We start from the raw sequence: 57,671 nt of genomic DNA on the forward strand, positions 1-57,671 counted from the left end.
ACCCGCCCGAGCGCCTTGGCCAGCAGTCCGCCGACCGTCTCCACGTCCTCGTCGTCGTACTCGCCGAGGTCGAACAGCTCCCCCAGGTCGCCGATGTCGAGGCGGGCGGTCACCCGGTAGCAGCCGTTCTCCAGCTCCTGGACGGGCGGGAGTTCCCGGTCGTACTCGTCGGTGATCTCGCCGACGATCTCCTCCAGGATGTCCTCGATGGTGACGATGCCCGCCGTGCCGCCGTACTCGTCGATCACGACGGCGACGTGGCTGCGCTCCTGCTGCATCTCGCGCAGCAGGTCACCGGCGTTCTTCGTGTCGGGCACGAACGCCGCCGGGCGCATCGCCGTGGAGACGAGGTCGGCCTCCGACTCGCGGTTGATGTGGGTCTTGCGGACCAGGTCCTTGAGGTAGACGATGCCGACGATGTCGTCCTCGTTCTCCCCGGTGACGGGGATGCGGGAGAAGCCGGAGCGCAGGGCCAGGGTCAGCGCCTGCCGGATCGTCTTGTAGCGCTCGATGCAGACCAGGTCGGTGCGCGGCACCATGACCTCGCGCACGAGCGTGTCGCCGAGTTCGAAGACGGAGTGCACCATGCGGCGCTCCTCGTCCTCGATCAGCGACTCCGCCTCGGCGAGGTCGACCATCGCCCGCAGTTCGGCCTCGCTGGCGAACGGTCCCTTGCGGAACCCCTTGCCCGGGGTCAGGGCGTTCCCGATGAGGATCAGCAGCTGCGGGATCGGGCCCATCACCCTGGCCAGCGGCAGCAGCACGTACGCGGCGGCCGTGGCGGTGTTCAGCGGGTGCTGGCGGCCGATGGTGCGCGGCGAGACGCCGATGGCGACGTAGGAGACGAGGACCATCACGGCCATGGCGACGGCCAGCGCCTCCCACGTCCTCGGGAACTCCTGGAGACAGGCGTACGTGACGAGGACGGCGGCCGACATCTCGCAGGCGACCCGCACCAGCAGGGCGACGTTGAGGTAGCGGGTCGGATCCGCCGCGACCTGCTCCAGCTTCTGGCCGCCGCGCCGCCCGGAGCGGACCGCCTCGGCGGCCCGGAAGCTCGACACGCGGGCGATGCCCGCCTCCGCGCAGGCCGCCAGCCAGCCGACGACGACCAGCAGGACGGCGCCCAGGACGAGGGGAACGCTCACGAGATCGTGGGGGCGGGCGAGGGACCGGTGAGACCCCGCTCGGCGCGCCAGCCGTCGACGATCGCGGCCTGCAGGCCGAACATCTCGGCCTTCTCGTCCGGCTCCTCGTGGTCGTACCCGAGGAGGTGCAGCACTCCGTGGACGGTGAGCAACTGGAGCTCCTCGTCCATGGAGTGCCGGGTCTCCGCCTCCTCGCCCTGCTTCTTCGCGACCTCGGGGCAGAGCACGATGTCACCGAGGAGCCCCTGCGGTGGCTCCTCGGTGTCCTTGGACGGCGGGCGCAGTTCGTCCATCGGGAAGGACATGACGTCCGTCGGGCCCGGCAGGTCCATCCACTGGATGTGGAGCTGCTCCATGGCGTCGGAGTCCACCACGATCACCGAGAGTTCGGAGAGGGGGTGGATCCGCATCCGCGCGAGCGCGTAGCGGGCGATGTCGAGGATCGCCCGCTCGTCGACCTCGGTTCCGGACTCGTTGTTGACGTCGATCGACATGGCGTGCTGCGACTACTTCCCGTGGTGGCTGTTTCGGCTGTCGTACTTCTCGTACGCGTCGACGATACGGCCGACGAGCCTGTGCCGGACCACGTCGTGGGAGGTGAGCCAGGAGAAATGCACGTCCTCGACGCCTTCCAGGATGTCCTGGACCTGGCGCAGACCGCTCTTGGTCCCGTTCGGCAGGTCGACCTGGGTGACGTCACCGGTGATGACGATCTTCGAGTCGAAGCCGAGGCGGGTGAGGAACATCTTCATCTGCTCGGGATTGGTGTTCTGGGCCTCGTCGAGAATGATGAAGGCGTCGTTGAGCGTCCGGCCGCGCATATAGGCCAGCGGCGCGACCTCGATCGTGCCCGCAGCCATGAGCCGGGGGATCGAGTCGGGGTCGAGCATGTCGTGCAGCGCGTCGTACAGCGGGCGCAGGTAGGGGTCGATCTTCTCGTAGAGGGTGCCCGGCAGGAAGCCGAGGCGTTCGCCCGCCTCGACCGCGGGCCGGGTCAGGATGATCCGGTTGACCTGCTTGGACTGGAGTGCCTGGACCGCCTTCGCCATGGCGAGGTAGGTCTTTCCGGTGCCCGCCGGGCCGATGCCGAAGACGACCGTGTGCTTGTCGATGGCGTCGACGTACCGCTTCTGGTTGAGCGTCTTGGGGCGGATCGTGCGACCGCGGCTGGAGAGGATGTTCTGGGTGAGCACCTCCGCCGGCGTCTCCTCCCCCTCGCCGCTCTCGCTCGCCCTGAGCATGGCGATCGAACGTTCCACTGCGTCCTCCGTCATCGGCTGACCGGTGCGGAGCACCAGCATCATTTCGTTGAACAGGCGCTGGATGAGGGCGACTTCCGTCGCGTCTCCGGCGGCGCTGACCTCATTGCCCCGGACGTGGATGTCGGCCGCGGGGAAGGCTTTCTCGATCACGCGCAACAGGGAGTCGCCGGAGCCCAGTACGGTCACCATCGGGTGCTTGGCCGGGACGGTGAACTGGGCTCGCGCCTGCCCGGGCGCGGGGGTCTGGGCTATGGGTGTCTGCGTCATGGGCCGGCCCTGTGGCCTGCACATACCTCCCGCTGCAGGGTTCTCGCCGATCGACAACCTCTCGATTACCAAGCCTACGACTCGGCACGGACAACACCGAGAGCTTTTTCGTACCCGCCACGAACACGCGTGCCGCCGGTCACGCCGGGTGGCGGAAGCCGATCGTCGGCACGGCCCGGCGCAGCGGCCACGGCCGGGCGGTGGCGGGCAGCAGGTCCTCCAGGAACGCGTACCGCCGCAGCGCCGCCGGGTCCTGGTCGGGGAAGGTGCGCACCCGCTGCCACCAGGCGGCGATCTCGTCCCAGTCCGGGGCCGACAGCGACCCGCCGAACTCCTGCACCGAGAGCGCGGCGGTCAGGCCGGCGAAGGCCAGCCGGTCGGCCAGCGGCCAGTCCGCCAGGGTGCCGGTGACGAATCCGGCGACGAAGACGTCACCGGCGCCTGTCGGGTCCAGGGCCTCGACCTCGATGGCGGGCACCTCGGCGCTCGCCCCGGTCGCCGCGTCCACCGCGTACGCGCCCTCCGCGCCGAGGGTGACCACGGCGAGCGGCACCCGCTCGGCCAGGGCGTGGGCGGCGGCGCGGGGGCAGTCGGTGCGGGTGTAGCGCATGGCCTCCTCGGCGTTGGGCAGGAACGCCTGGCAGTGCTCCAGGTCGACGAGGGCGTCCAGGTCCCAGCGGCCGGTCTCGTCCCAGCCGATGTCGGCGAAGATCCTGGCCCCGTTGCGGGCCGCGGCGGCGACCCACGGCTCGCCGCGTCCGGGGGTGAGCGAGGCGATGGCGGCGCGGGCCCGGGGCGGGCAGCACGGGAACGTGGTTCCCGTGTCGGGCGGCGCGGCGGCGACGGCTCCGGCGGGGCCGGGAGCGCCCGTCGGCCCCCCGGCCCGGGAAGGGCCCGGGCCGAACGCGGGGGGCGGGGCCTCGTGGCCGTGCGAGACCATCGTGCGCTCGCCCTCGTACGCCATCGACACGGTCACCGGCGAGTGCCAGCCGGGAACGGTGTGCGACATGGACAGGTCGATGCCCTCTCCGTGCTCCAGGGCGTCCCAGCAGTACTCCCCGTAGTGGTCGTCGCCGAACGCCGCGGCCAGGGAGGTGTGCAGGCCCAGCCGGGCCAGCGCGGTGGCCATGTTGGCGACCCCGCCGGGGCTGGAGCCCATGCCGCGCGCCCAGGACTCGGTGCCGCGCACCGGGGCGCTGTCCAGGCCGGTGAAGATGATGTCGAGGAAGACCGTGCCGGTGAGGAAGACGTCGCAGTCGGGGTCCTGCGGGGCACGCAGCCCGTCCAGCGGATCGATCCCGTCCGACGGGGTGGTCCCACCGCGCGGGGCGGCCTCGTCCAGTGGGGCGATATCCGGATTGTCCGCGCTCACCTTGCACTCCCCGGTCGTGGCAGATCTGGCCAGTCTGCCCGATCCCGGCCATCAAGCGGAGGGGTCCGCGCCACTTCTCCCCCGGAGACCGCACCATCACCAGGGCCCCGACCTGCGAAAACATCAGCGTCTACCCGGCCACCCGAAACGCAAACCAATTTGTGACTCGGATCACATCCGGGCGACTTCCTGGGAGCCGGACCCAGTTGATACAAATTGGGCCGCGAGCCCGGTTGGCGACTCTTGCCGACGCGTGCCCCTTATCTCCCCCGCACCACCATCCCCCTGTCTCCCTGCCGTCCTCGGCATGCCCTCGTGTCCTCAGGAACGCCCATGTCCCCGCGCCCGCGCGCCGCGTGGCCCCTGGTCGCCGTCTTCACCGCCGGCTACCTCGCCGCCTACCTGCTCCCCACCGTCGTCGGGCGGCTCTCCGTCCATCTGGGCCTGGGCCCGGCCCGGGCCGGTCTGGTGGGCAGCGCCCTGCTGCTGAGTTCGGCGGTCGCCGGATTCACGCTGGCGGGCCGGGTCGAGTCGTTCGGCCCGCGCAGGGCCGCCCGGACCGGGCTGGTGCTCGCCGCGGCGGGATACGGCTGCGCGGCGCTGGCGGGCTCCGTGCCGCTGGTGGTCGCCGGAGCGATGGTCGGCGGACTCGGTTCCGGTACGGCGACCGCGGTGGCAGCGGCGGGCATCGCCGCACGGCAGGACCCGCACCGGACCTCGTCGCTCGGACTGCTGAGCGTCTCCGCGACGGCCGGCGCCCTCTATCTGACGATCCCGCACCTCGGCGGCGGCCACCGGCTGCCGTTCGCGTCGATCGCCCTGGTCGCACTGCTCGTCTGGCCCGCCACCGCCCGGCTCGGCGGGGCCACGCGGGGCGGGAGCGCCGCCCCGGTCGCCCGTCGGCTGCCGCACCGCCGCTCCGGGCTGGTGCTGGCGGGCGGCATGCTCGTCTGGTCCATGGCGCAGAACGCGCTGTGGGGCGTCAGCGGCCGGATCGGCACGGTGCAGGTCGGGCTCTCCGAGGTCACCGTCGGGGCGGTGTTCGCCGCCGCGCTCGGTGCGGGCCTGCTCGGGGTGACGGGCGCCGGGGTGCTGGGGGGCCGGCTCGGCCGGGCGGTGCCGGTCGGCCTGGGCACGGTGGTCATCGCGGCGAGCATCGTGCTCAGCTCGTCGGCCGGGGACCTCGGCTCGTTCGCGACCGGCGAGATCCTGTGGAACACCGTCTACCCGGTGGTCCTGTCGTACCTGATCGGTCTGGCCGCGTCCCTGGACGTGCGCGGCCGGTGGGCGGTCCTCGCGGGCTCCGCTTCGTCCGTCGGCGTGGCCTGCGGGCCGGTGCTCGGCAGCGTGCTGTCCGAGCGGGCCGGGTACCCGGTCATGGGCCTGCTGCTCGGCTCCCTCACGCTCCTGGTCGCCGTCCCGTTCACGGCCGTCGCCCTGCACACCGGCGGCCGGCCGCTGCTGCCGGGCGCGGTGCGCCGCAGGGGCGGTGCCCCGGCCGCGCTGCTCGCCGCCAGCAGCGGCGCGGTGCCCGGCCCGGTGCCCGAACTGGGCGCGCCGGAACAGGCCGTCGCGGAGATCAGCCCGCCCGCGCTGCGCGGCGGCCGTCCGGACCGGGACGCGTTCCGGACGGCCGGCCCGTCGGCCGGGGCCGCTCAGAGTCTGTCGGGCAATCCCTGACCGGGCGGCCACGGCCTGGCACGCACGCCTCCGGCGCAGCCGAAATGCCCTGGCGGCTCAGCCACGAGCGCGTCCCGGCGCCCTGGCATCGCACGCACCGTGCCGTACCGGCTTTCTGAGCAAAGGTCATCCGACAGGCTCTCAGTCGAACGTGTACGCCTCGACCTCGGCCAGGTAGCGGGCCCTGCGCTCCTCGTCGTGGTCGAGGAAGGCGGCCTCGAAGGAGTTGCGGGCCAGGGTGCGCAGCTGCTCGCGGTCCAGGCCGAGGGCCTCGTGGACGGCGTGGAAGGTGTCGGCGACGTAGCCGCCGAAGTAGGCGGGGTCGTCCGAGTTCACCGTGCAGTGCAGCCCGGCGGCCATCATCTCCCGCAGCGGGTGCTGCTCCAGGGTGTCGACGGCGCGCAGCCGCACGTTGGACAGCGGGCAGAGGGTGAGCGGAACGCGCTCCGCGACCAGCCGCTCCACCAGCTCCGGGTCCTCCATGCAGCGCAGTCCGTGGTCGATGCGCTCGACGCCGAGGACGTCCAGGCTCTCCCGGATGTACGCGGCGGGGCCCTCCTCGCCCGCGTGGGCGACCTTGCGCAGCCCGAGCGCCCCGGCCGCCTCGTACACCTCGCGGAACTTGACGGGCGGGTGCCCGACCTCCGCCGAGTCGAGGCCGACGGCGCTGATCCGGTGCAGATACGGCTTCGCGGACTCCAGGGTCTCCATGGCCGACTCGGCGGACTGGTCGCGCAGGAAGCACATGATCAGCTGGGTGGAGATGCCGTGCCTCTCCTCGCTGCGCTCCAGCGCCCGGCCGAGCCCCTCGACGACGGTGCCGATCGGAACACCGCGGGCGGTGTGCGCCTGCGGGTCGAAGAAGATCTCCGCGTGCCGGACGCCCTGGGCGGCGGCGCGGGCGAGATAGGCGTCGGCGAGTTCCTCGAAGTCCCGCTCGGTCCGGAGCACCGCCATCAGCGCGTAGTACAGGTCGAGGAAGCTCCGCAGGTCCTCGAAGCGGTAGGCGGTGCGGAGCTCCTCCGTGTCCGCGTAGGGCAGCCGCACGCCGTTGCGCTCGGCGAGCGCGAAGGCCAGCTCGGGTTCGAGGGTCCCCTCGATGTGGAGGTGGAGTTCGGCCTTGGGGAGGTGGTGCACGGGATTCTCGCTCACAGGGGCTGGTGCTCGTGGGGCCGCGGCTGCCGGTTCACGGCAGGCGGTGCCGGGTCACCACCAGGCTATCGACCTGGGGCGACGGGGCGCGGATCAGGGAGCGCCGCCCGATCGCCCGGGTCCGCCTGGTCACGAAGCGGCCGGCGGGTGGTGCCGGGTGGGCACGGGGATCCGGTCGAGGTCGCGGGCGATGGTCAGCCCGCCCTCGAACCCCGCGGCGCGGGCCTGGGCCTCGAAGGCGGCCGGGTCGTCGTACCGCTGGGAGAAGTGGGTCAGCACGAGGTGCCGCACGCCCGCCTCCCGGGCGACCCGGGCGGCCTGTCCGGCGGTCAGATGCCCGTGGTCGGCGGCGAGCCGCTCGTCCTCGTCGAGGAAGGTCGACTCGATGACCAGCAGGTCGCACCCCTCGGCGAGGACGTGGACGCCGTCGCAGAGCCGGGTGTCCATGATGAACGCGAACCGCTGGCCGGGCCGGTGCTCGGAGACGTCATCGAGCGTGACGCCGCCGAGGGCGCCCTCGCGCTGGATCCGTCCGATGTCGGGTCCCTCGATGCCGTGCGCGGCGAGCCGGTCGGGCAGCATGCGGCGCCCGTCGGGTTCGACGAGCCGGTAGCCGTACGACTCGACGGGGTGCGAGAGGCGGTGGGCGCTGAGCGTGTACGCGTCCGTGACGGCGAGCACGCCGTCGGTGGCGACCGGCGCCTCGGTCAGTTCGACGGACTCGCGGTAGGCGGTGGCGTACCGCAGCCGTTCGAAGAAGCGCCGGCCGCTCTCCGGGTAGTGCGCGGTGACCGGGTGCGGCACCTGGTCGAGGTTGATCCGCTGGATCACCCCGGCCAGGCCGAGCGAGTGGTCGCCGTGGAAGTGCGTCACGCAGATCCGGTCGATGTCGTGCGCGGCGACACCGGCGCGCAGCATCTGGCGCTGGGTGCCCTCACCGGGGTCGAAGAGGATGCCCTCGCCGTCCCAGCGCAACAGATAGCCGTTGTGGTTGCGGTGTCGGGTCGGGACCTGGCTGGCGGTGCCGAGGGCCACGAATTCGCGTACGGACATGGTGTGTTCTCGCTCGTTCCCGTGTTTCCCGGTGCCGGGAGCGTCAGCCGGGAGGCCACTGCATGCCGCGGCCGCCCAGGATGTGGGCGTGCGCGTGGAACACGGTCTGCCCGGCGCCGGAGCCGGTGTTGAAGACGACCCGGTACCCGGTCTCCACGAGCTTCTCGTCCGCGGCGACGTTCCCCGCCTCGCGGAGTATGTCGGCGGCGACCTCCGGCGCGGCGGCGGCGAGCGAGGCGGCGTCCGGGTGGTGGAGACGCGGGATGACGAGGACGTGGGTGGGCGCCTGCGGGTTTATGTCCCGGAAGGCCACGGTGGTCTCGGTCTCCCGGACGATGGTCGCCGGGACGTCACCCGAAACGATCTTGCAGAACAGGCAGTCGGGCTGCGGTTCTCCCGCCATGGGCTCGGCTCCTCGGTCGGTGCTGGTCGCTGTGGGGTGGTGATCGTTGCACGGCATGGTATCCGGGCGGCCGCCACCGCCCGCGAGCCCGGGTGGGGGCACGGGAGGTCGACGCCCGGAACGGGTCGGGGCGACCGGGCGGTCCGGGCCGGAGCTGCGGTCCGGACCGCCCGGGGAGGCGCTACGCCCCCGGCCGTTCCGGCGCGCGCTTGGCCGGGGTCTCGGCCAGCGACGCCAGCGCGATCCTGATCGCCTCGTCCAGCTGCGGGTCGCGCCCCGCCGCGTGGTCCTGCGGGGCCATCACGACCTCGACGTCGGGGTCGACCCCGTGGTTCTCCACGCCCCAGCCGTGGGTCTCGAACCAGAACGCGTACTTGGGCTGGGTGACCAGCGTCCCGTCGACGAGGGAGTAGCGGCTGTCGATGCCGACCACACCGCCCCAGGTACGGGTGCCGACCACCGGACCGATGCCCAGCGCCTTGATCGCGGCGTTCACGATGTCGCCGTCCGATCCGGAGAACTCGTCGGCGACGGCGACCACCGGGCCGCGCGGCGCGTCCTGCGGGTAGCTGGTGGGCCGCATGCCGCGCGGCACGTCCCAGCCGACGACGCGCCGGCCGAGCTTCTCCACGACCAGCTGCGAGGTGTGGCCGCCGCGGTTCTCCCGGACGTCCACGACCAGGCCCTCGCGGGCCACCTCGACGCGCAGGTCGCGGTGGAGCTGCGCCCAGCCGGAGCCGACCATGTCGGGGACGTGGAGGTAGCCCAGGCGTCCGCCGGACCGCTCGTGGACGTACGCCCGGCGGTCGGCGACCCAGGCGTGGTAGCGCAGCGCCTCCTCGTCGGCGACGGGAACGACGACGACATGGCGCGGGTCGCCGCCGTCCACGGGCGAGACGGTCAGTTCGACCGGCTTTCCGGCCGAGCCGGTGAGCAGCGGTCCGGGTCCGGCGACCGGGTCGACGGGATGTCCGTCGACGGCCAGGATCGTGTCCCCGACGCGCGCCGCCACCCCCGGTGCCGCGAGCGGCGAGCGGGCTTCGGGGTCGGAGGTCTCGGACGGCAGGATGCGGTCGATGCGCCAGGCGCCCTCGTCCGTACGGGAGATGTCCGCGCCGAGCAGTCCCTGGCGGGCGTTCTCGTCGCGCCACCAGGCCGGGGGCCGCACATAGGCGTGCGAGGTGCCGAGTTCGCCCTGCACCTCCCACAGCAGGTCGATCAGGTCGTCATGGGTGGCGACGCGGTCCAGCACCGGGCGGTAGCGGTCCAGGACCGCGTCCCAGTCGACGCCGCCCATGTCGGGGCGCCAGAAGTTGTCCCGCATGACGCGCCCGGCCTCGTCGTACATCTGGCGCCATTCGGCGGCCGGGTCGAGGGTGCGGCGGATCCTGGTGAGGTCGACGGTGACGCTCGTGTCGCCGTCGTGGTCGTCGTCCCCGGCCGGGACCCGGCTGTCGGACGGTACGACGCGCAGCTTGCCCCGGGTGTGCAGGACCAGGCGCCTGCCGTCGCCGCTGACCGCGAAGGCGCCGACGTCGGAGGCGAGTTCCTCGCAGCGCAGCTTCTCCAGGTCGTACCGCTCCAGGACGGTCTCGGGCTCGCGGGAGTCGGGGGTGGCGCCGCTGGTGCCGAGCACCCCGGTCACCGGGTGGCACAGCCACAGCAGCCCGTCCTTCGCGGCGCGCAGCGCGGAGTACCTGGCGGCCTCGACGGGCACCGGCACGATCCGGTCGGCGAGCCCTTCGAGGTCGATGCGGGTGACGGGCAGCGCGGTCGGGTTGTCCTCGCCGTCCCCGCCGCCCTTCTCCTTCTCGGTCGGGCGGCCGTGGCGCTGCGGCCCGAACGGGGAGGGCGTGGTGGCGGCGAGCGTCAGCAGGTGCGGGCGGCAGGCGCCGATGAACGCCAGGTCGAAGACGTGGGTGTCGTAGATCGGGTCGAAGGACCGCTCGGAGAGGAACGCGAGGTGCTTGCCGTCGGCGGTGAACGCGGGGGCGAAGTCCCGGAAGCGCAGCGGGGTCGCCTCGGCCACCGACAGGTCGGCGAGGTGCGCCAGCTTGAGCTGGCGGAGCGGGTCGGGCCCGGGGTGCGACCAGGCGAGCCAGGCGGAGTCGGGCGAGAAGGCCAGACCGGAGACGTCGCCGTGTTCGCTGCGGTCCACCTCGTGGACCTCGCCGCTCTCCCGCTCGACGAGCAGCACCCGCCCGTCGTGGGAGGCGACGGCGAACCTGCTGCCGTCCGGCGCCGCGGCGAGGCCGAGCACCCGGCCCAGGCGTCCCGCGGCGAGGCGGCGCGGCACGGCGCCCGGCGCGATGCCGGTGGCGGGGGCGCACTCCAGGGCGTCGTCGCCCTCGGCGTCGGTGACCCAGACGACGTGCTGGTCGCCGTCGGCCTGGAAGGTGCGGGGCAGCCTGGCCCGTACGCCGGGTTCGACGGCGAGCGCGCGGACCGGGCCGTCGCGGTGGGTGACCCAGTGGACGGCGCCGCGCGTGGCGACCGCGCTGCCGCGGCCGGTGCGGTCCGGGGACGCGCTCTCCAGGTGGCCGCCCGCGTGCAGGGGGTGCGGCTGGAGGTCGGCGCGCTGGCCGCCGAGCCGGATGTCGAGGCGGCGGGGCTCGGCCCCGTCGAGGTCGTCGAGCAACCACAGTTCACCGGCCGACGCGTAGCAGACGCGGGTGCCGTCGGTGGTCGCGTGCCGGGCGTAGAAGCCCTCGATGCCGGTGTGGCGGCGCAGGTCGGAACCGTCGGGGAGGGAGGAGTAGACCGCGCCGACTCCCTCGTGGTCGGAGAGGAACGCGATGCGTCCCCGAGCTCCCGACTCCGCCCGAGCAGGGGAGACCCCGCTGCCCACCCACATCGGGGCCTCGATGTTGCCGTCGAGGTCCTCGTGGACGCGTATGAACTCCGCGGCCCCGTCGGCGGATTCCGGTCGCTCCTCCCGTTCGATCCACAACTTGCCCGCGGTGCCGCCCCGGTAGCGCTTCCACGCGGCGGCCTCGCGCCCCATGGTGGCCGAGAGCAGCAGGACCCGTCCGCCGGGGCCGTGTGCGACGGAGCCGACCGGCCCGTACGGCAGGGTCCGCGCGGGCCCGCCGTCGACCGGGACGGCCCTGGCCCAACTGCGTCTCAGCGACGCCTGGTCGTACGCGCTGATGGCCAGTACGTCGCCCTCCGGCGTCCAACCGCGCACGGAGGTGGTGGCGTCGCCCCAGTGGGTGAGCCGCCGGGACGGGCCGCCGTCGACGGGGGCGACGTGCACCTCGGGTGCCCCGTCCCGGGTGGACGTCCAGGCGACCCGCGTCCCGTCGGGGGATATCCGCGGGTGGGTGACGGGCCGGTTGTCGGCGCTGACGCGCCAGGCCCGGCCGCCGTCCAGCGGTGCCAGCCAGACGTCGTCCTCGGCGGTGAAGGCGATCACATCGCCCTGGACATGGGGGTATCGGAGGTAGGCAGACTGCGTCACACCGATCACCCTAGGCCGCGGGCGTGCCCGGCGGTACCGGGTTGGCCGGAGTGCGTCGGAGCCCTCGGCGGCCCACCGCGCCGGTCACCGGGCCCTGTCGTCGAACTGCCGTCGTCCGGCCGGGGCCGGGCCGTGCGGCGTCCGGTCGTGCGAGCGCGAGGCGGGGGACCGGCCTCGCACCGGACCTAGTGCCGCTCCCGGCACCAGGAGGACGACTCCGACGGCACCGCGAGCGTGTCCGCCAGGCGCCGCACGGCGGACGGCAGTTCGACGACAGGGCCTGACGCCTGTTGCCGAACGGCTCGGAGGATCGCGCAGCACCTCGTGCGCGGGATCGACATGCACGGTCGGTCGACAGGAAGCCGGACCGGAGCTGCCCTCGGTGCGTCGGATCAGGCCGGAAACCAGCGCTGACCCCGTTCTGCGACAGGCTTCAGCCCCAGGGTGCACCGGTCACCGTGACCGTCACGGTCACCGCGGGCCGGGCGCCGCCCTGGCCGCTGTTCCCGGGCGGATACACCGCACCGGACGTGGGTCTGGCGTCGCAGTCGCCGAGCACGTCCGTCCGGAACACGTCCCTGCCGTCGGCCCGCGCGGTCAGGTCGCCCCGCACGCACCGCCCGTCGAGGGCCTGGGTCACCTTGCCGCTGAGCGAGATGTCCTGTCCGCTCCCGGTCCTTCCGGTGCACTCGACGTGCCCGGTCCGGGGCAGGGAGGCGGCCGGCGAACCATTCACCGTCCCGCCCCCGTCCAGGCGGTCGACACCGGCCGAGCAGCTCAGCCAGCGCACGTCGACCCCGTTGCGCTGCAGGGCGCTGGTGCCGGTCCGGTCGGTGGTCACGGCGATGGAAGCGGAGTTCAGACCGCCCGCCGGGTCACAGGCGACGAGCCCCGCGACCGCCGCGCCCGTGAGCGCGGACGCGGCCAGAAATCGACGGATTCCGCTACGACAGCATGCCCTTGTTGTCCCCATACGGGCAGCTTCCCACCGTTCGATCGCAAGACGGTAGACGGCTCGCGGCCCCTTCGGGGGTGGCACCGGCGCGCGGGAGGGCGCTCACGACCAGCGGCCGGTGCGCCCCATCAGCAGGGCCGTCGCCGCCGTTCCGGCCGTGGAGGTGCGCAGCACGCTCGCGCCGAGACGGCAGGTGCGGGCTCCGGCCTCGGCGAAGGCGGCCAGTTCGTCCGGGGACACGCCGCCTTCGGGACCGACGACGAGCACGATCTCGCCCTGGGCGGGGAGTTGGACGGTGGCCAGCGGCTCGCTGTCGTGGTCGCGGTCCTCGTGCAGGACGGCGGCGAAGTCCGCCGTCCCCAGGAGCGCGGCGACCTGTTTGGTCGTCAGCGTGTCCGCCACCTCGGGGAATCGCACCCGGCGCGACTGCTTGCCCGCCTCGCGGGCGGTGTTGCGCCATTTCGCGAGGGACTTGAGGCCGCGCTCGCCCTTCCACTGGGTGATGCAGCGCGATGCCTGCCAGGGCACGATCGCGTCGACGCCGGTCTCCGTCATCGTCTCCACGGCGACCTCGCCCCGGTCGCCCTTGGGCAGCGCCTGGACGACGGTGATCCGGGCGGCGGGCGGCGGCTCCTCATGAATCCCCGTCAGATCCATGACCACGAGCCGGTCCTTGCCCTCGGCGGCCCTGACGACACCCTCCGTCCAGCGGCCCGCGCCGTCCGTCAGCACGACGTCCTCGCCGGGGCGCAGCCGCTTCACCGAGACGGCGTGCCGCCCTTCGGGCCCTTCCAGCACGAACTCCGGCCCGTCGGGGACCTCTTCGACGACGAAGACCGGTGCGGTCATCGCGTGCCCCCCGCGTTCAGTGCCGCCCGCGCGGCGCCCAGTTCCTCGACGAGGAGGCCGACCAGCCGGCCGGCGGGCACCTCGCGTGCCATCCGGTGTCCCTGCCCCGCCCACAGGGCCATGCCCTGGGCGTCCCCGGACGTGGCCGCCGCCTTGCGCAGTCCGGCGGTCAGGTAGTGGATCTGAGGGTAGGCGGCGGGGGCGTACGGACCGTGCTCGCGCATGAAGCGGTTGACCAGCCCGCGGGCGGGACGGCCGGAGAACGCCCGGGTCAGGGCGGTCCCCGCGAACAGCGGATTGGTCAGCGCCTGCTTGTGCAGCGGGTTCGCGCCGGACTCGGGGCAGACGAGGAACGCCGTGCCGAGCTGCGCCGCCCGGGCGCCCGCGGCGAGCACCGCGGCGATCTGGGAGCCGCGCATCAGTCCGCCCGCGGCGACGATCGGCAGCTCCACGGTCTCGCGGACCTGCGCGACCAGGGAGAGCAGGCCGATGCCGGTGCCGTCGTTCAGCGGGTCGTCGCGGTGGGTGGACTGGTGGCCGCCCGCCTCCACGCCCTGCGCGCAGACCGCGTCGGCGCCCGCCCACTGGGCCGCCTGGGCCTCTTCGGGCGTGGTCACCGTCACGACGGTGTACGTGCCGACGTTCGCGAGCGCGTCGAGGGTGTCGCGGGTCGGGCAGCCGAAGGTGAACGAGACGGCCGGGACGGGATCGTCCAGGAGGACGGCGAGCTTGGCCTCGTAGCCGTCGTCGCCCCCGCCGGCGTCCGGGTCGCCGAGCGGGGTCTCGTACCAGGCGCCCTCGCCCGCGAGCTGATGCCGGTACACGTCGACGGCGCTCGGGTCGGCGAGGTCGGGCTGCGGCATGAAGAGATTGACGCCGAAGGGCCGGCCGGTGAGCGTGCGCAGCCGCTTGATCTCGTTGTACATGCCGTCGGCCGTCTTGTACCCGGCGGCGAGGAAGCCCAGCCCACCCGCTTCCGAGACGGCTGCGGCGAGTTCCGGACGGGACGTACCGCCCGCCATGGGGGCCTGCACGATCGGATACCGGCAGAGATCGGTCAACACGGATGACATGACCGCATCGTGTCACGTCCGGCGCGCCCCGGCGTGCGCGGGACGCGACCGTGCGCCGTTCCCCGTCGGACGGAGAACGGCGCACGAGGTCCGCGGAAGCCCGCGCCGGGCCGCTCGACGACCCGCGCGGGGCCCGTCAGCGGCCGTTGAAGGCGTCCTTCAGCCGGGAGAACAGCCCCTGCTGACCGGGCTGGAACTGGCCGGTGGGCCGCTCCTCGCCCCGCATCTTAGCCAGTTCGCGCAGCAGTCGTTCCTGCTCCGGGTCGAGCTTCGTCGGGGTCATCACCTCGACGTGCACGACCAGGTCGCCGCGTCCGCCGCCCCTCAGATGGGTGATGCCGCGTCCGTGCAGCGGGACCGACTGGCCGGACTGGGTGCCGGGCCTGATGTCGACCTCCTCCAGGCCGTCGAGCGTCTCCAGCGGCACCTTCGTGCCGAGCGCGCCCGCCGTCATGGGGATCGTGACGGTGCAGTGCAGATCGTCGCCGCGGCGCTGGAACACCGGGTGCGACAGTTCGTGGATCTCCACGTACAGGTCGCCGGCCGGGCCCCCGCCGGGGCCGACCTCGCCCTCGCCCGCGAGCTGGATGCGGGTGCCGTTGTCGACACCCGCCGGGATCTTCACGGTGAGCGTGCGGCGCGACCGGACGCGGCCGTCCCCGGCGCACTCCGGGCACGGGGTCGGCACGACCGTGCCGAAGCCCTGGCACTGCGGACAGGGCCGCGAGGTCATGACCTGGCCCAGGAAGGACCGGGTGACCTGGGAGACCTCGCCGCGCCCGCGGCACATGTCGCAGGTCTGGGCGGAGGTGCCGGGAGCGGCGCCCTCGCCGCTGCACGTGGTGCAGACGACGGCCGTGTCGACCTGGATGTCCTTGGTGGTGCCGAACGCCGCCTCGGCGAGGTCGATCTCCAGCCGGATCATCGCGTCCTGGCCGCGCCGGGTGCGCGAGCGGGGCCCGCGCTGCGACGACGTACCGAAGAACGCGTCCATGATGTCGGAGAAGTTGCCGAAGCCGCCCTGTCCGAAGCCGCCCGCGCCGCCACCGCCGCCGGAGGCGGACAGCGGGTCGCCGCCGAGGTCGTAGACCTGCTTCTTCTGCGGGTCCGACAGCACCTCGTAGGCGGCGTTGATCTCCTTGAACCGCTCCTGGGTCTTCGGATCGGGATTCACATCCGGGTGCAGCTCGCGGGCGAGCCTCCGGAATGCCTTCTTGATCTCGTCCTGGGACGCGTCGCGGCGCACGCCGAGTACGGCGTAGTAGTCCGTGGCCACTTACGACTCCGCCAGGATCTGTCCGACGTAACGTGCCACTGCGCGTACCGCTCCCATCGTTCCGGGGTAGTCCATGCGGGTCGGTCCGACCACGCCGAGTTTGGCGACTGCCTCGCCGCCCGAACCGTAGCCGACTGTGACGACGGACGTGGAGTTCAGTCCCTCATAGTCGTTCTCGTGCCCGATGCGTACGGTCATGCCCGAGTCCGTCGCCTCGCCGAGCAGCTTCAGCAGCACGACCTGCTCCTCCAGCGCCTCCAGCACCGGCCGGATCATCACGGGGAAGTCGTGTCCGAAGCGGGTGAGGTTGGAGGTGCCGCCGATCATCAGGCGCTCCTCCGTGTCCTCGACCAGGGTTTCCAGCAGGGTGGAGAGCACGGTGGAGACGGTCCCCCGGTCCTCGCTCTCGAAGGATTCCGGCAGGTCCTGCACCAGCTGCGGGACGTCCGGGAATCGGCGCCCGACGACCCGGCTGTTGAGACGGGCCCGCAGATCGGCCAGCGACGTCTCACCCATCGGGGCGGGGCAGTCGATCATGCGCTGTTCGACCCGGCCGGTGTCCGTGATCAGCACGAGCATCAGCCGGGCGGGGGCCAGCGACAACAGTTCCACGTGCCGCACCGTCGACCGGGTCAACGAGGGGTACTGCACGATGGCGACCTGCCGCGTCAGCTGCGCGAGCAGCCGGACGGTGCGGCTCACGACGTCGTCGAGGTCGACCGCGCCGTCGAGGAAATTGTGGATGGCACGGCGCTCCGGCGACGAGAGGGGCTTGACGCCCGCGAGCCTGTCGACGAAGAGCCGGTAACCCTTGTCCGTCGGGATACGCCCGGCACTGGTGTGGGGCTGGGCGATGAAGCCCTCGTCCTCCAGCACCGCCATGTCGTTGCGGACGGTGGCCGGGGAGACCCCCAGCTTGTGCCGCTCGGTGAGCGCCTTGGAGCCGACCGGCTCCTCGGTGCCCACGTAGTCCTGAACGATGGCGCGCAGCACTTCGAGTCTGCGTTCGCTGAGCATCGCGCGCACCTCCAGGTAGCTGGTTCAGCGGTGGTTCCCGGGCCGTACCCGATTTCCTTCCCCAGGGATCCGCCTGGCACTCTGTCGGCGCGAGTGCCAGCCATCCCCCGGTCAGTGTACGGCGGCCGACTGGGGACCTAGCAAGGGCGACCGGCCACGTGATCGCAAGACCGTACCGGTCCGCTGCCGATAGCGTCCCGGTATGGACACCTCTTGGGAAGAGTTCGGCTGGGAGCGGATCGGTCACGGTACGGGACGGCGCCGCCTGCCCGGCTGGGACGCGACGACCGCGCTGGTGGCCGGGGCGGAGGGCGTGCTGCTCGTCGACACCGGGTCCACGCTCCGCGAGGGGGCCGGGATCCGGGACGGGGCACGGGCCCTGCTCGGCCGGGAGGTGACGCATATCGCACTCACCCACCCCCATTTCGATCACGTTCTGGGCACCGCGGCGTTCCCGGGTGTCCGGGCGGCCGCGGACGCCCCGGGCTCCGGGGACGTCCCGGTGTACGGGGCGGCCGGCACGGCGGACCTGCTGAGGAGCGGAAGCGGGGCGGCGGATCTGCGCTCCGACGCGGTACGCCACGGGGTGCCCGAGCACGAGGCGGCCGGCGCCGTCGCCGCGCTGGTGGCACCGGATCACGAGGTGCGCGACGAGCGGACGGTCGATCTGGGCGGCGGCCGGCGCGTATTGCTGGCGAATCTGGGCCCCGCGCACAGCGGCCACGATCTGGTGGCGGTCGTGCCGGGCTCCCCCGCCGTGGTGTTCTGCGGCGATCTGGTCGAGGAGTCCGGTGAACCTCAGGCGGGCCCGGACGCGGTCCCGGCCCGCTGGCCGGCCGCGCTGGACCGGCTGCTGGCACTGGGGGGCGAGGACGCGGTGTACGTCCCGGGGCACGGGACGGTGGTGGGTGCCGCGTTCGTCAGGGACCAGCGCGACCGGCTGGCGGCGCTGTACGGGGGACGCACGGGCCCCTGAAGGCGGCGGGAGGGCGGGCCTCGCGGCGTGCGAGGCGGGCCCCCTCGGCGTGTCGCGGTCCGTTCCCGTCCTATCGTCGTCCGATGCGCAGCTACCAGCCGGACCTGACCCCGCCGTGGAAGAGGTCCGCCCCCGTTCCCGAGGTCCCCGCCGAAGCCGATCTGGTCGTGGAGGAGGTCTCCACCGGGTTCTGCGGTGCGGTGATCCGCTGCGAGAAGACGGCCCAGGGGCCGACGGTGACCCTGGAGGACCGTTTCGGCAAGCACCGGGTGTTCCCGATGGAACCGCGCGGCTTCCTGCTGGAGGGCAAGGTGGTCACGCTGGTGCGGCCGTCGGCGGCTTCACCGGCGCGCCCCGCGCGCACGGCCTCGGGCTCGATCGCGGTTCCGGGAGCGCGCGCCCGGGTCGCGCGGGCGGGGCGGATCTATGTGGAGGGCCGGCACGACGCGGAACTGGTCGAGCGGGTCTGGGGCGACGACCTGCGGATCGAGGGCGTGGTCGTCGAGTACCTGGAGGGCGTCGACGACCTTCCGGCCGTCGTGCGCGAGTTCTCCCCCGGCCCGGACGCCCGGCTCGGCGTCCTGGTGGACCACCTGGTCCCGGGCTCCAAGGAGTCCCGGATCGCGGAGCAGGTGTCGGACGCGAACGTGCTGGTGGTCGGCCATCCCTACATCGACGTGTGGGAGGCCGTGAAGCCGTCTTCCGTGGGCATCGCCGGCTGGCCGGTGGTGCCGCGCGGCCAGGACTGGAAGACGGGCGTGTGCCGGGCGCTGGGCTGGGAGGAGAACACCGGCGCCGCCTGGCAGCGCATTCTGTCCTCGGTGCGCTCGTACCGGGATCTGGAGCCGACACTCCTGGGCTCGGTGGAACACCTGATCGATTTTGTGACGACGCCCGAATGAATGCGTGACGGCCCCCGGATCCGGTCCCTCCGGCAGCTGAGGAGCGGGGCCCCTCAGTCCACCAGGTCCCGCACCACCGCGTCGGCCAGCAGGCGTCCGCGCAGGGTGAGCACCGCGCTCCCCCGTCCGTACGGCTCCCGCTGCAACAGCCCGTCCTCGACCGCACGGTCGGCCGCGGCCAGACCCTCCGGCTTCAGCAGGGACAGCGGGCAGCCGTCCGCGAGGCGCAGTTCCAGCAGGATCCGCTCGACCCGCCGGTCCTCGGTGGAGAGGATCTCGCGCCCGGCGCCGGGCGAGCGCCCCTCGGCCAGCGCCTGCGCGTACGCCCCGGGGTGCTTCACGTTCCACCAGCGCACGCCTCCGACATGGCTGTGCGCCCCCGGTCCGGCGCCCCACCAGTCGGCCCCGCGCCAGTACAGCTCGTTGTGCAGACAGCGGGCCTCGGGCGTGCGGGCCCAGTTCGACACCTCGTACCAGGAGAAGCCCGCCGCGGTCATCGCCTCGTCCGCGATCAGGTACCGGTCCGCGTGGGCGTCGTCGTCGGTCATCGGGATCTCGCCGCGCCGGATGCGCCGGGCCAGTCCGGTTCCCTCCTCGACGATCAGCGCGTACGCGGACACATGGTCCGGGCCGGCCCCGATCGCCGCGTCCAGGGAGGCCCGCCAGTCGTCGTCGGACTCGCCGGGCGTGCCGTAGATCAGGTCGAGGTTGACGTGGTCGAAGCCCGCCGCGTGCGCCTCGGCGACACACGCCTCCGGCCGTCCGGGGGTGTGCGTGCGGTCCAGGACCTTCAGCACGTGCTGCCGGGCGCTCTGCATGCCGAACGAGATCCGGTTGAAGCCGCCCTCCCGCAGTTCGGCGAGATACGCCGGACCGACGGATTCCGGGTTCGCCTCGGTGGTGATCTCGGCGTCGTCCGCGAGACCGAACTCGTCGCGGATCGCCCCCAGCATCCGGACCAGGTCCGCGGCGGCCAGCAGGGTCGGCGTCCCACCGCCGACGAAGACCGTACGGACCCGGCGCGGGTCGTCGCCGAGGACCTCGCGGGCGCGGCGGACCTCGCCGACCAGATGGGCGGCGTAGTTGTCCCGGGAGGCCAGGGCGCCGCCGGAGCCGCGCAGCTCGGTCGCGGTGTAGGTGTTGAAGTCGCAGTAGCCGCAGCGGGTCGCGCAGTAGGGCACGTGCAGGTAGAAGCCGAGCGGGCGGTCGGCGGCGCCTTCCAGGGCATGGCGGGGCAGCGCCCCGTCGTCGGGCACGGGTTCACCATCGGGCAGTACGGAAGGCATACCGCCCATTGTCCCCCGTCCGGCGGCATCGCCCGGCCATGCCCATGACGCGGGCCCGGAGGCATGCCCATGACGCACGACCGTGCCGGCGGGCGCCCGCGCTCACCCCGCCTGGAGCACCAGCAGCGCCAGGTCGTCGTCCGGCGGGCGCTCGGCGAACTCATGCACGGCCCGTTTGATCCGGTCCGCGATGCCGTCCGCCGACAGGCCCGTGCAGTCGGCCAGCGCCCGGGCCAGACCGTCCCCGTCGTCGAACATCAGCGTTCCGGACCGCCGCTCGGTCACCCCGTCCGTGACGCACAGCAGGCTGTCGCCCGGCGCCAGGTCGAAGCTCTGGCTCTCGTACGCGACGTCGTCGAAGAGGCCGAGCAGCATCTGCGGCTCGGCGGCCGGGCGCACCTCGCCGTCCGGCCGCAGCAGCAACGGCAGCGGATGGCCGGCACTGGCCAGGGTGCAGCGCACGCCGCCGTCCGGCAGCGGGACGAGCTCCCCGTACAGCAGGGAGAGGAAGCGGGACTGCCCGGTGTCCGCGGTCTGCTGGCCGCCCGCCGCGGCCACCATGAGGGCGGCCGCCTCGGCCGCCTCCATCGCGTCGTCGAGGAGCAGCCGGTTCAGCCGGTCCAGCACCTCGCCGACGCCGAAGCCCTCGCGGGCCAGCAGCCGCAGCCACGGCCGGGCCAGGCCGGTGACGACGGCGGCCTCGGGGCCGCTGCCCTGGACGTCGCCGAGGACGAAGCACCAGCGGTCGCCGGGGCACGGGAAGATGTCGTAGAAGTCGCCGCCGACGACCCCGTCGTCGCTGGGTTCGTACACCAGCGCGCTGGTCACCCCGGGTATGTCGGCGACCTTGCCGGGCAGCAGCGCCCGTTGCAGGATGCGGCTGATCGTGGCCTGCCTGGTGTAGGCGCGGGCGGCGCCGACGGCGAGGCCGACCCGGCGGACGAAGTCCTCGATCAGGGCGGTCACTTCGTCGGGGACGCGCCCCGCGCCCTCCCGGCCGAGGAGCACGGCGCCGAGCGTGCGGCCGCCCGATGTGATGCGGTAGGCGAGGGCGGCCCGGGCGTGCGCCTCCGGCTCCTCCCCTCCCCCTCCCTCCCCTTCCTCCTCGCCCCAGGGCCAGGGCAGGCAGACGGGACCGGTGCCGACCCGCTCGGGCAGCCGGATGGGGTCCTGTTCGAGCACCGTGCGCAGCGGCGCGGTCTCGGTCTCGTCCCGGTGCCAGACGCTGGCGAGCCGGGGCACGGCCACCGGGCCGCCGTTCTCCGGCTCCAGCCATATCGCGCACCAGTCGGCGAGCCTGGGCACCAGTAACTGTCCGGCGAGCGCCGCGACGATGTCCTCGTCGAGCTGACCGGCGAGCAGGTCCGAGGCTTCGGCGAGGAACGAGAGCGCGCCCCGGCCGGCCCAGTCCGCGTCGTCGCGCAGGGCGCGCCGGGCCGTGGGGGCGAGCAGTTCGGCGGCGCGCAGCCCGTGCTGGAACCCGGTCTCGGCGGACGGTTCGGGGAAGGGGTTCCAGTCGTCGACGGGGAGCCGGGCCCAGACGGTCTTGAGACCGGTGCGGTACGTGATGCCCCAGCGCTCGGCGAGGGTGCCGACGAGTTGGAGGCCGCGGCCGTACTCGGCGGGATCGGTGGGCGCGGCGAAGCCGGCGGCGGCCGAGTCGTCCGCCGGACCGCCGTCCTCCGGGCGTTCGCCGCGCACGGCGCGGGCGGGGTGATGGTCGGAGACCTCCAGCACCAGGGCCGCGGCCTCGTCCTCGGTGGCCTCCTCCAGCCGGCACAGCAGCTCGACGTTGGTCCCGGCGTGCACCACCGCGTTGGTGACCAGTTCGCTGGCGACGACCGAGGCGTCGTCGGCCAGCCGCTCGCTGACACCCACGGCCGCGGGCAGTCCGCTCCCGGTCCACTCGGTGAGCACGGCCCGCACGAACCGGCGGCCGGCGGAAGGGGCAAGGAGATTTCCGGGCAGAGATGTACGGGCCACCGGCCGCTCATCCGCACGGCCGACGGTGATACCGGGACGCTGAACGATGTCCCGCTGCAAGGGAATGGACCCCACGGCGCAGCTCCTGACCTGTTCTCGCTCTGGCTGTTCTCGTTGCTGTCTGTTCTCGCTGGAAGCCTCTGACGACACCGACAGACTGACAGATGGACCAGGTCCATAAGCGGCGAGTTGCCGAAGTGAGCGCAGAAGAATTCGGACCGGCCGCATGGCACGGCCGGTCCGAAAGCCCCTGTCACCGCACCCCGCGGGCCCGGATACCGGGCCTCACGGGGTGCGGTGAGGGGCCGTTGCGCCGGGCGTCCCGCGGATGCCGCCGCGCCCTGGCGAGATTGCGCGGTTACACCTCGCGGGCCCCCACGTACATGTCCTCGATGAGGTCCTTGTACTCGCGCTCGACGACGGGCCGCTTCAGCTTCAGACTCGGCGTCAGTTCGCCGTGCTCGATGTCCAGATCGCGGGGCAGCAGCCGGAACGTCTTGATGGTCTGCCAGCGTTGCAACCCCTCGTTGAGCCGCTGCACATAGCCCTCGATGAGCTCGACGGCCTGCGCGGAGGCCACCACCTCGGCGTACGGCTTCCCGCCCAGGCCGTTCTCGGCGGCCCAGCCGAGGATGGTCGGCTCGTCGAGCGCGATGAGGGCGGTGCAGTAGTTGCGGTTCGCGCCGTGCACCAGGATGTTCGAGACGAACGGGCAGACCGCCTTGAACCGCCCCTCGATCTCCGCCGGGGCGATGTACTTGCCGCCGGACGTCTTGATCAGGTCCTTCTTGCGGTCGGTGATCCGGAGGTAGCCGTCCACGGACAGTTCGCCGATGTCCCCGGTGTGGAACCAGCCGTCCGCCTCCAGCACCTCGGCGGTCTTCTCCGGCTGCCCGTGGTAGCCCTGCATCACGCCGGGGCCGCGCAGCAGGATCTCGCCGTCGTCGGCGATCCGTACCTCGGTGCCGGGAAGCGGCTTGCCGACGGTGCCGGTGCGGTACGCCTCGCCCGGGTTGACGAAGGAGGCGGCGCTGGTCTCGGTGAGGCCGTAGCCCTCCAGGATGTGGATGCCGGCGCCCGCGAAGAAGTAGCCGATGTCGGGGGCGAGCGCCGCGGAACCGGAGACGCAGGCGCGCAGCCGGCCGCCGAAGGCCTCGCGGATCTTGGCGAAGACGAGGGTGTCGGCGATCTTGTGCCGGGCCCCTAGGGCGAACGGGACGGAGGCCGCGCCGGTGCGCCGGAAGTTGTCCTGCGAGGCCACCGCGTACTCGCGGGCGACCCCGGCCGCCCACTGGAAGATCTTGTACTTCGCCCCTCCGCCGGCCCGTGCCTTGGCGGCGACACCGTTGTAGACCTTCTCGAAGATGCGGGGCACGGCGGCCATGTACGTCGGCTGGACGATCGGCAGGTTCTCGATGATCTTGTCGACCCGGCCGTCCACGGCGGTGACGTGACCGACCTCGATCTGACCGGAGGTGAGGACCTTGCCGAAGACGTGCGCGAGCGGCAGCCAGAGGTACTGGACGTCGTCCTTGGTGATCAGGCCGGTCGCCACGGTGGCCCTGGCCATGTACGACCAGCTGTCGTGCGGCAGCCGCACGCCCTTGGGGCGGCCGGTGGTGCCGGACGTGTAGATCAGGGTGGCCAGTTGGTCGGACGTGATGGAGGCGACCCGCTTCTCGACCGCGTCGGGGTGCTCGGCCAGGTACCGCGCGCCCCGGGCCTCCAGATCGGCGAGGGTGAGCACCCAGCCCTCGGGGTCGCCCTCGGCGGGTCCGGCGTCCTCGGGGTCGACGACGACGACATGGGCGAGGTTCGGCAGCCCTTCGCGGCGTTCGCGGGCCTTGGCCAGCTGCTCCGCGTTCTCCGCGATCAGCACCCGGCTCTCGGAGTCGGAGAGGATGAACGCCGACTCGTCCGCGTTGGTCGACGGATAGACCGTGGTGGTGGCGGCGCCCGCGCACATCACGCCGAGGTCGGCGAGGATCCACTCCACCCGGGTGCTGGAGGCGAGCGCGACCCGCTCCTCCGGCCGCACACCCAGGTCGATGAGTCCCGCCGCGATCGCGTACACCCGCTCGGCGGCCTCGGCCCAGCTCAGCGACTTCCAGTCATCGGGTCCCTCGCCGGTGGCCGAGGGGACCGGGTAGCGGTACGCCTCCCCGTTCGGAGTCGCCGCCACGCGGTCGATGAAGAGGTTCGCCACGGAGGGCGGTCGGTTCTCGATCTGGGTCTGTGTGTCGCTCACGACATCCTCCGGGCCTGCGGCAGTACTTCACGACCGGCTGCTGGTCGCTGCTGGTGGCTATGTGTGGCTGCTTGTTTCCTGCTGAGCTGTTCGTTTCCTGCTGGGCTGCTGTTTCCGTTCCCTCGGGCCGGCACCGCGTTCCTTCGTGCGTCCGCGTGCTCGCCGTCCCGTCCGGGCCGCGCGTCCACGTGGGGCGCACGTCCCGCGCGAGCCGGACACGTTCCGCGCGGCCGCGACACCCGTCCCCCGCTGCTCACCCCGCGCTACCCGGCCCCACTTGTTTAACTGGCGAGTAACTACGAGGCCGTGATCAGGGTAGAGCGCCCGCGTCCGCCGCGTAAGAGGCAAGGGGCCGCCGCTTCATAACAAACGGGCCCCCGTGTCGCGCGGTACGCCGCGACACGGGGGCCCGTCGGGGCCTCAGGAGTGCCACCCCCGGGCGGGGGAAGGGCGGGGGCTTACTTCTTGCCCTTGCTCTCCCCGCCCGACTCGTCCGTGGACAGCACCGCGATGAATGCCTCCTGCGGCACCTCCACGCTGCCGACCATCTTCATCCGCTTCTTGCCTTCCTTCTGCTTCTCCAGCAGCTTCCGCTTACGGGAGATGTCACCGCCGTAGCACTTGGCGAGGACGTCCTTGCGGATGGCGCGGACGGTCTCACGGGCGATCACCCGGGAACCGATGGCCGCCTGGATCGGCACCTCGAAGTTCTGCCGCGGGATCAGCTCGCGCAGCTTGGCGACCAGCCGCACGCCGTAGGCGTACGCCTTGTCCTTGTGCGTGACGGCGGAGAACGCGTCGACCTTGTCGCCGTGCAGCAGGATGTCGACCTTGACGAGCTGGGCGGTCTGCTCGCCGGTGGGCTCGTAGTCGAGGGAGGCGTAGCCGCGCGTCTTGGACTTCAGCTGGTCGAAGAAGTCGAAGACGATCTCGGCCAGCGGCAGGGTGTAGCGGATCTCGACCCGGTCCTCGGAGAGGTAGTCCATGCCGAGCAGGGTGCCGCGCCGGCTCTGGCAGAGCTCCATGATCGCGCCGATGAACTCGCTGGGCGCGAGGATCGTGGCGCGCACGACGGGCTCGTGCACCTGGTCGATCTTGCCCTCGGGGAATTCGCTCGGGTTGGTGACGGTGTGCTCGGTGCCGTCCTCCATATCGACGCGGTAGACCACGTTGGGCGCGGTGGCGATGAGCTCGAGGCCGAACTCGCGCTCCAGGCGCTCGCGGATCACGTCGAGGTGGAGCAGCCCGAGGAAGCCGACGCGGAAGCCGAAGCCGAGCGCGGCGGAGGTCTCCGGCTCGTACACGAGGGCGGCGTCGTTGAGCTGGAGCTTGTCGAGCGCCTCGCGCAGGTCCGGGTAGTCCGAGCCGTCCAGCGGGTACAGCCCCGAGAACACCATCGGCTTGGGGTCCTTGTAACCGCCCAGCGGCTCGTCCGCGCCCTTACTCTGGGAGGTGATCGTGTCACCGACCTTGGACTGCCGGACGTCCTTCACACCGGTGATGAGGTAGCCCACCTCACCGACGCCGAGGCCGTCGGCCGCGGTCATCTCCGGGGAGGAGACGCCGATCTCCAGCAGCTCGTGGGTCGCGCCGGTCGACATCATCCGGATCCGCTCGCGCTTGTTGAGCTGGCCGTCGACGACACGGACGTACGTGACCACACCGCGGTACGAGTCGTAGACCGAGTCGAAGATCATCGCGCGGGCGGGGGCGTCGGCCCGGCCGACCGGGGCCGGGATGTCCTGGACCACCCGGTCGAGCAGCGCGTCCACGCCGACACCGGTCTTCGCGGAGACCTTGAGCACGTCCTCCGGCTGGCAGCCGATGAGGTTGGCCAGCTCCTCGGAGAACTTCTCCGGCTGCGCGGCCGGGAGGTCGATCTTGTTGAGCACCGGGACGATGGTGAGGTCGTTCTCCATCGCCAGGTAGAGGTTGGCCAGCGTCTGGGCCTCGATCCCCTGCGCGGCGTCGACCAGCAGGATCGTGCCCTCGCAGGCGGCGAGCGAACGGGAGACCTCGTAGGTGAAGTCCACGTGGCCCGGGGTGTCGATCATGTTGAGGACGTGGGTGCGGCCCTGGTCCTCGCCCGTGGTCGGGGCCCAGGGCAGACGGACCGCCTGGGACTTGATGGTGATGCCGCGCTCGCGCTCGATGTCCATGCGGTCGAGGTACTGGGCGCGCATCTGCCGCTGGTCGACCACGCCCGTCAGCTGGAGCATCCGGTCGGCAAGGGTCGACTTGCCATGGTCGATGTGCGCGATGATGCAGAAGTTGCGGATCAGCGCCGGGTCGGTACGGCTCGGCTCGGGCACGTTGGTAGGAGTCGCGGGCACGCAGGGTCCTGATTCTTGAGACGCCGAACGCCGTGTCTCGGGTCGATGTCGGTTCGGTCGGATCGATACGTAGCCTCCATCGTCCCATGGTTGCGGGGCGGAGACCGGTTTGGGCCGGTCGGAGCGCGGCTGGTACCGTTGACAGCTGTGCTTCGCGACTCTCCCGGGCCACGGAGCACGCATCGAAGATCCAACGAACCTGAAAAGGCTCTTTCGTGGCGAACATCAAGTCCCAGATCAAGCGGAACAAGACGAACGAGAAGGCGCGCCTGCGCAACAAGGCCGTCAAGTCCTCGCTCAAGACCGCTATCCGCAAGGCCCGTGAGGCCGTCGCCGCCGGTGACGTCGAGAAGGCCACCACGGCCGCTCGCGACGCCTCCCGTGCGCTCGACAAGGCCGTCTCGAAGGGTGTCATCCACAAGAACGCCGCCGCCAACAAGAAGTCGGCGCTGGCCTCCAAGGTTGCCTCCCTCCAGGGCTGAGCTGTCTGAGATCCACCTGCCGGAACGGACCAGCGGGCCCTCTCTCCCGTCCCTGCCCGGCCCCCGCGCCGCACACCGAACCTGCGTTCGCCACGCGGGTGCGGCGCACCAGATGTGACCCGAGGGCCCCGGTCCCGCTCTTCCCCGGAGCGGGCCGGGGTCTTCGGCGCTCCCGTACTTCTCTGCGCTTCTGTACTTCTGTAGCTTCGGACTTTCTGAGCGCCCGGTGGTACGGCCTGTCGCGTGCCCGGTGGGCCGTTCCCGCGCTCCGCTCCCCGCGAGGTCCTGGTCCCGCTCCCTCGGAGGCTCTGCCCTCCCCGGCCCGGGCGGCGTCGTCGAGGCGCGGCCCGGATCCACGCCCCGGCCCAGGGTCCCCTGTGTGAACGTCGGCCGGCCCCGTTTTGGTGTTCGCTCCGGTCAGCGCCCGCGCCCGGCCCCGCGAACGACCGGCCGGCCCGTACCCGGCAGTGCCTCGAACCGGGTCCCGTGAACGGCCGGCCGTGTTGGCGCCTGTCGGCGCGTCCGTACCGGTCAGCGCCTCGACCGCGCCGCCCTGGCGACTGCCACGACCGCTTTCTCCAACGCGTACTCCGGGTCGTCGCCGCCGCCCTTCACCCCGGCGTCCGCGTCCGCGACCGCCCGCAGCGCCACCGCCACGCCGTCCGGCGTCCATCCCCGCATCTGCTGGCGCACCCGGTCGATCTTCCACGGCGGCATACCCAGCTCACGGGCGAGATCCGCGGGACGCCCGCCCCGCGCCGAGGACAGCTTGCCGATGGCCCGCACCCCCTGCGCCAGCGCGCTGGTGATCAGCACGGGCGCCACGCCGGTCGACAGCGACCAGCGCAACGCCTCCAGCGCCTCCGCCGCCCGCCCCTCCACCGCCCGGTCGGCGACGGTGAAGCTCGACGCCTCCGCGCGGCCCGTGTAGTAGCGCGCGACGACCGACTCGTCGATCGTGCCCTCGACGTCCGCGACGAGCTGCGAGACCGCGCTGGCCAGCTCCCGCAGATCGCTGCCGATCGAGTCGACCAGCGCCTGGCACGCCTCGGGGGTCGCGGACCGTCCCAGCGTCCGGAACTCCGACCGCACGAAGGAGAGCCGCTCGGCCGGCTTGGTCGTCCTGGGGCACGCGACCTCCCGCGCCCCCGCCTTGCGCGCCGCGTCCAGCAGGCCCTTTCCCTTGGCTCCGCCCGCGTGCAGCAGAACGAGGGTGATCTCCTCGACCGGATCACCCAGATACCCCTTGACGTCCTTGACCGTGTCGGCGGAGAGGTCCTGCGCATTGCGCACGATCACCACCTTGCGCTCCGCGAAGAGCGACGGGCTCGTCAACTCGGCGAGAGTGCCGGGCTGAAGCTGGTCGGGCGTGAGGTCGCGGACATCGGTGTCGGCGTCCGCGGCACGGGCCGCCGACACCACCTGCTGCACGGCACGGTCGAGGAGCAGGTCCTCCTGTCCCACGGCGAGCGTGACGGGAGCGAGCGGGTCGTCGGTGGAATTCCTTCTGGTGGCCATCGCCATCCAGCATCCCACGCACCACTGACACCGCTCGGCCTCCCTCCCCCGAAGGCCGCCGCGCAACGGCCGTACGCCTCCGCGGTGTACGTCGCTCACGGGTGCGAGGCGCCTCCGCGCAGGTCTCGCTCGCCCGGCTGCCGCACCGGGGTAACGGCATCGTGTGGATCCCGGGCACGAAGACCGGGCACATGAATGGCCGTTGGAGCCGCCCGTCGGAGCTGCCTGCCGGACGGGACCGCGCGGCGTACTCCGTACGGGAGAATGGGCAGGTGAGTGACGTGAGACATGTGCTGGTCCTGCCGGATCGCGACGCCGCGGAGGAAGTGGCCGAGGAACTCGGCGATCGTTTCGAGGTGGACGAGGAACCCCAGCTCGTACGTGACGCGCTGGCCGGCGAGGACGACGCCGAGGACGCCCAGTGGCTGGTGGTCGTGGAGGATCCCTCGGGGCGGCTGGACGCTTCGGCTCTCGACTCGCTCGCCGCGGAGCACGAGGGCTGGCTCGAGACCCCGTAGTGACGGTGGGGTGCGCCCCCTCCTGGTCAGCTCCCCTGTCCGGCCTTGGGGACGATCTGGATGTCCAGGTCGATGGAGATGCTGGAGCCGACGGCGGCGATGCCCCGGGCCAGCATGGTCTGCCAGGTGAGGGTGAAGTCCTCGCGGTGCAGTTCCGTGGTGGCCCGGCAGGCGGCGCGGGTCTCGCCCTCCAGACCACTGCCCAGGCCGAGGTACTGGGTGTCCAGTGTGATCGTGCGGCTGACGCCGTGCAGTGTGAGGGCACCGGTCACGCCCCAGCGGGTGCCGCCGCGGTGGACGAAGCGGTCGCTGTAGAACTCCATCGTCGGGTAGCGGCCGATGTCCAGGAAGTCGCTGGACCGCAGGTGGTCGTCACGCATCTGGACGTTCGTGTCGATCGACGCGGCGTCGATGACCACGTGCATGGCGGATTCCTCCATGCGGTCGGCGATCCGGACGGCACCCGCGAAGGTGTTGAACCGGCCGTGGATGCGCGCCATGCCGATGTGCCGGACCGTGAAGCCGATCTGCGAATGCGTCGGCTCCACCTCCCACTCGCCCGGTGCGGGGAGCTGCGGGGGCGCGGCGATCTGCAGGGTGATGTCACCCAGGCTCGCGTGGCCGCCCTCGACGACCGAGGCCGCGCCGTGGAACGGGGTGAAGCCCTCGGCCGTGACGGCCAGTCGGTACTCACCGGCCGGGACCGTGGCGAGGATGTTGCCGTACGGATCCGTCTCACCGCCGACGACCTTCCGGCCCGCGCCGTCCGTGACGACGAACTCGGCCTGCTGGACGGCATCGTTGACCGGGTCGAGCACGCGGCAGCTGAGCACTCCGGCGGTGTGCGGCACATCCAGCCCGGTGAGGGCGTTGCCACGCGGAACGTTCGTCGTTTCCCTGCTTCGCAGCCAGCGACCGAACATCTCTTGCCTACCCCCTCGGGGTGAGTCACCTTGGGGCCTGACTACTGGACATACGCGTCGGAGCACCGGCCCACCGACGAGCATGCATTCGACCACTCTTGTGGCGTTCGAGGCAAACGGAGCAGCTCGCAGGTGCTTGCGTAGAGGTGTTACCGAAGGTCCGAATTGACCGTTCCGCCTGCGCCACGGTCGGTGGCGTGGCACACCGGCTCCCCGCTGACGAACTGCCCGGCCCACCGCGCCCTGCGGTCGACGTCACACCGCCCGGGCGCCCCGCAACCTCCCCCTCCCGCGCCCTACGCCGTTCTCGCCAGGCCGACGTCCCACGACGGACCGCCGACGGCCGTCCGTGGCGGCTGGCAACGGTCCGCATGGCCGGGGCCACAGAGCGGTCCGTTGCGGCTGACGACGGTCTACGGCAGCCCGACGGCTGTCCTCGCGGCCGTGGCCACGAAGCGGTCCACAGCGGCTGACCGTGGTCCGAGGCAACCCGACGACCGTCCGCACGGCCGTGGCCACGAAGCGGTCCGCGGCCACGATCGCGGCCGATCACGGCCACGACGACATGCCCGCGCGGGCATTCCGCATGACGGTACGCCGCGGTGGCGTTCACGAGCGACCGACCGCCCGCAGTCCCGCCCCGGCTCCCGACACGGCGACCGCGCCGTCCGTGTCCGTGCGAAGCACCACCGCGCCACCCGCCCTGAGCGCGTCGACGGTGCGCGGGGAGGGGTGCCCGTACGGGTTGTCCCTGCCGACGCTCACCAGGGCGAGCCTCGGGTGCACGCCGCGTATCAGAGCGGAGTCCTGATGAGCGGAACCGTGATGGGCCACCTTGAGCACGTCCACGTGCGGCAACTGCGGGTGTCTTCGCAGCAGCCCCTGCTGGGCCGGGGGTTCGAGGTCGCCGAGGAGCAACAGCGTCGGCCCGCCGGTCCGGACGTACAGCGTGATGCTGGAGTTGTTGGGCTCCCTCGGCAGGAACTCCCCCGGCAGCACGGAGGCACCGCCCGCCGCCCCGCCCGGCCCCACGCCACCCGTCGGCCAGAGAACCTGCCAGTCGAGCGGACCGAGCCGTCGCCGTTCACCGGGGACGGCCCGGATCAGGGGTACGCCCGACGCGGCGGCCGTTCTCCGTACGAACGCGGCCTGGTCCGGGGGTTCGTCCAGGCTCGTCGTCTGGATTGCCCCCACCGCTCTGCCGCGGAGTACCCCCGGCAGTCCCCGGACATGGTCCGCGTGGAAGTGTGTGAGCACTAGGAGCGGCACCTCGGAGATGCTCAGCTCGTCCAAACACCGGTCGACGAGCCCCGGTTCGGGCCCGGTGTCGACGACCACGCCCCTGGCACCCCCTGCGGCCAGCACCAGCGCATCCCCCTGCCCCACGTCGCACATCGCGAACGCCCAGTCGGGAGGCGGCCATCCGGTCAGCACCCGGGTGAGCGGCACCGGGCGGAGCACCGCGAGGACCAGCAGCAGCGCGGCCGCCGCACAGACCCATGGGTGGCGCACCGCACGACGGACGAACAGCACCACCAGGACCGTCAGCGCGGCGAGCAGCAACGCCCCCTTCCCGCCGTCGGGCCAGTCGATCGCCGCCCCGGGCAGCGCCGCCCCGGTGCGGGCCACCGAGCCGATCCACCCGGCGGGCCATCCGGCGACCCGGGCGAGCGTCTCCGCCACCGGCATGGCCACCGGCGCGACGGCGAGCGCGGCGAACCCCAGGACCGTGGCCGGGGCCACCGCGAACTCGGCCAGCAGATTGCACGGGACCGCCACCAGGCTGACCCTCGAGGCGAGCAGCACGACGACCGGCGCACACACCGCCTGCGCGGCGGCGGCCGCGGCCAGCGCCTCGGACACCCGGGGCGGGAACCCGCGCCGCCGCAGCGCGCCGCTCCAGTGGGGCGCGATGGTGAGCAGGGCCCCGGTGGCGAGCACGGAGAGGACGAAGCCGTAACTGCGCGCCATCCACGGGTCGTACAGCACGAGCAGCAGGACCGCTGCGGCCAGGGCCGGGATCAGCGATCTGCGGCGGCCCGTGCCGATGGCGAGCAGGGTGATCAGTCCGCAGGCCGCGGCCCGCAGCACGCTCGGCTCGGGCCGGCAGACGATGACGAAGGCGAGCGTGAGCCCTCCGCCGAGCAACGCTGTCAGCCGCAGCGGGATGCCCAACCGGGGCGCCAGGCCACGACGTTCGGCGCGCAGCGCGGTGCCCGGCGGCCCGATCAGGAGGGCCAGCAGGATGGCCAGATTGGCACCCGAGACCGCCATCAGGTGGGTGAGGTCGGTGGCCCGGAAGGCCTCGTGCAGTTCCGGCGAGATCCGGGACGTGTCGCCGACCACCAGCGCGGGCAGCAGCGCCCGGGCGTCGGGATCGAGCCGCTCGGTCGCCTGCCGCAGGCCGCCCCGCAGCGCACCCGCCGTGCGCTGGACGAAGGAGGGCGGCCCGATGATGCGGGGTGGGCCCTTGCCCTCCGGCCGCAGCACAGCGGCGCTGCGCTCCCCCTCGTGCAGGGGCGGCGCCAGCCGGCCGCCGATGCGCAGTCGGGTGGAGGGGAGCAACTGCTGCCACCGGTCCGTCGACCCGCCGGGCGGGACGATCAGCAGCACCGGCGTGCTCAGCCGCGTGACCGCGCCGTCGGGCCCGGTCAGCCGCGTGATCTCGGCGTCGATGAGGAACGAGACGGGTGTGCTGTGGTCCCCGCGCACCCGCGGCACGGTCCGCCGGGCGTCGGAGGTCACGGTCACCTCCGCCTCGACGCTCTCGAAGCGCTGCGCCAGGTCGTGTACCGGCCCCTTCCGCACGTCCGCGCTGTGCAGTCCTGCCGACGCGGCACCGACGGCGGCGCAGAGCAGCACCGCCGCGATGGCGGTCGCGGTGGTGTACGACCACCGTCCGCCCGCCCCGCTCCCGCCGTCGGCCGCCTCTCCCCCGGTGCCGGCTCCGGGCCTGCGGGGCCCACCGGCCGTCGAGACCCTCGGCAGCGCCAGGAGCACCAGGGCCGTGCCGACACAGAGCATCGCGCCCGTCGCCGTCCACCACCCGGGCGCGCTCAGCGCGAGTGCCGCCCCGGCCCACGCCGCGATCGCCGGTGGGACCAGCCTCAGATCCGCCGGCCCCTCCCGCCGAGGGTCTGACGCCCCGGGCCGATCGCTCGACACCGGCCGGCTGTCCGGCACCGCGTGGGTCTGCGCCGGATTCATGGCCCCACCAATGGCCGGAGGTCGGCGAACCGCCGGTCACCGATGCCGTTGACCTCGCGGAGCTCGTCGACCGACCGGAAGCCGCCGTGCCGCATGCGGTAGTCGATGATGTGCTGAGCGAGCACCGGTCCGACGCCCGGCAGTGTGTCGAGTTGATCGACGGTCGCGCTGTTGAGACTGACCGGCCCGGTCGCGGAGCCGGAACCGCCGCCCGTGCCGCCGGGGGATGCCCCGCCGTCGACGACGGGAGAGCCCGGCGGGGCACCCACCACGATCTGCTCCCCGTCCACGAGAACCCGCGCCCGATTGAGCCCGGTGAGGTCGACGCCCGACCGGGCTCCGCCCGCTGCCCGTAGCGCGTCGGCGACCCTGGCACCGGACGGCAGTCGCTGGATCCCTGGCCGCCGCACCTTCCCGCTCACGTCCACGACGACGTGAGCGGCCTCCTCTGCGACGGGCTTTGCTCCGGGCGACGGCCCGGGGACCGCGGCGTCACCGGGCGCTGGGCGCGCCGCCCCGGCCCGTGCGGCCTCGCCGACCAGGTCTGGGGGCCGCACGGGATGCGGACGCGCCGACCAGAAATGTGCCCCCGCGAAGCCCACGGCCACAGCGAGGACAACGGCCAGTGCGGCGAGGGTCTTGGGCTCCACCCCGCATCTGAGCTGCAGCCATACCGGAATCCGCTTCCGCAGCGCGGGCCCCGTCCGCGCCCGCAGGCCCGGCAGTGCGGAGCCGTTCCCCGGGGGCGGGGCCGGTGGGGGCGTCGTGCTCGAACGAAGGGGCGGTGTGAGGGCGGCGTCCGGTGCCGTCCCAGGTAACGGGCCCGGCGCCACGAGCGGGTCGGGGTCCGGACCGGTGGGCGCCCCAGGCACGGACCGCGTGCCCGGTTCACCGTCCGCCCCTCCCATGAGCGCGTCCGCGCGACGGCGCGCGGTCGCAGCCACACCGTCCCTGCTCCCACGCGACGCCCGCCGTCGTCGTCCGGGGCCGAGACCGGAGCCGCCACGACCACGCCCCGGTCCGCTGCTACTGCCGCCATCGGTCGCGCGAAGTGTGCTGGTCGTACGGAGTGTTCGCAGAGTCATGCCTCACGACGGTAGGCACATTCACCCGAACCTGCTGGGCCGATCCGATTTCGGTGGACAACGAGCCAGTTGTGAACAACTCGGCCACACCGAGGAGTGAAATCCGGGGACCGGCCGGAACGCGGGCCGGGAGTCCCACAGGCCGGAGGCCCCGAGGCCCACCGGTCGCAGACCACGAGCCGGACATCGAACCCGAGGGCTGCGGCTCCGAGCCGAAGACAGCATCCGCGGACTGCGACTCCGAACCGAAGACGGGATCCAAGGGCCGAGGGCCGAGGGCCGAGAGCCGACGGGGCGGGCCAGTGCCAACGGGCGCGGGCCCAGTACCAACGGACACGGGCCCGGAGTCGAAAGCCGGGAGCGGTCCGGCCTCAGCGTGGCGAGACCACCGCTCCGAGCAGACCGGGTCCGGTGTGCGCGCCGATCACCGCACCCACCTCGCTGACGTGCAGATCGACCAGGCCGGGCACCCGCTCGCGCAGCCGTTCGGCGAGCCGCTCGGCCCGCTCCGACGCCGCCAGGTGGTGCACGGCGACATCCACCCGCGTGCTGCCCGCCGCCTCCGCGACGATCTCCTCCAGACGCGCGATCGCCTTCGACGCCGTCCGTACCTTCTCCAGCGGCTCGATACGGCCGCTCTCCAGCCGAAGCAGCGGCTTCACCGCGAGCGCCGATCCCAACAGCGCCTGAGCGGCGCCGATACGGCCGCCCCGGCGCAGATAGTCCAGCGTGTCGACGTAGAAGTACGCGGACGTGCCCGCGGCCCGCTTCTCCGCGGCCGCGACGGCCTCGTCAAGGCTTCCGCCCTCCACCACCGTCTCCGCCGCCTCCAGCGCGCAGAACCCGAGAGCCATGGCGACCATTTGGGTGTCCACCACACGTACTGGAACCGGCGCGTCCTTCGACGCGAGCAGCGCGGCGTCGTATGTGCCCGACATCTCGGCGGACAGGTGGAGCGAGACGATGCCGGAGGCTCCGGCGTCGGCCGCCGCTCGGTACGCAGCCGCGAAGACCTCCGGGCTGGGCCGGGACGTCGTCACGGGGCGGCGCTTCTGGAGCGCCGAGGCGAGCTCGCGGGCGGAGAGCTCCGTGCCGTCCTCCAGGGCCTGATCGCCGAGGACGACGGTCAGAGGCACCGCGATGATGCCGTGCCGTTCCATCGCCTCGGGCGGCAGATAGGCCGTGGAATCGGTGACGATCGCGACATGGCGGGACATGAGCGGGAGGTTACCTGGCGGGCCCACCGCTCGGCAGTCCGACCCCGACCGATGGACCGCTCCCGCTGACTTCAGGCCACATCCTGGCGCTTTCGGCCACCGAACGGTTCAGGTCGTCGTTTCCGGCCGAGCCGTCTTCTGCCACGGGTATTCGGGCTGGATACGGGGGTCCGGAGCCGGTATGGCCCGCTCCCGGCCGTCGGCCGCCCCGTGCTCGTGCCGCTGGTTCCCGTTCCCCTGCCCCTGCCCCTGCCCGCCACGATCGGCCTGCCCCCGGCCCTCTGCCTGTGCACGACCGTCGGTCTGCGTGTGAGCGTCGGGCCGCGGGTCCTGGCTCCGCTCACGGACGGGCTCGTTCGGCTCGACCGTCCAGTGCCGCAGCGCTCCGGCCTCCATGTCGATCTGCGCGTTCAGCGCCTCCAGATCGTCGTCGACGAACCGCCGTGCCCGGTCCCGGGCGGCCCAGCGCAGCGAGTCCGCCGAATGCGTGATCCGCTCCGTGCGCTCCTTCAGCTCCGGCAGCAGTGCGGCGACCGTCGCCCGGTCGGGCTCGCGCTCCAGCTTCCTCAGATCCTCGTCGAGCTCGCGTCCGTGCACACTGAGCCGCCGGAAGAGGTCCAGTGACTCCGAGAGCGAGGCGTCCTCGACGACCCCCGCCCGCAGCGCCTCCTGCGTGGCCCGCATCGACGTGCGCAGCGAGAGCCGCAGCTGCGCGAGCTCTCCGCCCACACCCGTCTGGCCGTAGCTCTTCGCGCGCAGCGTGGTGTCCTCGACCGCGCGGCGTGCCTGGACGATCGTGCGGTCCACACCCCGCTTCGCCGCGCCGATGGCCTTGACGCTCGCGTACACCCCCAGGGCGATGAACGCGAAAAAGAGCAATCCCAGGATCAGGATCACGGCTTCCATGAGCGCCCCTCGGGTGTCGTATCGGTGCCGGCCACTCCACCGTAAACGCTACGGGCAGGCCGCGGGTTCCTTCGGAACCCCCAACCTGCCCGTAGGGGAACGCCCCCAGTCACACGGGGCGGCCTGCCGGTCGCCTGTCCGTGCCCGTCACGCGGCGACGCCCACCGCCGTTCAGGCGGGAACGATGTTGACCAGCTTCGGCGCCCGGACGATCACCTTCCGGATGCCCGCACCGCCCAGGGCGGCGACCACGGCCGGGTCCGCCAGGGCCTGGGCCTCCAGCTCCTCGTCCGAGATCGTCGGCGGGATCTCCAGGCGCGCCTTGACCTTGCCCTTGACCTGCACCACACAGGTCACGGTCTCGTCCACGACGTACGCGGGGTCGGCGACGGGGAAGTCCTGGTGCACCACGGATCCGGTGTGGCCCAGACGCCGCCACAGCTCCTCGGCGATGTGCGGGGCCAGCGGTGCCACCAGCAGCACCAGCGACTCGGCGACGCTCCGGGACACCGGGCCGCCCGTCTTCGTCAGGTGGTTGTTCAGCTCGGTGACCTTGGCGATGGCGGTGTTGAAGCGCATGCCGGCCATGTCCCGGCCGACCCCGTCGATCGCCTTGTGCAGCGCGCGCAGCGTCTCCTCGTCCGGGTCCGCGGCGACGACCGTGACCGCGCCGGTCTCCTCGTCGACGATGTTGCGCCACAGCCGCTGCAGCAGCCGGAACTGGCCGACGACGGCACGCGTGTCCCACGGCCGCGAGACGTCCAGGGGGCCCATGGCCATCTCGTACAGGCGCAGCGTGTCCGCCCCGTACTCGGCGCAGATCTCGTCCGGCGTGACGGCGTTCTTCAGGGACTTGCCCATCTTGCCCAGGACGCGGCTGACCTTCTCGTCCTGGTAGTAGAACTTCCCGTCACGCTCCTCGACCTCGGCCGCCGGGACCGCGATACCTCGGCTGTCCCGGTAGACGTACGCCTGGATCATGCCCTGGTTGTACAGCTTGTGGAACGGCTCGGAGGACGAGATGTGCCCCAGGTCGTGCAGCACCTTGGACCAGAAGCGGGCGTACAGCAGGTGCAGCACGGCGTGCTCCTGGCCGCCGACGTACAGGTCGACGCCCCCGGTCGGCTGCCCCTCGCGCGGGCCCATCCAGTACTGCTCGATCGCGGGGTCGACCAGCTTCCGGTCGTTCCGCGGGTCCAGGTAGCGCAGCTCGTACCAGCAGGAGCCGGCCCAGTTGGGCATGGTGTTGGTCTCGCGGCGGTACTTTTTCGGGCCGTCGCCCAGGTCCAGGGTGACGTTGACCCACTCGGCGTTCCGGGACAGCGGCGTCTCGGGCTGGGTGTCCGCGTCGTCGGGGTCGAAGGTGCGCGGCGAGTAGTCGTCGACCTCCGGCAGCTCCAGGGGCAGCATCGACTCGGGCAGCGCGTGGGCGACGCCGTCCTCGTCGTAGACGATGGGGAACGGCTCGCCCCAGTAGCGCTGCCGGCTGAACAGCCAGTCGCGCAGTCGGAAATTGACGGTGCCCTCGCCGACACCGTGCGCCTTCAGCCACTCGGTGATCTTCGCCTTGGCGTCGACCACGCCCAGCCCGTCCAGCGAGATCTCGTCGTTGGCGGAGTTGACCAGCTTCGCATCGTACGAGGCGAAGGCGTCGTCCCAGGTCGAGGGGTCCGTGCCACGGTCGTCCGACGGCTCGACGACACAGCGCATCGGCAGCTCGAAGGCGCGCGCGAAGGCGAAGTCGCGCGCGTCGTGCGCCGGGACGGCCATGATCGCGCCGGTGCCGTACCCCATCAGGACGTAGTCGGCGATGAAGACCGGGACCTTCTCGCCGCTGACCGGGTTGGTCGCGTACGCGCCGGTGAAGACGCCGGTCTTGTCCTTGGCCTCGGCCTGCCGCTCCACGTCGGACTTGGCGGCGGCCAGCTTGCGGTATGCGGCGACGGCCTCGGCCGGGGTGGCGTGTCCACCGGTCCATACCGGATGGGTGTCCTCCGGCCAGGCGTCCGGAACGATCCGCTCCACCAGCTCGTGCTCCGGCGCCAGCACCATGTAGGTGGCCCCGAACAGAGTGTCCTGCCGGGTGGTGAAGACGGTGATGGCGTCCGCGCCGTCGACCGGGAAGTCGACCCGCGCGCCTTCGGAACGCCCGATCCAGTTGCGCTGCTGCAGCTTGATGGCCTCGGGCCAGTCCAGCCCGTCCAGATCGTTCAGCAGCCGGTCGGCGTAGGCCGTGATACGCATGTTCCACTGGCGCAGCTTGGCCTTGAAGACCGGGAAGTTCCCGCGCTCGGAGCGCCCGTCGGCCGTCACCTCCTCGTTGGCCAGCACGGTGCCCAGGCCGGGCGACCAGTTGACCGGCGCGTCGGAGGCGTACGCCAGGCGGTACTCGCTCAGGATGTCCGCGCGCTCGACGGCGCTCAGCACGCTCCAGTCACGGCCGTCCGGGGTGGGACGGGCACCGCTCTCGAACTGTGCGACCAGCTCGTCGATCGGACGGGCCCGGTCGGCCTCGGCGTCGTACCAGGAGTTGAAGATCTGCAGGAAGATCCACTGGGTCCACTTGTAGTACTCCGACTCGATCGTGGCGAACGAGCGGCGCTTGTCGTGGCCCAGACCCAGCCGTCGCAGCTGGGCCGTCATGTTCTCGATGTTGGCCTCGGTGGAGACCCGCGGGTGTGTGCCGGTCTGCACGGCGTACTGCTCCGCGGGCAGGCCGAAGGCGTCGAAGCCCAGGGTGTGCAGCACGTTGTGCCCGGTCATCCGCTGGTGACGCGCGAAGACGTCGGTGGCGATGTAGCCCAGGGGGTGTCCGACGTGCAGCCCCGCACCCGAGGGGTACGGGAACATGTCCATGATGAACTTTTTCGGTTTGGCGGCCAGCTCCGGGTCGCCCGCCAGGTCACCGGTCGGGTTCGGCGCCTCGTACGTGCCCTCGGCGTCCCAGAAGTCCTGCCAGCGTGCCTCGATGTCGGCGGCCATCGCCGCCGTGTAGCGGTGCGGCGCAGCCGCCTCGGCTGCGGAATTCGTCTCGCTCATGGTCCTCAAAGCTCCATCGATCGTCATCTGCCAGCGCCCACGTCTACGGACACGCGTCTACGGAAACGAAAAATCCCCTCGCACAGGAGGGGACGCCGCGCCGATTCCGACCAGGCATTCTCACCGGTCGGGACTGATCAGCGCGGCTCGCTAAGCAGAAGGCGTACGGCACGCATGGCGCCAGGGTACCGCACGGCCCCGGAACCGGTCGGGCGTGACCGGCCCTCGGACAAGTGGCAGGGCCTCCTCCGCACAGCTCACGTTCCACCGCCCGGGCGAACCCCCGCTTCGGGACACGCTTCCGCGCACGGCGCCGACCGACTCGCCGGGCCGATGCGCCGGATCGGCCGCCCCGCGCGTGGGCCGACACGCGGACCGGGGCACGCACCGGCGCACAAGCCCGGCGTAGGTACCCGATGTGCCCGATGTGCCCGATGCACGAACTCGACGCACTCGATGCGCCCGGCGCTTCCGACATACGCATACGAGAAGCGGGTCACCCCTTGAAGGATGACCCGCTTCTCGTTCTTCACTGTGGAGCTAAGGAGAATTGAACTCCTGACCTCCTGCATGCCATGCAGGCGCTCTACCAACTGAGCTATAGCCCCGCGTTGTCCGCCTTCCGGTTCCCCGTGGCGACATCGAGAACATTACCGGTGACCCCGCCACTCCACCAAATCGTTTCGCGCCTGACCGGATCCGACCTGTTTTGTCGGCGCCATGAGCCACCTGTTACGCGGTCTCAGGCGGTGGCGAAGGAGTAGAAGCGCTTGAGTGTGCAGTGCTCGTCCAGCAACCGCCCGTAGATCGGCTCTCCCTCCAGCTCCCGGTAGGTCTCGATGGGGTCGCCTTTTATGATCAGCGCCCGGGCGCACTCCTCGCACCAGTACTGGTACTCGGGATTGACCGGGTCCATGTCCCTGACGATGGGCGTACCGCTGCCGCACCAGTCGCACTTCCGCCTGTGAGCACCCATGGGTCAGCTCCGGCTTCGCTCGCCGACGGCGGACACGTGAAGGATCCGGCCGTCGGCGCCGCGCGCGCGGGGCCGGCCACCGGCGGGCCGGTCGGCACGAGTGCCGCGGGTACGGATGCGACGTCCGGGGACAAGGGCCAGGTTCGGGACCTCGTGGCGGCTCGCAGGCATCGCGCGCGCTCCCTCCCGTTCGGTCCGTAGCCCCCTCCGGCGCTCCGATTCTGCCATGAGCCTGCAAGAGGGGCAGCCCACCGCGGATCCGGCCGGTCACCACCGCCTCCCGAGCGCCGGCCAAGCCCCCGCCTCCCGGGATCCGCCGGGGCGAATCCGCCGGTGAGCAGAGCCCCTTGGCATCGCACAGGTCGCGATCCGACCCGCCCGGACCACCGTCGTACGACACGGCCGCACCACACGGAGCAGCCTGGCCGGAACGGGAGCGAGCGGCCACACGACGCCAACTCCCTTAGGGGACACCGCTGAAGAGGAACGTGGACGGTGACGGCACGTCAACAGGACCGACACCGAGGGCATCTCACCCTCGGGCGGCACCGGAAAGAGGAACGAGGGACGGAGGAGAACGGGCGGACATCGTCGCGACGGGCGCCGCAGAACCTGGCGCCGAGCGGCGGAGCGGCTGAGCAGCGCAGCCGTACGGAGCCAAGGACTCCATGTCGACAGGAACGCAAGGATCCCGCCCCTGACAGGGACGGGATCCTTGATTGTGGAGCTAAGGAGAATTGAACTCCTGACCTCCTGCATGCCATGCAGGCGCTCTACCAACTGAGCTATAGCCCCGCTGTTCGCTTTGTTTCTTGCGTTTCCGCCCCGCGAACAAGAAGAACTCTAGCCTGTGACCAGCCAGAAAGTGAAATCCGGCAGCTGCCGCCCCACGCGAGGCCCTCCCGGGGCTCCGCAAGGACCTTCTTACGGCACCGGCCCCGGCGAGAGCCCTGCCACGAGAGCCCGGCTATGTGTCGTCGCCCAACACCGGCTCGGGGAGCGTGCCCGCATTGTGCTCCAGCAGTCGCCAGCCGCGCGCGCCCTCGCCGAGCACCGACCAGCAGCAGTTGGAGAGTCCGCCGAGCCCTTCCCAGTGGTGCGACTCCAGGCCCAGCAGCCGACCGATGGTGGTGCGGATGGTGCCGCCGTGGCTGACCACGACGAGCGTGCCGCTGTCGGGCAGCTTGTCGGCGTGTTCGAGTACGACCGGTGCGGCCCGGTCGGCGACCTCGGTCTCCAGCTCCCCGCCGCCGCGGCGCACCGGCTCGCCGCGCTTCCACGCGGCGTACTCCTCGCCGTACCGTCCGACGATCTCCTCGTGGGTGAGCCCCTGCCAGGCGCCGGCACAGGTCTCGCGCAGTCCCGCGTCGTGCGCGACCTCCATGCCGGTGAGCGTGGCGAGCTCGGCGGCCGTGGCGGTCGCCCGTCGCAGATCGGACGCGACGATCGCGTGCGGCTTCAGCGAGGCGAGCAGCCGGGCGGCCCGTCGGGCCTGTCCGACGCCCGTCTCGGTGAGCGGGATGTCCGTGGAGCCCTGGAACCGGTGCTCCAGGTTCCACGCTGTCTGGCCGTGTCGCCAGAGAACGATCTTGCGGCCCCTGCCGCTCCTGCTGCCGTTCAGCTCCGCTCGCCTTCCGTGCTGCCGGTGAGCTGGGCGTGCTCCTCGGCCTTGCCCCGGGTCTTGACGGCGTCCTCGGGGAGCTCGATCTCGGGGCAGTCCTTCCAGAGGCGCTCCAGCGCGTAGAAGACCCGCTCCTCGTTGTGCTGGACGTGGATGACGATGTCGACGTAGTCCAGGAGGATCCAGCGGGCGTCGCGGTCGCCCTCGCGGCGCACCGGCTTGGCGCCGAGCTCCTTCAGGAGCCGTTCCTCGATCTCGTCGACGATGGACTTGACCTGGCGGTCGTTGGGCGCCGAGGCCAGCAGGAAGGCGTCCGTGATCGACAGCACATCGCTGACGTCGTACGCGATGATGTCGTGTGCGAGCCGGTCGGCGGCAGCCTGGGCGGCGGTGTTGATGAGCTCGATGGAGCGGTCCGTGGCGGTCACAAGCAGGCTTTCGTCGGCGGTCGGTTCACCCTCGCGGGGGTCGCTGAGAACCTCCCGGAGGCTGCTGCTCGTCCCGGTCGTGTCGGCACGCGGCCGTCCGGTACGCACGACCGCGGTCCGCCGGGGCGGCCTCCTGGCGGAGCAGTCGGGCCGTTTCGGCGGCGCCGCAGACGTACGCGCCGGGCGTCGGGGGCCCGGCCGAGATCTTCAGCACCCTCCTAGGGTCTCACGGACCACCGACAGCCCACACAACAAACGTTCGGAGAGCTTCCGGCATCGGCAGGGAGACCCGCCCGGGCCGGGCGACGGGGACCGGCCGGGCCCCGATCCCGGGCCCCGGGCCGGGTGGCCGAGGTCCGGCACCGGCGCCCGGGGCCCAGCTCAGGTCATTTGGCCTTGTAGTCCTGCCCGAGCAGGACGGACACGACCGCGTTGGAGAAGGGGCTCCCCTGCTTGACCGCGCTCGTCGGCAGCCCCAGGGTCTTGGCGACCTGCGTCGCCGTCTCCTTGTCCTCGGGCTTCTTGTAGATCACCTCGGACGACGCCGACGTCTCGGTCGCGCTGCTGCCGACGAAGATGTACCCGCCATTGACCAGCTTGATCCGGGCGGATTCCAAGCCGTCCTTGCCACCGGTGGCGTTCTTGATGGCGACACGCACCGCCGCACCGGCCTCCGGAGCCTTCACCGTGCCGCCCAGGATGTCCTTGACGACGCTCTCGGCGGCCGTGTCGCTGAGTGTGCCGTCGGCCTGCGCCGCCAGCAGCGTCGTCTTGTAGTCACCCATCTTGGCGTGCCGGGCGAGCTTCGCCAGGGAGGCGCCGAGGTCCTTCTCGGGGAGCGAGGGATCGAGGATCTGCGCCAGGGTCTGCACGGTGACGGTGGCGGCCTTCGGGTCGTCCGAGATCTTCCGCAGCACGCCCCGCAGCACCTCGCCGAACCGCATGAGCTGCTTCGCCTCGTCCTCGCCGGGTGCCCGGTAGGTGGCGTACGCGACGGCCATCCGGCCGCTCAGGGTCTGCGCCTCCCCCTTCTTCACCATTGGAGAGGCGTCCTTCTTCGTGTCGGGCACGTCGGTGTCGGTGTCGATGTCGATGTTGCCGACGAGGTCGACGAGGGTCTCCAGGTAAGGAGTGTCGAGCCGCCACGTGCCGCTGATCCTGGTGCCGAGCAGCGTGTCGATCGACTCGCGGGTGCCGGTGGTGCCGTCGTCCTCGACGGACTTGCCGAGGGTGGTCGTGGCGCCCTCGTCGTCGGCGACCGCGAGGGAGTTGGGGAGCAGGACGGTGCTCCCCTTCTTGGTCGTCACGTTGTCGACGAGCAGCGCCGTGGAGGTGCCGCCCTTCTTGGTGTCGTGGAGGTGGACCACGATGACGTCCCGCTGCTGCGGGCCGGTCGCCGCGATGCCGTCCTTCTCCGAGTCGGAGAGGCCGGGGAGCATCCCGGCGGACCACAGACAGCCGACGCCGCCGACGATCACGAGAGCCGCCACGACTATCAGCGCGACCATGCGATTGCGGCCGCGGCGTCGCGCCTCCTCGCGCCGTTCGCTGCGGCTCTCGGTGAACTTGAGCCAGTCGATGACGTCTTCGGAGTCCTCGTCGGGCTCCTCGATGAAGGAGAACTGCTCGGTGCGGTAGTCAGGACGGCGCTGCCCTGGGACCGTCGACTCCGATTCGGCCCCGGTCTCCGGCCGCTGTTCCGGCTCGGCCCGATCGGGAGCGGGTGCCCCCGGGGCGGTCGGCGCCGAGGACCCGGACGGCACCGCTTGCGCGGCGGACCGCTGCTGCGGATATGCCTCGGCCTCCTGCGGGGGAGCCGCCGCCTGCTGCGGGATGTTCCACTGCTGCGTGGTGTCGACGGCGGCGGCATGCCGGCCGGTGTCGTGGCCGTAGCCTTCGTAGCCGCCGTACGCCTGCTGTTCAGGCTGGTGCTGCTGGTGGGATTGAGTCTGATGTGCCTGCTGGGGCGCCTGGGCGGCATACGGGTCGTACGTCTGCGACTGAGCCGGATGCGCCTGCTGGGGCTGGGCGTAGGGGTCGTATCCGTATCCCTGACCCGCTCCGTAGCCGCTCTGATCAGTGCCGTTGCCACTCTGGCCGGTTCCGTGGCCACCCTGGTCGGCCGGGTACGAGTGCTGCTGGGGCTGCTGCGGGTGCTGAGTCTGCTGGGACGCGTACGGGTCGTATGCGTCGTACGCCTGCGGTCCGGCCTGCTGGTACACCGGCTGCCCGTACTCGTCGTAGCCGACGATCTGCGGCTGCTGGTAATACGGGTCGTACGGGTTCTGTCGGTCGTTCACCGGTGCCCCTCTGGCTCATTCGCCGCGGTACAGCTGGCGCTTGTCGATGTAGCGAACCACACCGTCCGGCACCAGATACCAGACCGGCTCCCCCTGCGCGACCCTCTCGCGGCAGTCCGTGGACGAGATCGCGAGCGCGGGCACCTCCACGAGGGAGACGCCGCCCTCCGGCAGTCCGGGGTCGGTGAGCGTGTGGCCCGGCCGTGTCACACCGATGAAGTGGGCGAGCGAGAAGAGTTCGTCGGCGTCCCGCCAGGTGAGGATCTGGGCGAGCGCGTCGGCACCGGTGATGAAGAAGAGATCCGCGTCACCGTGGATCGCGCGCAGATCCCGCAGCGTGTCGATGGTGTACGTCGGTCCGCTGCGGTCGATGTCGCTCCGGCTGACCGAGAACTGCGGGTTGGAAGCCGTCGCGATGACCGTCATCAGATAGCGGTCCTCGGCCGGGGAGACGCGCTTGTGGCTCTTCTGCCAGGGCTGCCCGGTCGGGACAAAGATCACCTCGTCGAGGCGGAACTGGGCGGCCACTTCGCTGGCCGCCACCAGGTGTCCATGATGGATCGGGTCGAACGTCCCGCCCATCACGCCGATACGGCGTTTTCCGCTGCCGGTAGGCATTTCCTGCTCTTCCATGCGTGCAGAGCCTACTGGCACAGTTGTTCGCCTTCGCTTCAGCGGTCGCGGTTGAAGCGGGTGGTGATCCACAGCAGGAGCATCAACGCGATGAACGCGCCGCCACCGACGATGTACGGGTTGAGGCTCGGGTGGTTGCCACCGTGCTCGCCGCCCTCGGCGGCAAGGGTGACCAGCTGGTGCGCGGTGCTCGTGAGGCTCATCTTCGGCAGGACCTTCGATCGGGGGTCGGAAGCAGGACGTCGCGCACATCGTATGCGGGCGCCCCGGGCGTGCTCACGCCGACTCAGTCGTTGTCGCCGTCATCACCGTTGCCGCGGTATCCGCGGAGCAGGAACCAGGCGAGCAGCACCGCTCCGACGAGCGCGGCGAGCAGCACGATGCGGAACGTGCCACCGAGCCCCTGGTCCTCGGAAGCGGCGGCGAGCAGGGCAACGGTATGTGGCATCTCGGGCGTCTCCTCAGTTGTCCACAGCCCCCCGCACACCGTAGCCCCAGCGCCTACGCTGGGATCCGTCAGGGGGCGAGCGACGTCTCGTACGAACAGGGGGCCCATTCATGACCGAACACAACTACGAGAGCGGCGAGAACGTGCCGAGCAGGCAGCGTCGGCGTTTCGCGGGGATCTCGTCCCGGGCCTACGAACACCCGGCGGACCGCTCGGCCCTGGTGGCCCTGCGCAAGCTGAGCGGTTTCGACACCGTCTTCAAGACACTGAGCGGTCTGCTGCCCGAGCGCAGCCTGCGACTGCTCTTCCTCTCCGACTCCGTCCGGGTGAGCGACGCACAGTTCGTCCATCTCAACGACATGCTGCGGGACGCCTGTTACATCCTGGACCTGGAGAAGGTCCCGCCGATGTACGTCAGCCAGGATCCGCAGCCCAACGCCATGTGCATCGGTCTCGACGAGCCGATCATCGTGGTGACCACGGGGCTGGTGGAGCTGCTCGACGAGGAGGAGATGCGGGCCGTCATCGGCCACGAGGTGGGGCACGCCCTCTCCGGCCATGCCGTGTACCGCACGATTCTGCTGTTCCTCACGAACATCGCACTGAAGGTCGCCTGGATCCCGCTCGGCAATGTGGCGATCATGGCGATCGTGACAGCACTGCGCGAATGGTTCCGCAAGTCGGAGCTGTCGGCCGACCGCGCGGGACTGCTGGTCGGACAGGATCTGCGGGCATCGATGCGCGGACTGATGAAGATCGCGGGCGGCAACCATCTCCACGAGATGAACGTGGACGCCTTCCTCGCGCAGGCCGACGAGTACGAGAAGGGCGGCGACCTGCGCGACTCCGTGCTCAAGATCCTCAACCTGCTGCCCCGCTCGCACCCGTTCACCACGGTGCGCGCGGCCGAGCTGAAGAAGTGGTCCGAGAGTCGCGACTACCAGCGGATCATGGACGGTCACTACCTGCGGCGGGAGGAGGACAAGGACACCTCGGTCACGGATTCCTTCCGGCAGTCCGCGGCGCACTACGCGGACGCGGTGCGGACCAGCAAGGATCCGCTGATGAAGCTCGTCGGCGACATAGCGGGCGGCGCCGGGGACCTGGGGGGAAGGCTCCGCGACAAGTTCACCGGTCAGGGCGGGGGCGCGGCCGGAAAGGGCGGTGCTACGGGTGACTCCCCGGGCTCGGCGCGGCCGGATGAGCCCCAGGCCCCTGAGGGGCCGGAGCCGACGGGGAACTGACCACGAGCGTTCCGCAGAGCGCCCCCGTGGGCCGGCCCGTGTCGTACGGGTCGGTGCCCGCGGGACCGCGGGAGGCTGCGCGCTCACCGGCGAGCAGGGGCCGCAGGACGCCCGTGGTGTCCGACGGGCACGCCTGCGGCCCGGCCTGGACGTAGCTGGTGCGCAGCTCCAGCCGGTGCAGGCGCAGGTCCTCCCGGTCGAAGCGGAAATGCAGCTCGCGCCGCACGGTGAAGAGCGAGGCACCGCCCATTCGCTGGGATCCGGAGGCGGCGGGGCGGAGCGTGTACGTGAAGGTGTGGTCCGACACCACCTCCAGCGTGTCGGCCCCCGCCTCGCTGTAGCTCAACGTGCCCCGGACACGGATGTCGGGACTGGCCAGGGCCACCTTCGCCGGGTCGAAGCGGACCAGCCAGCCGGCGGGCGCGTGCCGCCCGTCGTCGTCCGGCCGGTGCATGCTGCGCTCGAACTGAGCCATCTGGCCGGGGTCGAGCAGCATCTCCACCGGCCGCAGCGCGTGCCCGGTGAGGACGTCGGGGTCGAGCGAGGACGCGACCAGGTAGTCCTTGACGGTGGCCAGGGCCATCGCCACCTGGTTGTCCGAGAAGTTGTCGGTGGCCCTGATCGGCGGCGAGTTGATGCCTGCGGCGCCCTTCGCGAACTGTGCGGCGGGGCTCCGGGAGAGGATGTCGGAAGCCGTTCCGCCGGGTACGGGGTCGCGCGGGGCCAGCGGGACGACGGTCGATCTCAGCACTTCGGCCTTTCGGCCGACGGGCGTCTGGTAGGGGTGGCGAAGGCCCATGTACACGGCCGTTCCGAAGGCCAGCGCGATCAGGAGGACCAGGGCGATGGCGGCTCGGGAACCGGCCTTGAATCTTCGGGGAGGGAGACTGCGCACGGCAGGAGTGTGATCGGCTATGCGTTCCTGTGCGGAGAATTCCTTCAGCCGGGCAGCCCGAACGAAAGACTCGTCGAAGACGAGTGACCTGTACTCGTCCTCACTGCCGCCCGGTGTGTTCTCGGACGGCCCTTCTGGTGGTTCTCCGCGGTGTGCCATGACTTCTCCCGACTCCACGTCACCGACCGAGGTCGAAACGCATCGCTCTGTCTCGGCCGATGGCTTCGGACAGGGCCCGCCCGTCATGGCGCGCATGGCGCCCCATGACCACCCGTGTGCGGACGAGTGAGAAGCCCCCTCGGAGAGAGGGGTCACACCTTCAGGGTAGGTCGATTGCGGCCGCGGTAAACGCGGAGGCGAGAGAGAACCGCCCGGGGCGTGAGAGAACCGTCCGGGAGCGGCACGGGAAGGCCCGGACACCCGGACGCGGTGCGGGGACGCCCCGGGCACACGACCCGAGCACGGCACGGGGCCACCCCACGAAGCCGGACAGGCGTCGGGAGTGGCCCGGGAAGGTCCGGCACACGGACCATGTGCTGTGAGGAAGGCCCCGGCCGCGCGGGAAGCGAGCCGGAGACGCGGAGGAAGGCCCCGGCCGCGCGGGGAGAGCAGCACGGGGTACGGAGAGGGTCGGCCCAGCGGTGCGGAGAACGGCCCGGGCCCCGAGGAGGCTCGGTAGGCGGGTCGGGGCGGGTCAGCCGCTGCCGGGGATCGCGGAGGCCGTGAGGTGCGGCCGACCGACCGATGCCGAGGGCAGGACGGTGGGGGCCGGCCCGGGGGCCGTGTCCACGCCCGTGGTGGCGGGTGGTGGGACGGGGTTCTGCCGGTTGCCCGACGCGTTGCGGTAGACCGCCCCGAAGGCCAGCGCGACCATGCCGATGCCCATCAGCACGGCGAGGATCCAGGCCACGGGCCGGTGCCAGCGCGCCGACCCCCGGTAGGGGCGCAGCGCCCCTCCGTGGCGGCCGTAGGGGCCGCCGTCGGGGTCGATCGGGTCGTAGGAGACGCCCTCGCCGCCGTATGGGCCGTCGTGGCCGTATCCCTCGTCGGAGAAGTCGTCGTCCAGGGGGCCACCGCCCGCCCGGGAACGGGTCGCCTCGGCCTCCGCCCGTGCCTGCGCGGCCGCGAGCAGCCGTTCCACGGCAGTGGGTTCATGGATCTCGGCGGCCCGTACGAAGTCCTCGTCGAACACCACGGAGGCGAAGTCCTCGTCCGCGCCCCCGCGGTCGTCGTCGGGCTCCCAGCCGTCCGGGAACGGCCTGCCCCCCACGTCGTCCGGCACAGCTTCAGACTAGCCCCGGCGGGTCGTTCTGGGCAGGGAGTCCGCGTGACATTCACCGAACCCGGGCGGTCAGCCGGTCACCGCACGTGACCGTCGCCCGTGACGATGTACTTCGTCGAGGTCAGCTCGGGCAGCCCCATCGGCCCCCTGGCGTGCAGCTTCTGCGTGGAGATGCCGATCTCGGCGCCGAAGCCGAACTGCCCGCCGTCGGTGAAGCGCGTCGAGGCGTTCACGGCCACCGTCGTGGAGTCGACCAGTTGGGTGAAGCGGCGTGCGGCCGCCTGGGACGTGGTCACGATCGCCTCGGTGTGGCCGGAGGACCAGAGCCGGATGTGCGCGACGGCCGCGTCCAGCGAGTCCACGACGGCCGCGGCGATGTCGTAGGAGAGGTACTCGGTCTCCCAGTCCTCCGGGGTCGCCGGCACCACGGTGGCCTTGGAACCAGCGGCGTGTTCGAGGACCCGCTCGTCGCCGTGCACGGTCACCCCGGCCCCGGCCAGCGCGTCCAGGGCGCGGGGCAGGAACTCCGCGGCCACGTCCTTGTGCACCAGGAGCGTCTCGGCGGCGTTGCAGACGCTGGGGCGCTGGGCCTTGGAGTTGACCAGGATGTCGACGGCCATGTCGATGTCGGTCCGCGCGTCCACGTAGACGTGGCAGTTGCCGGTGCCGGTCTCGATGACCGGAACGGTGGACTCCTCGACCACCGTGCGGATCAGCGAGGCGCCGCCGCGCGGGATGAGGACGTCGACGAGACCGCGGGCCCGCATCAGCTCGCGCACCGAGTCGCGGCTCTCGCCCGGCACCAGCTGCACCGCGTCGGCCGGGAGGCCCGAGCCGCCGACCGCGTCGCGGATCACCCGTACGAGTGCGGTGTTGGACGCGTATGCCGAGGACGAGCCGCGCAGCAGCACGGCGTTGCCGGACTTCAGGCAGAGCGCGGCGGCGTCGACCGTGACGTTCGGGCGGGCCTCGTAGATGATGCCGACCACGCCGAGCGGTACCCGGACCTGCCGCAGGTCGATGCCGTTGGGCAGGGTGGAGCCCCGGACGACCTCGCCGACCGGGTCGGGCAGCGCCGCCACGTCGCGTACGTCGGCGGCGATGGCGCGGATCCGCTCCGGGGTGAGGGTGAGGCGGTCGACGATCGCCTCGCTGGTCCCGGCCTCGCGGGCGCGGGCGACGTCCTCGGCGTTGGCCTCGACGATCTCGCCCGTCCGCACCTCCAGCGCGTCCGCGATCGCGAGCAGCGCGTCGTCCTTCGCCGCGCGCGGCAGCGGCGCGATGTCGGCGGCGGCGGCGCGCGCCCGGTAGGCGGCCTGGGCGACCGGGGACATGTTGTCGTACGGCGAGAGCGTGGTCATGCCCGCAGCGTAGTGCGCACACCGCGGGCATCCGCCACGTATCCCGTGATGCGAGACAACTGCCCCGGGGCCGGTCACGCCCGGAACCCGTGCCGGATCGCCCGTGGCGGGGCATGCGCGGAATCCGTGCCGCGCACCCGCGCGACGAGCCGTGCGCGAACCTGCGACCGGCCGCGCGGGCCCCGTGCAAGCACCCGTGACCGGGCCGCGCCCTGGATGCGTGCCGACGCCCCCTGGCCGATCGTGCCGGGGCCCCGGGCAGTCGCGCCCGGGGCCCGTGGCCGGTGGTACGGGTGCTCAGAAGGGGTGCACGCCGACCGGGGCCGCCGGGGGCGGCCCGTATCCCTCGGCGACGCGCTGGTGATACGTCTCGCGGTCGATGACCTCCAGACCGACGATCTCCCAGGGCGGGAGCCCGGCGGTGGACCGGTGCTCTCCCCAGAGCCGCAGCGCGACCGCCGCGGCATCGTGCAGGTCGCGGGCCTCCTCCCAGTAGCGGATCTCCGCGTGGTCGTTGGCATACCGGCTGGTCAGCAGGAAGGGATGGTCGTGCGCAAGCTGTTCGAGGCCGCGTCTGACCTCCCCGAGCGGGATCTCGACCCCCGAGACGCTCAACGTGATGTGCCAGAGCCTCGACGGGGTGCGCTCCGGGGCACGCCCCTCGCCCATCGGCCCCGGTTTCACCGCTGCGGGCCCGAACCCGGTGGTCCGGTCGTCCGTATGGTCCGCGGACCGGCTCCCGTCGAAGTCGGCACCTGCTCCGACACTGGTCAGGGCCCGGCCACCCGTTCCTCGGGGCGGCGCCCCCGGGCGCGCTCGTCTCACCGGCGGCCTCCTGTGTATGCGTTTACTGTGCGGTACCCCGCTGTGTCCCCGTTACAAAGTTGACCAGCCCGCGGCCCGGCATGGGGTGGTTTTCATGAAGGTCTCCGTCCTGGGACGGGACTTTCAACCGTTTCAGGGGGTCTGTCAGCGGTGCAGAACGACAAGATCGTCCCTGTGTACGATCTCGCGCTCGTACGCCGGACCGAGTTCCCGTGCCAGGTCGCGGGTGGAGCGGCCGAGCAGTTGCGGGATCTCCTTCGCGTCGAAGTTGACGAGCCCGCGGGCCACGGGACGTCCTTCGGTATCGCGCAGTTCCACCGGATCACCGGCGGTGAACTCGCCCTCGACCGCCACGATCCCGGCGGGCAGCAGCGAGCCGTGCCGTTCGACGAGCGCGCGGACCGCCCCGTCGTCGAGGGTCAGCGAGCCCTGCGGGGTGGAGGCGTGGGCGAGCCAGAGGTGCCGGTCGGCGGACCGCCGCCCGGTGCGGTGGAAGTACGTGCCGGTGTCGCGTCCGGCCAGGGCGTCGGCGGCCCGGCTCGCCGAGGTGAGGACGACGGGGACTCCGGCGGCGGTGGCGATCCGGGCGGCCTCGACCTTGGTGACCATGCCTCCGGTGCCGACGCCCGCCTTCCCCGCGCTGCCGATGACGACCCCCGCCAGATCCTCGGGACCGGCCACCTCGGCGACCCGCGAGGCGCCCGGGACGCTCGGATCGCCGTCGTAGAGACCGTCCACGTCCGAGAGGAGGACCAGCAGGTCCGCGCGGACCAGGTGGGCGACGAGGGCCGCGAGCCGGTCGTTGTCGCCGAACCGGATCTCGTCCGTGGCCACGGTGTCGTTCTCGTTGACGATCGGGAACGCGCCCATGTCCAGGAGTTGGTCGAGGGTGCGGCAGGCGTTGCGGTAGTGGGCGCGGCGGCTGGTGTCGTTGCTGGTCAGCAGCACCTGCCCGACGCGTACGCCGTACCGCGCGAAGGAGGCGGTGTAGCGGGCGACGAGCAGCCCCTGCCCGACGCTGGCCGCGGCCTGCTGCCTGGCCAGGTCCTTGGGCCGCCGGTGCAGGCCGAGCGGGGCGAGCCCGGCGGCGATTGCGCCGCTGGAGACGAGCACGATCTCGCGCTCCCCGCCGCTGCGCACCTTGGCGAGCACGTCGACGAGCGCGTCGACCCGGTCGGCGTCGAGGCCGCCCGCCGCCGTGGTGAGCGAGGAGGAACCGACCTTGACCACGATCCTGCGGGCCTCTGTGACGCCCTGCCTTGCCCCTGACACGTCCATCCCCAATGATTCGGCCTCGCCCAGCCCCCGCAATCTATGCGAAAGAGGGGAACGGGCGCCCACGCGTTTCGCCCCGTGGACGCACGGGCCCGGTTCTCCCGGTCCCGGGCGTCCCAGCGCATTCGCACATACGTCATTCGTACATGTGTCGGTACGCATGTGGCACGGCCGTCCCGGAACAGGCCGTCCCACCCCCTACGGATGTCGTAGCCCTGTCCCCCCGCCTCGCACCCTTACGCCATTGCCCCTGCCCCCCATGCGCCCTTTCCCCCGTACGCGTACATCCTCGCCCGCACACCTGTGCGGGCTGCCCAATGTCCGCACGGAACTGCGGAAACGCATTCGAAACGGCCGCCTTCCAGGCGGCGTGCGTCCGCGCCGGGGGGAACGGAAGAATGCCGGCGCACGCCGAACTCCGCGCAACCATCGGGTCACTTCGTTCATCTAAGAGCCGATAGGGTGCAATGCGGCGGCCCTCCCCCGTTCGCTTCGGCAGTGGCAGTGTCGGCCCCGCATCCGCCGCCATCTCCAGAGACCTACCAGACATGGGACAGCAGCGATGCCAGTCAAAGTTAGTGTCGTCATTCCGGTGTACAACCCGGGCAAGTACATCGACCCCTGCATCGACTCGCTCCTGCGGCAGTCATTGCCCCCGGAAGAGTTCGAAGTTCTGTTCGTGAACGACGGGTCGACGGACGACACCCCTGCCCGGCTGGAGAAACTTTCGGCGGAGCACCCCCATTTCCGGCTGATCACCATCCCCAATTCCGGCTGGCCGGGAAAGCCCCGCAACGTCGGCGTGGACGAGGCGAAGGGCGAGTACGTCCAGTTCGTCGACCAGGACGACCACCTCGCCTCGGACGCCCTGCGCCGTCTGTACGAGATGGGGCACCGCAACGGCTCGGACATCGTCATCGGCAAGGTGGCCAGCAACTTCCGCGGTGTGCCGCACGGCGTGTTCAAGAAGGACCGCGAGAAGTGCACGCTCCACGACGCGCCCCTGTACGACAGCCTCACGCCGCACAAGATGTTCCGTACGGCGTTCCTCCGCGAGAACGGCATCGCCTATCCCGAGGGCAAGCGCCGGCTGGAGGACCAGCTCTACATGATGCAGGCGTACTTCCCCGCGAAGGCCGTCTCGATCCTCGGGAGCTACACCTGCTACTACTACTCCCGGCGCGACGACGGCAAGAACGCGGGATCCGCCAAGATCGTCCCGTCCCAGTACTACGGGAACCTCCGTGAGGTCCTGGACGTCGTCGTGGCCAACACCGAACCCGGCTCGTTCCGGGATCTGCTGCTGCGCCGCTTCTACCGGGTCGAGATGCTGGGCCGACTGAGCGAGCCCTCGGTCGTCAAGTACCACCCCGAATTCCGCCACGAGATGGTCGACGCGATCAGGCCACTGGCCCTCGACTTCATGGGCGACGGCGTGCACGACGGCCTCGGCCCGCTGCTGCGGGTGCGGTCGACGCTCCTGCGCAAGGACGACCGGGAGGGCCTGCTCCGCATCGCCCGGTTCGCAGGCGGCGTCAAGGCGGCGGCCCGGCTGGAGGAGTTCGCCTGGCAGCCGGACGGCCGCGTCGCCATCACCGTGACCGCCCGGCTGGTCCACGGCGACGACCAGGAGCCGGTGAGGCTGCTGCGCCGCGACGGCCGCTACTTCCTGCACCCGGACACCGGGGGCGGTCTGCTCCCGCGCGACGAACCGCTGGACGTCACCGACGACATCGACGGCTTCTCCGCCGAACTGTCGCTGCGCAACCGCGAGACGGCCGTCGAATGGCCCTGCCCCGCCTCGTTCACCACCGAGATCGACGATCTCGGCGACGGCGTCTGCGAGGTCGTGCTGCGCGGCGGCGGCCATGTCTCCTCGGAGGCCGTCAGGGGCCGCGGCCGGGTCTCCCGCGGCTTCTGGGACATCTGGGTACCGCTGCGCGGCCTCGGTCTGGTCCGCAAGGCACGGCTCGGCGCCGACCGCGCGCCGGAGGTGGACGCCGCCTGCCTGCCCGCGTCGCTCGGTTCACCGGCGCGCGCCGTCATCCCGTACTTCACCGACCCGCACGGCAATCTCACGCTCGACGTGAGCCGCCGCGGCAAGAAGCTCGCCACCTATCTGGAGGGACGTCCGGTGCTGCGGGTCCCGGGCCGCCGGACCGAACTCCGGCTGGACCTCTTCACCACCGAGACCACCGCCACGTCCGAGGCCCGCCTGGTCCTGACCCCGGCCGACGGAACCGGCACGGCCGCGCACACGCTGCGCACCACGCTGCACCCGACGAAGGGCCGGGCCCACCTCGTTCTCCCGGACCGCGCGCCCGGCCTCGCGGCGGGCGACTGGAACCTCTCCGTCCGGCTGGACGGGGAGAAGAACCCCGCGCTTCCCCTGTGCTCCGTCACGGTCGGAGCGGGCGGGCGGATCCAGCCGACCCCGGAACTGGCCGAGGCCCCGGCCTCCGTCATGGCGGGCGCCGCCGCCCAGCGCCGGAAGGCGACACTGCGACGGGCGCTGCGCACCATCGGCGGCCCCGTCGTGCGCAGGCTCCCTCCGCAGGGCCGGAAGCGGGCGCGCCGCCTCGCCGAGCGGCTCCTCGCCGGCTGACCCCTCGGCCGCCCCGCGTGCCGGCGTGGGCGCCACTCGGCCGATCCCCCGGGGCCGGTCGACACCCACCGGCTGGCCCCGGGCGAGGCCGCATCACCACCGCACCACCAGAAGCACCAGAACACACGGAACGAGGACGTGATCGCATGCGGCAGCTCTCCATCTCAGGGGCCTGGGTACACGAACCCAAGGTCTTCCCGGACAGCCGCGGCAGCTTCCACGAGTGGTTCAAGGCCTCCGACCTCGGCGAGGCCGTCGGGCACACGCTGAGCCTCGCACAGGCCAACTTCTCCGTCTCCGGTCGCGGAACACTGCGCGGTGTCCACTTCGCCGACGTGCCGCCGAGCCAGGCGAAGTACGTCAAGTGCGTGCGCGGCGCGGTACTGGACGTCATCGTGGACATCCGGGTCGGCTCCCCCACGTACAAGCGGTGGGAGGCCGTCCGGCTCGACGACGTGGACCACCACGCCGTCTACGTCTCCGAGGGGCTCGGTCACGCCTTCATGGCCCTGACGGACGACGCGTCGGTGGTGTACCTGTGCTCCGAGGGCTACGCGCCCACCCGCGAGCACGGCGTCGACCCGCTCGACCCGGAGCTGGGCATCGAGTGGCCGGAGGGCATCACGCCCCTGCTGTCCGACAAGGACGCCGCGGCTCCCTCACTGGCCGAGGCCGAGAAGCGGGGGCTGCTGCCGTCGTACGCGGCGTGCGAGGCGTACTACGCGGAGCTGCGCGCCCGGGGCTGAACCGGGCGGGAACGGCGAAAGCCCCGTGATCCGCCTGGATCACGGGGCTTTCGCACGGCCCGTCCCCCTCCACTGTCCTGGCGGGGGCGGGCCCGTCACGGCCGCGCTCCGTTGCGGACCGGCCGCGGGAACCGCGCGGCGGCGGTCACGGCCGCACGCCGGTCGAAGCCGCACGCCCGCAATGACGCGCTCCGGTCACCGCCGCGTGCCGGTCACGGACTCGATGCTCCGGCGCAGGGGCGCGAACGCCGAGCGCGGGCGGCGCAGGTTACGGGCACGCACCAGAGCGGGCCAGAAGTCTGCGCGCAGCAGCGCCTCGGGCTGGACGGCGTTCTTCCGCACCAGCACCTCCTCGGGCACCTCCTGCGGATCGGGTACGACGTACTCCTCGATGATCCGGTCGTACTCGTTCTTCAGGATCCGGTTCTCCGGGTCGGCGCCGAACACGACGACCACGCCGGTCGGGGCCGTGTCCACCTCGACGACGACCAGGTCGGGGCGGAAGCGGCGGAGCACCTGCACCACCTTGTAGACGTCACCGGTCCAGAACTTGGTGTGACGGTCGCGGGCCGCCTCGTCGACGTCCCGCGGCAGCATGTCGTCCAGCACGATCACGCTCGACCAGCGGGAGTGCTTCTCGACGTTCATGAAGTCGCGCAGGGCGTACTCGAAGAGGTGCATTCCGTCGATGAAGGAGAGTTCCAGCTTCGGGTCCCCGCCGAACAGATTGAGCGGGTCGCGGCGGGCGAGGGCGCGGAACGGATTGCGGCCGTTGCGCAGGTGCAGGAGCGGGTCCTTGCGGGCGAAGAACTTGTCGCTCGTCGCCTTGACCAGGTGAACATCGCAGCTGATGTCCGTGATCACCCGGAAAGCGGGGTCGACGGCGACGGAGGGCACTCGTGAAAGAGCCAGACTCCTGCCGTCGTTGACCCCGATTTCCAGATAGTTCCGGGGACGGTAGATGCGGTGCAAATGACGCAGAAAGTCATGGCGGTTCACGCGGGAGCAGCCCTTCGGAGGCACCAATGGGTCCGGTCCCGGCGAAGTTACCGTATGAACGTACTGCGACGTAAGCGTTTCCTCGTTTCAAACTCTCGTTTTCACACATTTGAAATCCGGCCGGAATCAGACCATCAGAACACGCATCCGAAACTCACCTGAAAGCTCGCGCGAAGTCCGTCCGGGGCTCCTCACGGCCGCTCCGCCGCGACGAGTGCCGGAAAGGCCGCCTCCAGCGCCTCCCGCCAGTCCCGGATCGGTTCGATTCCGGCCATCGACCAGCGGTCGTGCCCCAGCACGCTGTACGCGGGCCTCGGGGCCGGCCGCGCGAAGGCGGCACTGGTCGTGGGACGGACGCGCTCCGGATCGGCGCCGAGCAGCCGGAAGATCTCGCGGGTGAGGCCGAACCACGTGGTCTCGCCGCCGCCGGTGCCGTGGTAGAC

General features: G+C 71.8%; 46 protein-coding genes and 2 tRNA genes (2 of these 48 cut by a window edge). 8 read left to right on the plus strand and 40 right to left on the minus strand.

Annotated features, from left to right (window positions below):
* The 4 genes from AB0E67_RS09330 to AB0E67_RS09345 all read right to left on the minus strand — a co-directional run.
* On the minus strand, window positions 1-1,148 hold the 5' portion of the coding sequence (locus AB0E67_RS09330; RefSeq protein ID WP_362023058.1) for a hemolysin family protein. Its footprint begins 145 nt before the window's first position; only the first 1,148 of its 1,293 coding nucleotides appear in the window; its start codon is at window positions 1,146-1,148; its stop codon lies off the left edge, out of view.
* On the minus strand, window positions 1,145-1,642 hold the full coding sequence (ybeY, locus tag AB0E67_RS09335; RefSeq protein WP_362023061.1) for an rRNA maturation RNase YbeY: 498 nt from the start codon (window positions 1,640-1,642) through the stop codon (window positions 1,145-1,147). The genes AB0E67_RS09330 and ybeY overlap by 4 nt, the downstream gene beginning before the upstream one ends.
* Window positions 1,643-1,654: 12 nt before the next feature.
* Window positions 1,655-2,677 (minus strand): PhoH family protein, encoded by a 1,023-nt coding sequence (locus AB0E67_RS09340; RefSeq protein ID WP_351522023.1) that lies wholly within the window; start codon window positions 2,675-2,677, stop codon window positions 1,655-1,657.
* Window positions 2,678-2,816: 139 nt separating this feature from the next.
* The gene (locus tag AB0E67_RS09345; RefSeq protein WP_362023607.1) at window positions 2,817-4,019 is read right to left on the minus strand and encodes a PfkB family carbohydrate kinase; all 1,203 of its coding nucleotides are present in this window, start codon (window positions 4,017-4,019) and stop codon (window positions 2,817-2,819) included.
* A 363-nt stretch (window positions 4,020-4,382) separates the two neighbouring features.
* Between AB0E67_RS09345 and AB0E67_RS09350 the strand changes: the two genes are divergently transcribed.
* On the plus strand, window positions 4,383-5,729 hold the full coding sequence (locus AB0E67_RS09350) for an MFS transporter (protein WP_362023064.1): 1,347 nt from the start codon (window positions 4,383-4,385) through the stop codon (window positions 5,727-5,729).
* A 141-nt stretch (window positions 5,730-5,870) separates the two neighbouring features.
* Here AB0E67_RS09350 and AB0E67_RS09355 read toward each other — a convergent pair whose 3' ends face one another.
* From AB0E67_RS09355 to hrcA, 9 genes are all read right to left on the minus strand, one after another.
* Window positions 5,871-6,866, minus strand: coding sequence for an adenosine deaminase (locus tag AB0E67_RS09355; protein ID WP_362023610.1), 996 nt, complete (start codon window positions 6,864-6,866; stop codon window positions 5,871-5,873).
* Between the two features lie 144 nt (window positions 6,867-7,010).
* The gene (locus AB0E67_RS09360; protein ID WP_362023067.1) at window positions 7,011-7,934 is read right to left on the minus strand and encodes a ribonuclease Z; all 924 of its coding nucleotides are present in this window, start codon (window positions 7,932-7,934) and stop codon (window positions 7,011-7,013) included.
* Window positions 7,935-7,977: 43 nt separating this feature from the next.
* Window positions 7,978-8,337, minus strand: a complete 360-nt coding sequence (locus tag AB0E67_RS09365) for a histidine triad nucleotide-binding protein (protein WP_073787482.1) — start codon at window positions 8,335-8,337, stop codon at window positions 7,978-7,980.
* Window positions 8,338-8,518: 181 nt separating this feature from the next.
* A complete protein-coding gene (locus AB0E67_RS09370; RefSeq protein WP_362023070.1) occupies window positions 8,519-11,797 on the minus strand; it encodes a PDZ domain-containing protein in 3,279 nt (1,092 codons plus the stop codon).
* Between the two features lie 433 nt (window positions 11,798-12,230).
* Window positions 12,231-12,770 (minus strand): hypothetical protein, encoded by a 540-nt coding sequence (locus tag AB0E67_RS09375; protein WP_362023073.1) that lies wholly within the window; start codon window positions 12,768-12,770, stop codon window positions 12,231-12,233.
* Between the two features lie 84 nt (window positions 12,771-12,854).
* Window positions 12,855-13,601, minus strand: a complete 747-nt coding sequence (locus tag AB0E67_RS09380) for a 16S rRNA (uracil(1498)-N(3))-methyltransferase (protein ID WP_362023075.1) — start codon at window positions 13,599-13,601, stop codon at window positions 12,855-12,857.
* On the minus strand, window positions 13,598-14,674 hold the full coding sequence (locus AB0E67_RS09385; protein ID WP_362023078.1) for a nitronate monooxygenase: 1,077 nt from the start codon (window positions 14,672-14,674) through the stop codon (window positions 13,598-13,600). Before AB0E67_RS09385 ends, AB0E67_RS09380 begins: the two co-directional genes overlap by 4 nt.
* Window positions 14,675-14,810: 136 nt before the next feature.
* Window positions 14,811-15,950 carry a molecular chaperone DnaJ gene (gene dnaJ, locus AB0E67_RS09390; protein ID WP_351519866.1) on the minus strand — a complete coding sequence of 380 codons (1,140 nt, stop codon included), beginning with the start codon at window positions 15,948-15,950 and terminating at the stop codon, window positions 14,811-14,813.
* A complete protein-coding gene (gene hrcA / locus AB0E67_RS09395) occupies window positions 15,951-16,967 on the minus strand; it encodes a heat-inducible transcriptional repressor HrcA (protein WP_362023081.1) in 1,017 nt (338 codons plus the stop codon).
* Between the two features lie 202 nt (window positions 16,968-17,169).
* Here hrcA and AB0E67_RS09400 point away from each other — a divergent pair, with 202 nt between their 5' ends.
* Both AB0E67_RS09400 and AB0E67_RS09405 read left to right on the plus strand, forming a co-directional pair.
* Window positions 17,170-17,943: an MBL fold metallo-hydrolase gene (locus tag AB0E67_RS09400; protein WP_362023083.1), complete on the plus strand. Its 774-nt coding sequence runs from the start codon at window positions 17,170-17,172 to the stop codon at window positions 17,941-17,943.
* Between the two features lie 83 nt (window positions 17,944-18,026).
* The gene (locus tag AB0E67_RS09405; RefSeq protein WP_362023086.1) at window positions 18,027-18,845 is read left to right on the plus strand and encodes a DUF3097 domain-containing protein; all 819 of its coding nucleotides are present in this window, start codon (window positions 18,027-18,029) and stop codon (window positions 18,843-18,845) included.
* 53 nt (window positions 18,846-18,898) lie between these two features.
* Here AB0E67_RS09405 and hemW read toward each other — a convergent pair whose 3' ends face one another.
* The 4 genes from hemW to lepA form a co-directional block, all read right to left on the minus strand.
* A complete protein-coding gene (hemW, locus tag AB0E67_RS09410) occupies window positions 18,899-20,140 on the minus strand; it encodes a radical SAM family heme chaperone HemW (protein ID WP_362023089.1) in 1,242 nt (413 codons plus the stop codon).
* 93 nt (window positions 20,141-20,233) lie between these two features.
* Window positions 20,234-22,174, minus strand: a complete 1,941-nt coding sequence (locus tag AB0E67_RS09415) for a SpoIIE family protein phosphatase (RefSeq protein ID WP_362023613.1) — start codon at window positions 22,172-22,174, stop codon at window positions 20,234-20,236.
* Window positions 22,175-22,472: 298 nt separating this feature from the next.
* Complete coding sequence (locus tag AB0E67_RS09420) at window positions 22,473-24,362, minus strand: AMP-dependent synthetase/ligase (protein WP_362023091.1); 1,890 nt, start codon at window positions 24,360-24,362, stop codon at window positions 22,473-22,475.
* A gap of 458 nt (window positions 24,363-24,820) precedes the next feature.
* Window positions 24,821-26,695, minus strand: a complete 1,875-nt coding sequence (gene lepA / locus AB0E67_RS09425; protein WP_362023094.1) for a translation elongation factor 4 — start codon at window positions 26,693-26,695, stop codon at window positions 24,821-24,823.
* A gap of 215 nt (window positions 26,696-26,910) precedes the next feature.
* Here lepA and rpsT point away from each other — a divergent pair, with 215 nt between their 5' ends.
* On the plus strand, window positions 26,911-27,177 hold the full coding sequence (rpsT, locus tag AB0E67_RS09430; RefSeq protein ID WP_073787504.1) for a 30S ribosomal protein S20: 267 nt from the start codon (window positions 26,911-26,913) through the stop codon (window positions 27,175-27,177).
* A gap of 531 nt (window positions 27,178-27,708) precedes the next feature.
* Here the strand turns inward: rpsT and holA are convergent.
* Window positions 27,709-28,695 (minus strand): DNA polymerase III subunit delta, encoded by a 987-nt coding sequence (gene holA / locus AB0E67_RS09435; protein WP_362023097.1) that lies wholly within the window; start codon window positions 28,693-28,695, stop codon window positions 27,709-27,711.
* A gap of 272 nt (window positions 28,696-28,967) precedes the next feature.
* On the opposite strand from holA, the gene AB0E67_RS09440 reads away from it, so the two are divergent.
* Window positions 28,968-29,213: a hypothetical protein gene (locus tag AB0E67_RS09440; RefSeq protein ID WP_362023100.1), complete on the plus strand. Its 246-nt coding sequence runs from the start codon at window positions 28,968-28,970 to the stop codon at window positions 29,211-29,213.
* A 26-nt stretch (window positions 29,214-29,239) separates the two neighbouring features.
* On the opposite strand, the gene AB0E67_RS09445 is transcribed toward AB0E67_RS09440, so the two are convergent.
* The 15 genes from AB0E67_RS09445 to AB0E67_RS09515 all read right to left on the minus strand — a co-directional run bounded on the left by AB0E67_RS09445 (window position 29,240) and on the right by AB0E67_RS09515 (window position 45,996).
* Window positions 29,240-30,136, minus strand: coding sequence for a YceI family protein (locus tag AB0E67_RS09445; RefSeq protein WP_362023102.1), 897 nt, complete (start codon window positions 30,134-30,136; stop codon window positions 29,240-29,242).
* Between the two features lie 609 nt (window positions 30,137-30,745).
* Window positions 30,746-33,343: a ComEC/Rec2 family competence protein gene (locus AB0E67_RS09450; RefSeq protein WP_362023105.1), complete on the minus strand. Its 2,598-nt coding sequence runs from the start codon at window positions 33,341-33,343 to the stop codon at window positions 30,746-30,748.
* Entirely contained in the window at window positions 33,340-33,993 is a 654-nt protein-coding gene (locus AB0E67_RS09455; protein ID WP_362023108.1) for a ComEA family DNA-binding protein, read from the minus strand. Before AB0E67_RS09455 ends, AB0E67_RS09450 begins: the two co-directional genes overlap by 4 nt.
* A gap of 806 nt (window positions 33,994-34,799) precedes the next feature.
* On the minus strand, window positions 34,800-35,645 hold the full coding sequence (locus AB0E67_RS09460) for a DegV family protein (protein WP_362023111.1): 846 nt from the start codon (window positions 35,643-35,645) through the stop codon (window positions 34,800-34,802).
* A 108-nt stretch (window positions 35,646-35,753) separates the two neighbouring features.
* The gene (locus AB0E67_RS09465) at window positions 35,754-36,551 is read right to left on the minus strand and encodes a hypothetical protein (protein WP_362023114.1); all 798 of its coding nucleotides are present in this window, start codon (window positions 36,549-36,551) and stop codon (window positions 35,754-35,756) included.
* A 171-nt stretch (window positions 36,552-36,722) separates the two neighbouring features.
* Window positions 36,723-39,590 (minus strand): leucine--tRNA ligase, encoded by a 2,868-nt coding sequence (leuS, locus tag AB0E67_RS09470; RefSeq protein ID WP_362023116.1) that lies wholly within the window; start codon window positions 39,588-39,590, stop codon window positions 36,723-36,725.
* Window positions 39,591-40,125: 535 nt separating this feature from the next.
* A tRNA-Ala gene (locus tag AB0E67_RS09475) sits at window positions 40,126-40,198 on the minus strand.
* Window positions 40,199-40,332: 134 nt separating this feature from the next.
* The gene (locus AB0E67_RS09480) at window positions 40,333-40,566 is read right to left on the minus strand and encodes a hypothetical protein (protein ID WP_026277450.1); all 234 of its coding nucleotides are present in this window, start codon (window positions 40,564-40,566) and stop codon (window positions 40,333-40,335) included.
* 722 nt (window positions 40,567-41,288) lie between these two features.
* Window positions 41,289-41,361, minus strand: a tRNA-Ala gene (locus AB0E67_RS09485).
* A gap of 172 nt (window positions 41,362-41,533) precedes the next feature.
* Window positions 41,534-42,187, minus strand: coding sequence for a histidine phosphatase family protein (locus AB0E67_RS09490; protein WP_362023616.1), 654 nt, complete (start codon window positions 42,185-42,187; stop codon window positions 41,534-41,536).
* On the minus strand, window positions 42,184-42,615 hold the full coding sequence (rsfS, locus tag AB0E67_RS09495) for a ribosome silencing factor (protein WP_362023119.1): 432 nt from the start codon (window positions 42,613-42,615) through the stop codon (window positions 42,184-42,186). The genes AB0E67_RS09490 and rsfS overlap by 4 nt, the downstream gene beginning before the upstream one ends.
* Window positions 42,616-43,001: 386 nt before the next feature.
* Window positions 43,002-44,915 carry an LCP family protein gene (locus tag AB0E67_RS09500; RefSeq protein ID WP_362023122.1) on the minus strand — a complete coding sequence of 638 codons (1,914 nt, stop codon included), beginning with the start codon at window positions 44,913-44,915 and terminating at the stop codon, window positions 43,002-43,004.
* 15 nt (window positions 44,916-44,930) lie between these two features.
* On the minus strand, window positions 44,931-45,548 hold the full coding sequence (gene nadD, locus AB0E67_RS09505; RefSeq protein ID WP_351519841.1) for a nicotinate-nucleotide adenylyltransferase: 618 nt from the start codon (window positions 45,546-45,548) through the stop codon (window positions 44,931-44,933).
* A gap of 38 nt (window positions 45,549-45,586) precedes the next feature.
* Window positions 45,587-45,751, minus strand: coding sequence for a hypothetical protein (locus AB0E67_RS09510; protein ID WP_362023125.1), 165 nt, complete (start codon window positions 45,749-45,751; stop codon window positions 45,587-45,589).
* Between the two features lie 83 nt (window positions 45,752-45,834).
* Window positions 45,835-45,996 (minus strand): hypothetical protein, encoded by a 162-nt coding sequence (locus AB0E67_RS09515; protein WP_199883162.1) that lies wholly within the window; start codon window positions 45,994-45,996, stop codon window positions 45,835-45,837.
* Window positions 45,997-46,106: 110 nt separating this feature from the next.
* Between AB0E67_RS09515 and AB0E67_RS09520 the strand changes: the two genes are divergently transcribed.
* Window positions 46,107-47,240 carry a M48 family metallopeptidase gene (locus AB0E67_RS09520; RefSeq protein WP_362023128.1) on the plus strand — a complete coding sequence of 378 codons (1,134 nt, stop codon included), beginning with the start codon at window positions 46,107-46,109 and terminating at the stop codon, window positions 47,238-47,240.
* Here AB0E67_RS09520 and AB0E67_RS09525 read toward each other — a convergent pair.
* The 5 genes from AB0E67_RS09525 to proB form a co-directional block, all read right to left on the minus strand.
* Window positions 47,164-48,294: a hypothetical protein gene (locus tag AB0E67_RS09525; RefSeq protein WP_362023130.1), complete on the minus strand. Its 1,131-nt coding sequence runs from the start codon at window positions 48,292-48,294 to the stop codon at window positions 47,164-47,166. The two genes, AB0E67_RS09520 and AB0E67_RS09525, sit on opposite strands and share 77 nt — an antisense overlap.
* Before the next feature lie 535 nt (window positions 48,295-48,829).
* Entirely contained in the window at window positions 48,830-49,417 is a 588-nt protein-coding gene (locus tag AB0E67_RS09530; protein ID WP_362023133.1) for a hypothetical protein, read from the minus strand.
* A 77-nt stretch (window positions 49,418-49,494) separates the two neighbouring features.
* Window positions 49,495-50,778, minus strand: a complete 1,284-nt coding sequence (locus AB0E67_RS09535; RefSeq protein WP_362023136.1) for a glutamate-5-semialdehyde dehydrogenase — start codon at window positions 50,776-50,778, stop codon at window positions 49,495-49,497.
* 297 nt (window positions 50,779-51,075) lie between these two features.
* Window positions 51,076-51,603, minus strand: coding sequence for a hypothetical protein (locus tag AB0E67_RS09540; protein WP_362023139.1), 528 nt, complete (start codon window positions 51,601-51,603; stop codon window positions 51,076-51,078).
* A 144-nt stretch (window positions 51,604-51,747) separates the two neighbouring features.
* The gene (gene proB / locus AB0E67_RS09545; RefSeq protein WP_362023618.1) at window positions 51,748-52,833 is read right to left on the minus strand and encodes a glutamate 5-kinase; all 1,086 of its coding nucleotides are present in this window, start codon (window positions 52,831-52,833) and stop codon (window positions 51,748-51,750) included.
* A 607-nt stretch (window positions 52,834-53,440) separates the two neighbouring features.
* On the opposite strand from proB, the gene AB0E67_RS09550 reads away from it, so the two are divergent.
* On the plus strand, window positions 53,441-55,483 hold the full coding sequence (locus tag AB0E67_RS09550; protein WP_362023142.1) for a glycosyltransferase family A protein: 2,043 nt from the start codon (window positions 53,441-53,443) through the stop codon (window positions 55,481-55,483).
* A gap of 146 nt (window positions 55,484-55,629) precedes the next feature.
* Window positions 55,630-56,229 (plus strand): dTDP-4-dehydrorhamnose 3,5-epimerase, encoded by a 600-nt coding sequence (gene rfbC, locus AB0E67_RS09555; RefSeq protein WP_362023145.1) that lies wholly within the window; start codon window positions 55,630-55,632, stop codon window positions 56,227-56,229.
* A 195-nt stretch (window positions 56,230-56,424) separates the two neighbouring features.
* Here rfbC and AB0E67_RS09560 read toward each other — a convergent pair whose 3' ends face one another.
* Both AB0E67_RS09560 and rfbD read right to left on the minus strand, forming a co-directional pair.
* Window positions 56,425-57,228 carry a class I SAM-dependent methyltransferase gene (locus AB0E67_RS09560; RefSeq protein WP_362023148.1) on the minus strand — a complete coding sequence of 268 codons (804 nt, stop codon included), beginning with the start codon at window positions 57,226-57,228 and terminating at the stop codon, window positions 56,425-56,427.
* 191 nt (window positions 57,229-57,419) lie between these two features.
* Window positions 57,420-57,671 carry the 3' portion of a dTDP-4-dehydrorhamnose reductase gene (gene rfbD, locus AB0E67_RS09565; RefSeq protein WP_362023151.1) on the minus strand. 633 nt of this gene lie beyond the right edge of the window, so the window shows 252 of its 885 coding nt (coding positions 634-885); its start codon lies beyond the right edge, outside the window; its stop codon occupies window positions 57,420-57,422.

The organism is Streptomyces sp. NPDC032161, from assembly GCF_040636995.1.
Classification (GTDB): domain Bacteria; phylum Actinomycetota; class Actinomycetes; order Streptomycetales; family Streptomycetaceae; genus Streptomyces.

What these genes read in the sequence shown, in the direction of transcription:
- AB0E67_RS09460 (WP_362023111.1), bottom strand. Translation starts at nt 35,645, where the DNA reads ATGTCCCGCCATGTCGCGATCGTCACCGATTCCACGGCCTATCTGCCG.
- AB0E67_RS09535 (WP_362023136.1), bottom strand. Translation starts at nt 50,778, where the DNA reads ATGACCACGCTCTCGCCGTACGACAACATGTCCCCGGTCGCCCAGGCC.
- AB0E67_RS09385 (WP_362023078.1), bottom strand. Translation starts at nt 14,674, where the DNA reads ATGTCATCCGTGTTGACCGATCTCTGCCGGTATCCGATCGTGCAGGCC.
- AB0E67_RS09350 (WP_362023064.1), top strand. Translation starts at nt 4,383, where the DNA reads ATGTCCCCGCGCCCGCGCGCCGCGTGGCCCCTGGTCGCCGTCTTCACC.
- AB0E67_RS09510 (WP_362023125.1), bottom strand. Translation starts at nt 45,751, where the DNA reads ATGAGCCTCACGAGCACCGCGCACCAGCTGGTCACCCTTGCCGCCGAG.
- hrcA (WP_362023081.1), bottom strand. Translation starts at nt 16,967, where the DNA reads ATGCTCAGCGAACGCAGACTCGAAGTGCTGCGCGCCATCGTTCAGGAC.
- holA (WP_362023097.1), bottom strand. Translation starts at nt 28,695, where the DNA reads ATGGCCACCAGAAGGAATTCCACCGACGACCCGCTCGCTCCCGTCACG.
- hemW (WP_362023089.1), bottom strand. Translation starts at nt 20,140, where the DNA reads ATGGGCGGTATGCCTTCCGTACTGCCCGATGGTGAACCCGTGCCCGAC.
- rfbC (WP_362023145.1), top strand. Translation starts at nt 55,630, where the DNA reads ATGCGGCAGCTCTCCATCTCAGGGGCCTGGGTACACGAACCCAAGGTC.
- ybeY (WP_362023061.1), bottom strand. Translation starts at nt 1,642, where the DNA reads ATGTCGATCGACGTCAACAACGAGTCCGGAACCGAGGTCGACGAGCGG.
- leuS (WP_362023116.1), bottom strand. Translation starts at nt 39,590, where the DNA reads ATGAGCGAGACGAATTCCGCAGCCGAGGCGGCTGCGCCGCACCGCTAC.
- AB0E67_RS09480 (WP_026277450.1), bottom strand. Translation starts at nt 40,566, where the DNA reads ATGGGTGCTCACAGGCGGAAGTGCGACTGGTGCGGCAGCGGTACGCCC.
- AB0E67_RS09365 (WP_073787482.1), bottom strand. Translation starts at nt 8,337, where the DNA reads ATGGCGGGAGAACCGCAGCCCGACTGCCTGTTCTGCAAGATCGTTTCG.
- AB0E67_RS09380 (WP_362023075.1), bottom strand. Translation starts at nt 13,601, where the DNA reads ATGACCGCACCGGTCTTCGTCGTCGAAGAGGTCCCCGACGGGCCGGAG.
- AB0E67_RS09375 (WP_362023073.1), bottom strand. Translation starts at nt 12,770, where the DNA reads ATGGGGACAACAAGGGCATGCTGTCGTAGCGGAATCCGTCGATTTCTG.
- AB0E67_RS09515 (WP_199883162.1), bottom strand. Translation starts at nt 45,996, where the DNA reads ATGCCACATACCGTTGCCCTGCTCGCCGCCGCTTCCGAGGACCAGGGG.
- AB0E67_RS09550 (WP_362023142.1), top strand. Translation starts at nt 53,441, where the DNA reads ATGCCAGTCAAAGTTAGTGTCGTCATTCCGGTGTACAACCCGGGCAAG.
- AB0E67_RS09400 (WP_362023083.1), top strand. Translation starts at nt 17,170, where the DNA reads ATGGACACCTCTTGGGAAGAGTTCGGCTGGGAGCGGATCGGTCACGGT.
- AB0E67_RS09445 (WP_362023102.1), bottom strand. Translation starts at nt 30,136, where the DNA reads ATGTTCGGTCGCTGGCTGCGAAGCAGGGAAACGACGAACGTTCCGCGT.
- AB0E67_RS09520 (WP_362023128.1), top strand. Translation starts at nt 46,107, where the DNA reads ATGACCGAACACAACTACGAGAGCGGCGAGAACGTGCCGAGCAGGCAG.
- AB0E67_RS09405 (WP_362023086.1), top strand. Translation starts at nt 18,027, where the DNA reads ATGCGCAGCTACCAGCCGGACCTGACCCCGCCGTGGAAGAGGTCCGCC.
- AB0E67_RS09360 (WP_362023067.1), bottom strand. Translation starts at nt 7,934, where the DNA reads ATGTCCGTACGCGAATTCGTGGCCCTCGGCACCGCCAGCCAGGTCCCG.
- AB0E67_RS09525 (WP_362023130.1), bottom strand. Translation starts at nt 48,294, where the DNA reads ATGGCACACCGCGGAGAACCACCAGAAGGGCCGTCCGAGAACACACCG.
- nadD (WP_351519841.1), bottom strand. Translation starts at nt 45,548, where the DNA reads ATGGAAGAGCAGGAAATGCCTACCGGCAGCGGAAAACGCCGTATCGGC.
- AB0E67_RS09340 (WP_351522023.1), bottom strand. Translation starts at nt 2,677, where the DNA reads ATGACGCAGACACCCATAGCCCAGACCCCCGCGCCCGGGCAGGCGCGA.
- AB0E67_RS09465 (WP_362023114.1), bottom strand. Translation starts at nt 36,551, where the DNA reads ATGGAAGCCGTGATCCTGATCCTGGGATTGCTCTTTTTCGCGTTCATC.
- AB0E67_RS09450 (WP_362023105.1), bottom strand. Translation starts at nt 33,343, where the DNA reads ATGAATCCGGCGCAGACCCACGCGGTGCCGGACAGCCGGCCGGTGTCG.